Origin of the sequence: Exobacillus caeni (genome assembly GCF_005747095.1) — a bacterium.
Taxonomy (GTDB): Bacteria; Bacillota; Bacilli; order Bacillales; family Guptibacillaceae; genus Exobacillus; species Exobacillus caeni.
Genome location: NZ_SWLG01000003.1, coordinates 57,672 through 115,342, shown reverse-complemented (window position 1 = coordinate 115,342; position 57,671 = coordinate 57,672). Strand labels below are relative to the sequence as shown.

The 57,671-nt window shown below is 40.6% G+C and carries 43 protein-coding genes (2 of these 43 cut by a window edge); 3 read left to right on the top strand and 40 right to left on the bottom strand.

Annotated elements, in window-relative coordinates; all coding sequences use genetic code 11:
• The 4 genes from FCL54_RS04740 to FCL54_RS04725 all read right to left on the bottom strand — a co-directional run.
• Window positions 1-902, bottom strand: the 5' portion of a protein-coding gene (locus tag FCL54_RS04740) for an ArsA family ATPase (protein ID WP_138123741.1). The gene continues 37 nt to the left of window position 1, outside the view; 902 of the gene's 939 nt are visible here — the first part of the coding sequence; the start codon lies at window positions 900-902; its stop codon lies beyond the left edge, outside the window.
• 18 nt (window positions 903-920) lie between these two features.
• A complete protein-coding gene (locus FCL54_RS04735) occupies window positions 921-1,187 on the bottom strand; it encodes a cory-CC-star protein (protein ID WP_138123739.1) in 267 nt (88 codons plus the stop codon).
• Complete coding sequence (locus FCL54_RS04730) at window positions 1,177-1,485, bottom strand: hypothetical protein (protein ID WP_138123737.1); 309 nt, start codon at window positions 1,483-1,485, stop codon at window positions 1,177-1,179. The genes FCL54_RS04735 and FCL54_RS04730 overlap by 11 nt, the downstream gene beginning before the upstream one ends.
• 157 nt (window positions 1,486-1,642) lie before the next feature.
• Complete coding sequence (locus FCL54_RS04725) at window positions 1,643-3,391, bottom strand: carbon starvation CstA family protein (RefSeq protein ID WP_138123735.1); 1,749 nt, start codon at window positions 3,389-3,391, stop codon at window positions 1,643-1,645.
• A gap of 233 nt (window positions 3,392-3,624) precedes the next feature.
• Between FCL54_RS04725 and FCL54_RS04720 the strand changes: the two genes are divergently transcribed.
• A complete protein-coding gene (locus tag FCL54_RS04720; protein ID WP_138123733.1) occupies window positions 3,625-5,664 on the top strand; it encodes a molybdopterin-dependent oxidoreductase in 2,040 nt (679 codons plus the stop codon).
• Window positions 5,665-5,877: 213 nt separating this feature from the next.
• On the opposite strand, the gene FCL54_RS04715 is transcribed toward FCL54_RS04720, so the two are convergent.
• A complete protein-coding gene (locus FCL54_RS04715; RefSeq protein WP_138123731.1) occupies window positions 5,878-6,105 on the bottom strand; it encodes a phosphoglycerate mutase in 228 nt (75 codons plus the stop codon).
• Entirely contained in the window at window positions 6,084-6,377 is a 294-nt protein-coding gene (locus tag FCL54_RS04710; protein WP_138123729.1) for a hypothetical protein, read from the bottom strand. The genes FCL54_RS04715 and FCL54_RS04710 overlap by 22 nt, the downstream gene beginning before the upstream one ends.
• A gap of 620 nt (window positions 6,378-6,997) precedes the next feature.
• Between FCL54_RS04710 and FCL54_RS04705 the strand changes: the two genes are divergently transcribed.
• Window positions 6,998-7,477 (top strand): VanZ family protein, encoded by a 480-nt coding sequence (locus FCL54_RS04705; RefSeq protein ID WP_138123727.1) that lies wholly within the window; start codon window positions 6,998-7,000, stop codon window positions 7,475-7,477.
• 318 nt (window positions 7,478-7,795) lie between these two features.
• On the opposite strand, the gene speB is transcribed toward FCL54_RS04705, so the two are convergent.
• The 24 genes from speB to FCL54_RS04585 form a co-directional block, all read right to left on the bottom strand.
• Complete coding sequence (speB, locus tag FCL54_RS04700; protein ID WP_138123725.1) at window positions 7,796-8,785, bottom strand: agmatinase; 990 nt, start codon at window positions 8,783-8,785, stop codon at window positions 7,796-7,798.
• A gap of 246 nt (window positions 8,786-9,031) precedes the next feature.
• Complete coding sequence (locus FCL54_RS04695; RefSeq protein WP_138123993.1) at window positions 9,032-10,405, bottom strand: YjiH family protein; 1,374 nt, start codon at window positions 10,403-10,405, stop codon at window positions 9,032-9,034.
• 106 nt (window positions 10,406-10,511) lie between these two features.
• Complete coding sequence (locus tag FCL54_RS04690; RefSeq protein ID WP_138123723.1) at window positions 10,512-11,891, bottom strand: sigma-54 interaction domain-containing protein; 1,380 nt, start codon at window positions 11,889-11,891, stop codon at window positions 10,512-10,514.
• A gap of 239 nt (window positions 11,892-12,130) precedes the next feature.
• Window positions 12,131-13,087 (bottom strand): bile acid:sodium symporter family protein, encoded by a 957-nt coding sequence (locus FCL54_RS04685; protein WP_138123721.1) that lies wholly within the window; start codon window positions 13,085-13,087, stop codon window positions 12,131-12,133.
• A 35-nt stretch (window positions 13,088-13,122) separates the two neighbouring features.
• Window positions 13,123-14,667, bottom strand: coding sequence for an FGGY-family carbohydrate kinase (locus FCL54_RS04680; RefSeq protein ID WP_138123719.1), 1,545 nt, complete (start codon window positions 14,665-14,667; stop codon window positions 13,123-13,125).
• 28 nt (window positions 14,668-14,695) lie between these two features.
• Window positions 14,696-15,787 carry a 2-hydroxyacid dehydrogenase gene (locus FCL54_RS04675; RefSeq protein ID WP_138123717.1) on the bottom strand — a complete coding sequence of 364 codons (1,092 nt, stop codon included), beginning with the start codon at window positions 15,785-15,787 and terminating at the stop codon, window positions 14,696-14,698.
• Between the two features lie 41 nt (window positions 15,788-15,828).
• Window positions 15,829-16,809 carry a 2-hydroxyacid dehydrogenase gene (locus FCL54_RS04670; RefSeq protein ID WP_138123715.1) on the bottom strand — a complete coding sequence of 327 codons (981 nt, stop codon included), beginning with the start codon at window positions 16,807-16,809 and terminating at the stop codon, window positions 15,829-15,831.
• A gap of 14 nt (window positions 16,810-16,823) precedes the next feature.
• Window positions 16,824-17,678: a nickel pincer cofactor biosynthesis protein LarC gene (gene larC, locus FCL54_RS04665; protein ID WP_138123713.1), complete on the bottom strand. Its 855-nt coding sequence runs from the start codon at window positions 17,676-17,678 to the stop codon at window positions 16,824-16,826.
• Entirely contained in the window at window positions 17,675-18,436 is a 762-nt protein-coding gene (gene larB, locus FCL54_RS04660) for a nickel pincer cofactor biosynthesis protein LarB (RefSeq protein ID WP_138123991.1), read from the bottom strand. Before larB ends, larC begins: the two co-directional genes overlap by 4 nt.
• A gap of 4 nt (window positions 18,437-18,440) precedes the next feature.
• On the bottom strand, window positions 18,441-19,280 hold the full coding sequence (larE, locus tag FCL54_RS04655) for an ATP-dependent sacrificial sulfur transferase LarE (RefSeq protein ID WP_138123711.1): 840 nt from the start codon (window positions 19,278-19,280) through the stop codon (window positions 18,441-18,443).
• A 26-nt stretch (window positions 19,281-19,306) separates the two neighbouring features.
• Entirely contained in the window at window positions 19,307-20,314 is a 1,008-nt protein-coding gene (gene pdxA / locus FCL54_RS04650; RefSeq protein ID WP_138123709.1) for a 4-hydroxythreonine-4-phosphate dehydrogenase PdxA, read from the bottom strand.
• 15 nt (window positions 20,315-20,329) lie between these two features.
• Window positions 20,330-21,535 (bottom strand): hydroxyacid-oxoacid transhydrogenase, encoded by a 1,206-nt coding sequence (locus FCL54_RS04645; RefSeq protein ID WP_138123707.1) that lies wholly within the window; start codon window positions 21,533-21,535, stop codon window positions 20,330-20,332.
• Between the two features lie 21 nt (window positions 21,536-21,556).
• Window positions 21,557-22,993 carry an aldehyde dehydrogenase family protein gene (locus tag FCL54_RS04640; RefSeq protein WP_138123705.1) on the bottom strand — a complete coding sequence of 479 codons (1,437 nt, stop codon included), beginning with the start codon at window positions 22,991-22,993 and terminating at the stop codon, window positions 21,557-21,559.
• A gap of 1 nt (window position 22,994) precedes the next feature.
• Window positions 22,995-24,257, bottom strand: coding sequence for a nickel pincer cofactor-dependent isomerase, group 22 (locus FCL54_RS04635; RefSeq protein ID WP_138123703.1), 1,263 nt, complete (start codon window positions 24,255-24,257; stop codon window positions 22,995-22,997).
• Between the two features lie 17 nt (window positions 24,258-24,274).
• Window positions 24,275-25,549 carry a TRAP transporter large permease gene (locus FCL54_RS04630; protein ID WP_138123701.1) on the bottom strand — a complete coding sequence of 425 codons (1,275 nt, stop codon included), beginning with the start codon at window positions 25,547-25,549 and terminating at the stop codon, window positions 24,275-24,277.
• Entirely contained in the window at window positions 25,549-26,028 is a 480-nt protein-coding gene (locus FCL54_RS04625; protein WP_138123699.1) for a TRAP transporter small permease, read from the bottom strand. The genes FCL54_RS04630 and FCL54_RS04625 overlap by 1 nt, the downstream gene beginning before the upstream one ends.
• 70 nt (window positions 26,029-26,098) lie before the next feature.
• Window positions 26,099-27,127: a TRAP transporter substrate-binding protein gene (locus tag FCL54_RS04620; RefSeq protein ID WP_138123697.1), complete on the bottom strand. Its 1,029-nt coding sequence runs from the start codon at window positions 27,125-27,127 to the stop codon at window positions 26,099-26,101.
• A 13-nt stretch (window positions 27,128-27,140) separates the two neighbouring features.
• On the bottom strand, window positions 27,141-28,439 hold the full coding sequence (locus FCL54_RS04615) for a four-carbon acid sugar kinase family protein (protein ID WP_281281349.1): 1,299 nt from the start codon (window positions 28,437-28,439) through the stop codon (window positions 27,141-27,143).
• Window positions 28,440-28,565: 126 nt separating this feature from the next.
• Complete coding sequence (locus FCL54_RS04610; RefSeq protein WP_138123693.1) at window positions 28,566-30,383, bottom strand: sigma-54-dependent Fis family transcriptional regulator; 1,818 nt, start codon at window positions 30,381-30,383, stop codon at window positions 28,566-28,568.
• Window positions 30,384-30,532: 149 nt separating this feature from the next.
• The gene (locus FCL54_RS04605) at window positions 30,533-31,162 is read right to left on the bottom strand and encodes an urease accessory protein UreH (RefSeq protein ID WP_138123691.1); all 630 of its coding nucleotides are present in this window, start codon (window positions 31,160-31,162) and stop codon (window positions 30,533-30,535) included.
• A gap of 19 nt (window positions 31,163-31,181) precedes the next feature.
• Complete coding sequence (gene larC2, locus FCL54_RS24330; RefSeq protein WP_246055136.1) at window positions 31,182-32,225, bottom strand: nickel pincer cofactor biosynthesis protein LarC2; 1,044 nt, start codon at window positions 32,223-32,225, stop codon at window positions 31,182-31,184.
• Window positions 32,226-32,370: 145 nt separating this feature from the next.
• A complete protein-coding gene (gene larA, locus FCL54_RS04595; RefSeq protein ID WP_138123689.1) occupies window positions 32,371-33,633 on the bottom strand; it encodes a nickel-dependent lactate racemase in 1,263 nt (420 codons plus the stop codon).
• Between the two features lie 166 nt (window positions 33,634-33,799).
• A complete protein-coding gene (locus tag FCL54_RS04590; RefSeq protein WP_138123687.1) occupies window positions 33,800-34,930 on the bottom strand; it encodes a 2-keto-3-deoxygluconate permease in 1,131 nt (376 codons plus the stop codon).
• Window positions 34,920-36,089, bottom strand: a complete 1,170-nt coding sequence (locus FCL54_RS04585) for a glycerate kinase (protein ID WP_138123685.1) — start codon at window positions 36,087-36,089, stop codon at window positions 34,920-34,922. The genes FCL54_RS04590 and FCL54_RS04585 overlap by 11 nt, the downstream gene beginning before the upstream one ends.
• Before the next feature lie 148 nt (window positions 36,090-36,237).
• Between FCL54_RS04585 and FCL54_RS04580 the strand changes: the two genes are divergently transcribed.
• Window positions 36,238-37,347, top strand: a complete 1,110-nt coding sequence (locus FCL54_RS04580; RefSeq protein ID WP_138123683.1) for a CdaR family transcriptional regulator — start codon at window positions 36,238-36,240, stop codon at window positions 37,345-37,347.
• A 238-nt stretch (window positions 37,348-37,585) separates the two neighbouring features.
• Here the strand turns inward: FCL54_RS04580 and FCL54_RS04575 are convergent, their stop codons facing one another.
• From FCL54_RS04575 to galT, 10 genes are all read right to left on the bottom strand, one after another.
• Window positions 37,586-38,314, bottom strand: coding sequence for an SDR family oxidoreductase (locus FCL54_RS04575; RefSeq protein WP_138123681.1), 729 nt, complete (start codon window positions 38,312-38,314; stop codon window positions 37,586-37,588).
• A 138-nt stretch (window positions 38,315-38,452) separates the two neighbouring features.
• A complete protein-coding gene (locus tag FCL54_RS04570) occupies window positions 38,453-39,274 on the bottom strand; it encodes a carbohydrate ABC transporter permease (protein ID WP_138123679.1) in 822 nt (273 codons plus the stop codon).
• Window positions 39,274-40,251, bottom strand: a complete 978-nt coding sequence (locus FCL54_RS04565; RefSeq protein ID WP_138123677.1) for a carbohydrate ABC transporter permease — start codon at window positions 40,249-40,251, stop codon at window positions 39,274-39,276. Before FCL54_RS04565 ends, FCL54_RS04570 begins: the two co-directional genes overlap by 1 nt.
• 82 nt (window positions 40,252-40,333) lie before the next feature.
• Window positions 40,334-41,629 (bottom strand): ABC transporter substrate-binding protein, encoded by a 1,296-nt coding sequence (locus FCL54_RS04560; protein ID WP_138123675.1) that lies wholly within the window; start codon window positions 41,627-41,629, stop codon window positions 40,334-40,336.
• Between the two features lie 305 nt (window positions 41,630-41,934).
• Entirely contained in the window at window positions 41,935-46,404 is a 4,470-nt protein-coding gene (locus tag FCL54_RS04555; RefSeq protein WP_246055135.1) for a glycoside hydrolase family 2 TIM barrel-domain containing protein, read from the bottom strand.
• 275 nt (window positions 46,405-46,679) lie between these two features.
• Entirely contained in the window at window positions 46,680-48,242 is a 1,563-nt protein-coding gene (locus FCL54_RS04550; protein ID WP_138123671.1) for a response regulator, read from the bottom strand.
• On the bottom strand, window positions 48,217-49,689 hold the full coding sequence (locus tag FCL54_RS04545) for a sensor histidine kinase (RefSeq protein ID WP_138123669.1): 1,473 nt from the start codon (window positions 49,687-49,689) through the stop codon (window positions 48,217-48,219). The genes FCL54_RS04550 and FCL54_RS04545 overlap by 26 nt, the downstream gene beginning before the upstream one ends.
• Window positions 49,686-50,681 carry a sugar-binding protein gene (locus FCL54_RS04540; RefSeq protein ID WP_138123667.1) on the bottom strand — a complete coding sequence of 332 codons (996 nt, stop codon included), beginning with the start codon at window positions 50,679-50,681 and terminating at the stop codon, window positions 49,686-49,688. Before FCL54_RS04540 ends, FCL54_RS04545 begins: the two co-directional genes overlap by 4 nt.
• Before the next feature lie 213 nt (window positions 50,682-50,894).
• Entirely contained in the window at window positions 50,895-56,024 is a 5,130-nt protein-coding gene (locus FCL54_RS04535) for a GH92 family glycosyl hydrolase (RefSeq protein WP_171016680.1), read from the bottom strand.
• A 669-nt stretch (window positions 56,025-56,693) separates the two neighbouring features.
• A protein-coding gene (gene galT / locus FCL54_RS04530; RefSeq protein ID WP_138123665.1) for a UDP-glucose--hexose-1-phosphate uridylyltransferase crosses the window boundary here: on the bottom strand, window positions 56,694-57,671 show its 3' portion. Its footprint extends 558 nt past the window's final position; 978 of the gene's 1,536 nt are visible here — the last part of the coding sequence; its start codon lies off the right edge, out of view — the gene reads right to left on this strand; it ends in the stop codon at window positions 56,694-56,696.

Here is a 57,671-nt window from a genome sequence, read left to right as displayed (position 1 = left end):
AACTTTTCCGGGCTGTTTATATCCTCTTCAAAAAGTGGTACTTCATACAAATTTTGCTCAGAAAATGTTTTTCGCAAAACCTCCAAATAATGCTGTTCAATTTCTCGCCTTTTCGCTAAGAAACTTCCATCCGCATCATCTGGCAAAACTTTGTTTATGATTAGATCCTTTACGTAAATATCATTCTTTTTAAGAAATTCAATCGCTTTTTCGGTCTCAAGGATCGGCAGCCTCTCAGGATTCAGCACAAAAAGGAAACCTGTGTTTTCCTGGTCTAATATTATTTTTCGAACGGCTGCGAATCTCTGCCTTCTTTCCTGGAGAACGTTGAATATTGGGTCTTCAACCGGTTCTCCGTCGTTTAAAAGCTGAGTATAATTTTCGTTTGTTTTCTTCCGGCGTTCCAGCATGCCATCGATCCACACACCCATCAATTCCGGAAGTGTCAGCAGTCTGACAGTATGGCCAGTTGGTGCAGTATCAAACACGATAAGATCGAACCTTTCGCCTTCTTCAAGAATCAGAGAAACCATTTTATCAAACAGCGCAGCTTCCTCTGCTCCGGGGGATGCGGAAGCTGTATCGATTTGTTTATAGACCTCTTCTGCCATCTGCGGCTTTACAAGCCCTTTAAGGTTCTCTTTAATCGACTGAATGTAGGTGTTCACTTCCAATTCGGGATCTATTTCAAGCGCCCATAATGCCCCGTTGAGCTTCGTGATGACCCCTCCTACTTTTTCATGAAAAATATCACCAAGGTTATGAGCAGGATCTGTGGAAACAAGCAAGGTTTTCTTGCCTGACTCTGCCGCAGCAAACGCCATCGCAGCAGCGGAAGTAGACTTTCCAACCCCGCCTTTCCCCCCTACAAATAAGATATCTTTTTCAAACAATTTCTTCAAAGAAAATCCACCCTTTCGTTAACAACAGCGGATTCCATCGATCGGCGACTTTTCCATACCCATTCTCAGATGCCAATCGTGGAACTTTTCAATCATATAGGGATAAAGCTCAAGTGTGTAATAGTAAACAGGATTAGGAATACCAAGCATTTCAGAGAACAAGAGGAGCAAGAAGAGATCATCTTCATCTCGAAGCTCTCTCGCAATCTCATTCTTGTGCTGCAGGCTGATCACCTGATCATACCACTCCACCAGCTTTTTAAAAGACAGCTTTTTAGGATCCATCGTGAACCACTCCCTCCATGACCGCATTAAAGACTTCTTCAATGTTACTATCGGTACAATTGCTAATGAATCTGCCGTTTAAGAAAACAGCTCCCCGATTGTTCTTAAAGACCAGATTAGAAAGGGCTTTCGAAACTGAAATCTGACCATTTTTCACATAATGAACAAAGTAAAGGACGATAGCGAAAAAATTACGGGGATCAAGTAATGTGACCTCTATCTCCCCATTGCTCTCTGCTTTTAGGCTGCGATATAACCGGCCGATTTCTTCTCGTTCCTGCCGATTCTCCTTAAACACATCCTTTGCACTGATGAACCCGTCATCAGAAAGTCCTCCGCATCAACCGTTACCGATATCTGGAAGAGCTCTTAAAATCATTACTTCCCGCTTCATCTTCTCCTCCTCCTTTACTTTATCGATAAATGGGCCAACCAAAACTCATCTCAAACGCAGGCTAAGCGGAATGGTCCTGATCAAAATCGAAATCGTTCGGACGTTTACTAAACATTAAGATAGCCTCGAGTAATATCCAAAAAGCAAAAACAAGTATAATCGCCCCGAAGGTGAACAGTAACAGATTTCCATCCGTTCCTGCAAAGACGTTCCATTCAAAGACAACCTGATTGATCATTGCCCACAGTGTCATAAAGAGCAAAAACACCATCGGGATTAGGGTAACAAAGTAGTTTCGGCCTTTTCCTTTCAACCAGATTGTGATCAGCATCAACGTAATTCCTGCCAGGAGTTGGTTTGAAGTTCCAAACAATGGCCAGAGAAGGTAACCGCCTGAACCAAACCCTTTTGGCCCCTGTGGCAGCAATACGAGTGCAGCACTTGATATAACAGCGATCGAAGTAGCTACATGTTTTTTTGCAAGAACAGGCATTTTATATTCCATTCCAAGCTCTGCAATGATATAACGCATAAGGCGAACGGATGTATCGAGCGTTGTGGCTGCAAAGCTGACAACGATAACTGAAACGATGGTCGCCGCGATATCCGCCGGAATAAATAATCCGGTTGCAAGCTGGCTCGCTCCTTTAATAAAGGCACCAAGCCCATTGTTAGATGCATCAACAAAGCTTGAATAAACAGCGGTAAATTCAGAGGTCGTACCAAAAAACGTTACAACAGCAATTATTGCAACAAGTGCAAGGGCACCCTCACCGACTGCTCCAAGATAGCCAACGAATCGGGCATCAGTCTCGTTGTTAAGCTGTTTGGAAGAAGTCCCGGAAGATACTAATCCATGGAAACCAGAAATTGCTCCACAGGCAATGGTGATGAATAACAATGGGAACCAGGAAACATCAGCTGAAGTATTCGTTGCTGGCGCAGTAACTTCCGGGCTTAAGAAAATCAAGCCAAGATATAGAATCGCAAGACCAACAACAAGCTGATGGGAGTTAATATAGTCACGAGGCTGTAATAGTTTCCATACCGGTAACGTCGAGGCAATATAAACATATGCCATCAAAACGACGATCCAGACAAAGAATGCCATCGAAACTCCGTTTAACCCGAATGCTACTTCATTTTCCGCACCGCCAAAGTACCTGACAAGATCGATCTGCAAGGCAGGAACCCGGCTCGCAACGACAGCGCTAAGGTACATTACCGCAAGTGCGATAAGAGATGGGATCAACATGTTTCCTTTTCTTTTATAAACGGAATAACCGATCCAAACTGCCAGAGGAATTTGGATGAATACGGAAAGTACACTGGCAGGAAAATCGATGAAAAGCTTAGAAATTACCCATGCAAACACCGCATTAACCATCAGAACTAAAATTAAAATGATGAATAAAAACAGGATCTTCGCTCGTTTTCCAATCAGTTTGTTCGCAAGTGTTCCTATCGATTGTCCCCTGTTCCTTACTGACAGAACAAGTGAACCAAAGTCATGGACACCCGCAGCGAAAACAGTACCTAACACAACCCACAAAAACGCCGGAAGCCATCCCCAGTACACTGCGATCGCAGGACCGACAATCGGAGCTGCACCTGCCACCGACGTGAAGTGGTGCCCCCACAATATGAACTTATTCGTCGGAACATAATCGACCCCATCCTGATACTTATGTGCCGGTGTTTCATAATCAGGATCTAACCGGTAAATCTTTTGTGCAACAAACTTTGAATAATAACGATAACCAAGTGTAAAGATTAAAATCCCCACTACAGCAAGCCAAATACCACTCATTGTAATCCTCCCTTTTTATTCTATTTCCTTTATCGTATTGAATCATGAAAACGATGTCAAATAATTCAGAATAGAGTCTAAAATTATTGTAGAAGGTACCTTTAGGGTGCCAGGCACCATCCGTGGACACTTGTCCATTTATGGTGCCTGGCACCAATCTTTCGTTGATAGCCTCCATAAATTCCTCTATTATAAAAGGAACATATTAATCAGAACACAAAAGGGGCGGTTTAATGCACAACTACCAGAATGAATCCGATGGTATATTCCCTTCCGTCTGCTCTCTCGATTGTCCAGACCAATGCGGACTGCTTGTACATAAACAAGAAGGAAAAATCATAAAAGTCGAAGGGGACCCAAATCATCCTGTTACAAAAGGGGCTATTTGCAACAAAGTACGGAATATGACTCATCGAATCTATGAATCCAGAAGACTAAAGTATCCCTTAAAAAGAGTCGGGCCTAAAGGAGAAGGGAAATTCAAACGTATCAGCTGGGAAGAAGCAATCAAAACAATCACCACTCGGTGGGAAGACCTTATTGCCACATCAGGACCTGAGAGTATTCTTCCTTATAGCTTCTACGGCAATATGGGAAGAATCAACTCTGAAGGAATGGACCGTCGATTTTTTAACCGTCTTGGCGCCAGCAGGCTCGAGCGGACGATTTGCTCGTCTGCAGGTAGTGAAGGAATCCGCTATACGATGGGTGGCGGGTTTGGAACAGATCCAGAGGACACGATTCATTCAAAACTCATCATCTTCTGGGGCATTAACGCGGTTAGCACGAACATGCATCAGGTAGCCCTCGCCCAAAAAGCTCGAAAAGAAAACGGTGCAAAGATCGTTGTGATCGATGTTCATAAAAATCAGACCGGACGTTTAGCAGATTGGTTTATTCCTATTAAACCAGGGACCGATGCTGCGCTCGCCCTTGCGATCATGAATATTTTGTTTCAAGAAAATTTGATCGACCAGGAATTCTTGAATCAATACACTGTAGGATATAAAGATCTCAGGAAACACGTTGAGCAATATGACCCAGTCTCTGTTGCGGCTATCACAGGAGTGCCAGCTGAAGATATATACCAGTTAGCTAGAATGTATGGCACTACTTCTCCTTCTTTTATAAGAATCGGAAACGGAATCCAACATCATGATAATGGAGGAATGTGCATTAGAACGATCTCTTGCCTCCCTGCTTTGACAGGACAATGGCAGGTAAGAGGCGGCGGAGCGATTAAAGGAAATTCCGGATACCTTTCATTTAACAAAGCGGCGCTTCAAAGACCTGATCTACTAAAGGGCACACCACGTTCCGTAAACATGAACCTTTTAGGCCGAGCTTTATTAGGTGAAGAACCACCGATCAATTCTCTCTATGTATACAACAGCAATCCGGCCATCGTTGCACCTGATTCAAATAAAGTCCGAGAAGGATTAGCTCGAGAAGACCTGTTTACTGTAGTTCATGATCTTTTCTTAACAGAAACTGCTGCCTATGCGGACATTGTTCTTCCAGCAACATCGTCTTTTGAAAACAAAGATTTTTACACATCTTACTGGCACCATTACGTTCAAATCCAGGTGCCTGTTATTGAAAACTACTATGAAAGCAAATCTAATACAGAAGTATTTCGTTTATTGGCCACTGGATTAGGTTTTGATGATGCGGCCTTTCAGGATACTGAAGAAGAGATGATTAATCAGGCTCTGGACTTTCAATCAAACGTTTGTTTAACCGATATAACCTATGAATCTCTCAAAGATAACCAGTACATGAAAGCGAATCGGAGAACAGTATTGGATCATCTCACTACACCTAGCGGAAAGATTGAGCTTTATTCCGAGCAAATGAAAAAAGACGGCTATCCGCCTCTACCAACTTATATCCCTTGTAAAGATGATGAAGAGTTTCCGTTTTTATTTGTACCGGGACCGAATCACAATTTCTTGAATTCTACTTTTTCACATCAGGAAAAACATCAGAAGTTGGAAAAGGATTTTAGGCTTTATATGAATGAAGAGGACGCGCTAGAAAAGGGAATAAAAGACGGAGATAAAGTACGAATCTGGAATAACCTGGGTGATTGTGAATTAACCGTCTCGGTTGGGGAAAAGGTTCTTCCGGGAGTGCTTGTAACTCAAGGCCTGTGGGCAGATGATACTTCCGATAAAAAGTGGCTGATCAATACACTTACGCCTGATCGGATTGCAGATATGGGAGGCGGCGCGACATTCTTTTCTGGGAAAATAGATGTTACAAAAATATAAACAACCCTTTACTAACAAAAAACATCTTTCGTCTTAAACTTAAAACTACAATCAGTAGACAAAAAGAGAAAGGAGTGTTGATCAAACGTTTGATCAACACTCTTTTTTAAGATGGTTCAGTACCATGTCTCGGGAAAAACATAGACTAGTAACACCTTTTTTCGATGTATCTGTGCAAGAGCAAAGCAACAATCAGTGTATGGAATTCCGACTTTAGTTTTCTTCGCTCCACTGTATGTTGCCCTTAATTCGATTTAAGTTTCTACTAACTCTCGAAACTAGTAAATGCAGTTCTTCGTTCTTTGGAGCAGAGAAATCATCTCCCTTTCCTTTGTTGACGGTTATACTATGGTTAATAATCTTTAAGCAGGTATTAATTAATGCAAGGTCTGTTTTAATTCCTTCCTTATTAAAGATATCTATTTCCTCATTCTCATCCAATATAATTCCCCCACTGTATAGTTTGGGTAACCCCGTAGCCTCCTCTCAACCTTTATCGCTGCTTCCATATCAAATAACTTAAGCTTATGTACCAACACAAATGCTTTCTGTTTTTCTATAGTTTCTGCCACAAATTCGATGTTAGAAAGCATTTTCAAATCAGATATGTATAATTCCATTGTCTGTAAAGCCAGTTCCTCATTTTTATTCTCTTCATCATAAAATAACATCATTAAAACTTCGACCGCACTTTTGACCCGGCTCTTCTTCATTTACTACCTCCCAAATTTGTAATTTTCTATCACTTCTATTTTAATTTACTAATAAATGGTAATCAATAGTGATGAAGAAGTTGCCAATAATCTTTTAACACACAGGTTACTTTTTGATCCAAATCTGTACACTCTGACTCTAGTAAGTTTAGATTTTATAGCAAGTTTTTGTATGTTTTGTAAATCACTAAGGGAATTATTATTCTTGTAACTTTCACATATAAGAACACATGGCTTAAACAAACGTTTATTTAAGCCATGTGTTCTTATATTTCAAACTATTTTTTAGTATCTTATTTTAACTATATACCCTCTCAGTGTGTTCAAAGCGTTGAGCGATATATTCTGGATAACCGTCTCCTTTTGTATAACTGTTAGTATCCAACGGTATAAGCCCGGCAGCTAACGAATCTCCTATTGCTACATACTTTACTTCCTCTTTTTTTCAGACAGATTTCTACGGACAGAGCTGCAATCCTTCAAGCGACACCTATGAAGCATTATGAAATTAAATAACCAGTCTTTACTTAATCAAACGTTTGTTTAACTCTAAATATAACGAAACTTCTCAGGTTTACTTCCCTATTCCTCTACCAATACTATTACTAGAGGTGATGGATGTGCATTTGTTCGATACCGTTCATATTGGAATAGATAAATTGATGCATTTTTCGCTGTTTACGATTGTTTCTTTTACTTTAGGTATGTTCGCGCTTGTAGTACCACCATCCGAAAATGGATTGCTACGTTTGGTTACAATTGGCTTTACGTTATCTTTCATAGGGATTGTGGAAGAATACCGGCAATGGTTTTCACCAGACAGAAGTACAGAGTTTTATGATGCGATAGCTAACATAATCGGAATTTCGGCCGGACTAATTACTCCCTTATTGATTTACATATGCATTAAATTGTTCAGCAATAAGAAGAAAAAGAGGGATTTAAAGAACGATAGATATGCAGTATCTCTACTCCTGGCTACTGCTCTTATCATTGCCCCTATCCTTTTAGGACTGAATTTTATTACCGAATATTCACCATCGGCCAAAGGTGGGGAGACTGAGAAAAGTAATGAACAACTGACCATTCCTGATCACTAATAATAATGAAGTCTAGATGCTCCATACTTCAAAAAGGAAAAACCAAGAAGGCTTCCCCTTTCTTTTATTATCGCATTTAAAATAAGCAATAACTGTTGTTGAAACATCCTATCCTTTATGGTTATCCAGAGGAATTTTTAAGCAACTTTTGTCTACCTGTTGTTCAAATCTTAATCGGAAAAGTCCCTCTCGCATATTTTTGGACTTTTTAGAGGCAAAAAATATGTGGAAGCATCACCATTATTAAAACTGAGCTGCTGGAACAGCTCAGTTTTAATAAATGTTTTGAATATGATTGAAAAGATACTAACTTTCTCTCTAAGAAAATTCTTTTTCCCGTTTTGTTGAAGCTGTTTCCGAAGCTTTTTCCCTTCTTTTCTTCAGAGCAACAAGAGTAATCATTTCAAATGCGACTGCAGAAGCTAAAGCAGCCGTAATTTCTCCATGATCATATGCCGGTAGCACTTCTACTAAATCAAAGCCGACCATGTTGAGCCCATCTAATCCACGAACATATTCGAGCGCTTCATAACTCGTTGGTCCGGCTACCTCTGGAGTTCCTGTACCAGGAGCATATGCGGGATCTACAAAGTCTATATCAAACGTAACGAATACCGGACGATCACCTGAAACACGGCCATGAATACGGCGGAGGACTTCTTCCTGGCCGATTTTACGTACTTCTTTCATAGGGATAACTTCAAACCCTAAATCACGTGCATCCTCAATATCTTCCGGGCCATATAACGGTCCTCGCATGCCAACTTGAATAGAATGCTCGACATCGATTAATCCTTCTTCTACTGCTCTTCTAAAAGGGGTTCCATGCATATACTTCTCGCCATAGTAGTTATCCCATGTGTCTCCATGAGAATCAAAATGTACAAGAGAGATAGGACCGTACTTTTTATAAAATGCACGAAGGTTTCCGAGTGAGATGGAATGATCCCCTCCCATAATAATCGGTGTAACATCTTTTTCTAAAATAGGATTTAATCCTTCGACCATATTGTCATAGGTCCTATGGATATTACCAGGCACAACGTCTATATCACCATAGTCAACACCTGAACAATAATCAAAAATGTTAATCTCCTGGTCCGGATTGTAAGGACGGAGCAGGACAGAGAATTCCCGGATATGCTGCGGACCGTAACGTGTTCCGACGCGATTCGAAGCTGCAGTGTCAAACGGAACTCCTACCACTACAAAATCCACATTATCAGTCGTACGAATGTTTTCCAGTCTCATAAACGTTCTTACACCAGTGAATCGAGGTGATTTTGATGAATCTTTCGGTTGATACATTTTATCACTCCTAAATTTGTTTGGGCAAAAAGGGTTTTTATAGACTGATAGAATTGCCCTCAAGCTATGATCTAACAATATTTGTTTGTGTTTATATATTCGCCTTCAATATCCCTGCTTTTTATTCGGCCACTTCAGCGACCACTTCTTCAATAACTTTCAGGGCATAATCTAGTTGTTCGTCCGTGATGGTGGAACAAAAAAGATTGAAAAAGACGCAAAGGATGTCCTTCACGCCAATGGAAGTTAAAAGAAAAACAGGTGCGCCATCACTACGATAATTGGTAATGTTATGATCGTACGTTGTAAGAAGATAATTGCCAGCTCTAAAAAGTTTAATGGAATCTTGGACTTCAAGAGCAGGATGCCTACTTCAGACATGTATATCAATTGTGTCAATGAGATACCAGCAATTACAAACCGTGTCAGTTCACTTTCGATCGATTTCCCGACAACAGCTGGCAAGAACATATCGGCAAAGCCGACAAGCATCGCTGGTGCAGCCGCTTTTGCTTCTGGAAGCTGAAGCAGCTCAAGAATCGGAACGAGTGGATATGCTAGATAGTCAAACACAGGCGTGAACTCTGCGAGCACGAGCGCAAAGGTTCCAAGTGCCATAACAAGGGGAATCAATCCAAACCAGATATCAAGTACATTTTGAAGTCCGCTCAAAACAACTTTTTTAGCACTTTTCACTTTACTCGCTGTTCCAACAGCTAATTCAAAAGCCCATTGGGAACGGGAAACTCCTTCTGGAACGTCTTCAGAAATCTGCTTTCCTACTGGTTCATAATAGGTTTCTTTTTTCCTGGATAACGGAGGGATGCGCGGGCAAATTATCGCCGCGATAAGCCCAGACACAACTACAGTTAAGTAAAATGGTACAAACAAATGATCAAGGCCGATGAAGCTAATCACAACGAGGCTAAACGCGATTGACGCTACGGAAAAGTTTGTCGCAATAACTGCTGCTTCCCGCTTTGAATAAAACCCTTCTTCATATTGCTTTGTTGTGATTAATACACCGACTGTTCCGCTACCCATCCAGGAAGCAATAGCATCGATGGAAGAACGTCCTGGAAGCTTAAACAATGGACGCATAATTTTCCGGACAACTGTTCCTATGTACTCCATCAAACCGAAATTTAACAGCAACGGCATTAACAAGCCCGCAAAAAGGAACCATGTTGTCAGCACAGGAACAAGCGAGAACAAGACTGTTCCACCCGTTATTTCAGACCAAATAAACTCAGGCCCCAACTTGTTCAACGTCATAATCGCAAAAATCGATCCAAGCACCCTCATCGTGATCCAGAATCCGCTTACATTAAATAATTCATTAAAAAATTTTGAACGTACGACCCAATCAGGTTTAACAATACTCCCGACCAATGAAAGAACTACAGATAAAACTAATATTGCAGTCATAAACTGTGGTAAATACGGATCAAAGACTGCCTGCAAACTTTCAGCGAGAATTCCGACCCCTATCGTCCATTTTCCACCGTAAGGAATAGGCACCAGGAATAAAAATAGTCCTAACAACGATGGGATAATGAATTTTAACTTGTCACCAAGTGAATACGGATTGGACTGTACTGAGGACTCTTGTTCAACCATCACATTTCTTTCAGCACTCAATAACCATTCATCCTTTCTTTGTGATCGTGGATAAACACGAATAAATTTCTTTCACAAATTTTAAATGCAAGTCCTATGCCAAGTTTTATTTTATTCCGTATTCTTTAAATTTTCTGACTACTGAAGGTTGGCTGATGCCTAAGTGTTTGGCAACCTCTGTTGTGGTTTTATAAGTTTGTTTCGCATCATTGAGAACTCGTTTTTCTACTTGCTTCAAGATTGCTTTCAGGGGTTGCTGACCAGACTGAAACGAGGCGAGTTCATTTTTCCCCTTAACATAACCATCGGGCAAGTCCTCGATTGAAATGATGGGAGAAGAAGATGTTACAATAAGGCGTTCCATAAGATTCATTAACTCACGGACATTTCCCTTCCATTCGTTATTTAACAATTGCTGCATCACCGCTTCATCTAATTCTCGCTCACGATTATGTTTTTTCGAAAAAACATCAAGAAAATGTTTAATTAAAAGCACGATATCCGCTGATCGCTTACGAAGCGGAGGTATTGTAATCGGAATAACATTCAAACGATAGAAAAGGTCTTCTCGGAATCTTTTCTCTTCCACCAGCTTTTCAAGCGGTTGATTTGTTGCTGATATTAGACGAAAATCAACTTTTTTTACCTTCGTTCCTCCTACACGGTAGAAAGATTTTTCCTGGATAAACTTTAATACTTTTACCTGGTGTTCCAGTGGTAGTTCCCCAATCTCGTCAAGAAATAATGTACCTCCTTCTGCTAGTTCAACGAGTCCTATTTTCCCTTGGGATTTTGCACCAGAGAAGGATCCGCTTTCATATCCGAAGAATTCCGCTTCGAACAATGATTGAGGAATCGCTCCGCAGTTCACTTCGATAAACGGCTCGTTCTTTCGTGGACTGTTATTATGTATATACTTGGCCAACTGCGTTTTTCCCACCCCTGACTCTCCTAGCAAAAGAACGTTCACATCTACTTCAGCTACCTGGTTTGCAACCATGAGGCTTTTCTTCATCTCTCTATCCTTTGCGATAATTCCTTCATTATTAAAGTTCTGATCACGTAATAGCTTTAATTCATTTTTAACCCTATCCATCTCATCCTGCATCTCTAAAAAGTAACTTTTCATCTTCATCAATTCCGTAATATCGTGAGAATAGCTTACTACTCGCCAAAGCTTTCCATCCTTATCAAGCACAGGCACACCTGTAACTAGAAGTTTTTTACCTTCACGAGTAGATTGGACAATCGTCTGCTTCTTTTTTTCCTTTAAAACAAGTGGCGTGATGATTGGTGTAAATACTCCTTCCTGTTCCAGATCATAAACGGATCGTCCAATAAGGTCATCCGGATGAACTCCATAAATGCTGCTAGTTGTATCAGTAACCTTTAAAATAGTACCATCTAAATTTGTGACAAGAATATCATCTTTAAGGGAATGCAAAACAGCTTCATTTTCATCAAAATTTTTTTGTGTTTTTTTCATTTAAGAAATAATCTCCTTTCTATTTTTTCTTTCACTATTCATTTTTGAATAAAATTTAAAACTTTTATCAACATTTGTCGTTCACAGCAGTGCAAGCTGTCGACTATTCATTTCTGAATATTATTTATTTTTAAATATACATAAAATAGTCTCATTGAACAAAGGTAAAATTATACAAAAAGGTGCCAGGCACCGCTCGTGGACAGTTGTCCATTTGCGGTGCCTGGCACCTTTTTGTGTTAAGTATTTTGATAAACCACAGAGTCTGAAGCCCGATTTAATAAAACGCCTGAAAAGGAGGCTAAGATTTGTTGAAACAACATCCCAACAATCACCGGAACCGCCACTTGAGCAGGGAAATAAGTAACTGCAATCACTGCTCCTACGCTGATGTTCCTCATTCCGCTGTTATAGGTTAAAGAAATGATTGTTTCCCAGTTTTCTTTCAGCAATTTACCTGTAGCAAAGCCGATTATATAGGAAAGAACTGCAAGAGAAAGCACGATTCCAGTAATTAACAATAGTTTCGTGTCAATAGCTTTAAAGTAAGGAGCTATAGCTGAGCTGTTAATTCCAACCACAAGACCTACGCCAATCTTCGAAAACGGTGATAATATCGGCTCAATTGTTTCCACTACTTTTCCCTTTGTCACCTGGTTCATAGCCATTCCCAACAACGATGGGAACACGATCATCCATAACAGGCCTTCCGTAATATCCCACAGATTCATTTCTATTGCCTGTCCGACAAAAATTTTAAGAATGTACGGTACAATGAAAGGCGCTATAAGCGTATCGATAAGAATAATAGAAAGAGTCAGTGCAACATTACCTCTATAAATGGAAACCCATATCAAAGAAGTAATACCCGTTGGAATTAAAAAAGAAAGAACCAGGCCAGTCGTCGTATAGAAATCCCCTGGAAACACAAGGTGGCCTACTCCCAGGGCTATCGTCGGCATAATGAGATGAAGAACAAGCAAACATGCAATCAATGGCAAAGGATAAGTAATCACGTTTTTCAAGCACTTAAAATTAGAACCAAGGCTTCCCGAAAATGTCATGAATGCAAATATCCATGGAACTAGAAAAACATACGAGTTTAGCCATTCAGAAAACAATATCCCCAGTACAACAGACATCGGGGTCATAAACGGCATAAACTTTTGCAAACTCTTATTTATCTTGTAAAGCATGAATTCTAGCTCCCCAGTTATATAAAATAAAAAACTCAAATCTCCTCAAATACGCCTGCTTCATCTAAAGATCGATAAATTTTATCATGGACTTTGCCAAGTTTTTGATAGTAGCTGTGCACTTTTTCGTCTGGCTGATATGCTTTCTTTCCCGCACTGTTAGTCATTATTTCACAAGCATCCGGAACAGTACGATATACTCCAATTGAGACTGCAGCCAGTATAGCAGCGCCGAGTGCAGTAGCTTCTTCTGCTTTTCCCGGAACCACTTTTCTCCCAAAAATGTTTGCTTGGATCTCATTAAAGAGATCAGCCTTAACCAATCCGCCGCTGACGAAAACTTCATTAACGCCTTCTGAAGTTTGAAAAGCACTTTCTCTTAAAACATCGTTAATAACTTTTATGTTTTTGTTTATTTCGAACGCAATGCCTTCCAGGAAAGCCCTGATAATATCTGCACGTTTATGTCCAAGTGTTAGATTAAAAACAATTCCTCGCGATTTCGGATTCCAGTATGGGCTTGCACTTCCAGCAAAATGGGGAACCATTAAGATGCCGTTTGCTCCTGCTTGTGAAGCGCTTGCTTCGCGATTTAAATCCTCAAAAGTGACTGTGGAATCAATGCCTTTATGAGATATTAGTTCATCTTTAAGCCATCTATAAATCGATCCTGTAGTAAAAATACCTGCCTCCATTACCCATTGCCCTTTTATAGAAGAGGGACTGCATAAGACTCTTTTGCCTTTATCCCTGATTGACTGGCCAACAGGAGCTACTACGAAGGAACCTGTTCCAGTTGTTACTTTAGCTGTACCAATTCTGGTTACTCCAAGACCAACTGCAGCACATTGTTGGTCTCCCCCAGCCATAACAACCGGAATGCCATCTCTTAAACCAAGCTGCTTTGCAACCTGTTCTTTTAGATTGCCGGCTACTGTTCCAGGAGGATATGCATCTGGCATCATCGAAGAACTAATATTAAACTGATTCATCAAATCTCTATCCCACTGAAACGAGTTAATATTAAAAAGCATTGTTCGAGAAGCCTGTGTCCAATCTGTCTTAAATTCACCTGTTAAATAATGAATAATAAAGTCATGGACAGTTAATAGATAAGCTGTTTCATTTATGAGATTACCTTGTTTTTTCAGCCAGAGAATCTTAGGCAAAGAAAAATATGGGTCGATACGCAGGCCAGTCTTATTATAAATAGCTTCCTCATCTATTGTCTCCCGTATTTCTTCACATTCTGCTAACGTTCTTTTATCCTGCCAATGAATAGCATCAGCCAGAGGTTCTCCGTTTGAATCTACTGGAATAATCGTGGCTCGTTGGCTTGTTACACTAACTGCGGATACAGCGTCTGGAGAAAGGCCATTCATTACCTCTGGAACAACAAAGGTGATAGCTTGTATCCACGTATTCGGATCATGGTCGACTATAGAAGGCTGAATGTATTTACTGCTGTACTCTTTATGAGCCACTCTAACAATATTACCTTCTAAATTAAACAATACTGCTTTGGTAGCGGTTGTCCCTACATCGATCGTTAAGATAAGCTTTTCTTCGTTTCGTTTCATAAAAATCCCCTTTGTTATCTTTGAAACATTAAGAAGGATTATTTACTGTGGAATTTAAACTGTGCAACCATTCCTTTACCTTTGGTTCATCCAATACCTCGGGATTTTTCACCATTTTGGACCCCTCGCCATCTAGTACTTTACGAATCTCATCTACTAAAAGATATGGCGATCTTGATAAAGCTTCACTTGTAGTACCTGCAATATGGGTTGTCAATGTTATGTTATCCAAGTCAAGTAAAGGACTGTCTTCAGGTATCGGCTCAATATCAAACACATCGAGCGCCGCACCGGCAATTTTCTTTTCCTTTAAAGCCGCTGCAAGAGCATCCGTGTTAACTAATCCCGATCTTGCTGTATTAATAAAATAAGATGTTGGCTTCATTCTTCCTAGTTCCTCATAATCTACCAAATGGTGGCTTTCTTCCGTCAGGCGGGCATGTACAGTAGTGAAGTCTGCATGTGAGAATAGCGTTTCTTTATCAACCAATTCAACGCCTGCTTCCTTTGCATCTTTTTCACCTATCCATGGATCAAACCCGATAAGTTTAACTCCAAAACCCGATAGCTTTTTCGCAACAAGCCTTCCGATATACCCTAAACCAATAATACCGATTGTCTTTCCTTTTAATTCTGGTACATGGGCAGAATTTGTAAACTCTTTCCTCCAGTTCCCGCTCTTAATCGCATGATGGGCACGGGCAATGTTGCGAGATTCACTTAACATCATCCCTACTGCGTAATCTGATACGGCTTCTGCATTACGCCCCATCACATTCACTACAAGGATTCCTCTTTCTGTTGCTGCAGGAATATTAACGTTTTCTGTTCCTGCTCTAGCAACACCTATCAATTTAAGATTTTCAAAAGAGTCCATTGCCTGTTCGGAGAAAGGGCTAAAGAGACCGAGCAACATATCAGCGTCTTTGTTATTTAAAAAAGCTTCAGGTACATCTTCAACTTCCGGTCCCTGTTGCTCAACAACCAATCTTCTACTTTGCAGCTGTTCCCAATCAGAAATCCAATTAGAACTAACGATGTTATGGTCTCCCAGCTCTGTAGCAGCCTTGTGGAAATTTTCTCCGGGTATCATAGCATCGCCTATACAAACTATTTTCATTCGTTCTCCTCCTTTAGATGAAAAGCGCTCAGGAAAGCATACTAATTCAGCAATTCATCATTTACAATTGTTTCAGGGCTATCTCCCTTTAGAACGTTAAGTATGTTTCTCGTAACAAGCTCCATCATTTTATAACGGGTCTCAATTGTTGCACTCCCTATATGCGGCAGGGCAAGGACATTTTTGAAAGCAAGGAGTGGATGGTCAGCAGAAATCGGTTCGTCCTTAAAAACATCCAGGCCAGCTCCAGCGATCTCCTTATTCTTAAGGGCACTGAACAGCGCTTCTTCATTCACCACGCCCCCTCTAGCTGCGTTAATGAAAATGGCGGAGGATTTCATTAATTGAAATGCCCTGTTATCAAACATATTTTCTGTCTCGCTCGTAAGTGGCGCCATACACACAATAAAATCTGATGTGCTTAACAATTCATCAAATGAAGTAAAGCTTGCCCCAATCCCTTCTTCAACTTCTATATTTCTTCTACGATTATGATAGAGAATATCCATTTCAAATCCAGTTGCCCTGAGAGCGACCTTTTCGCCGATCCTTCCCATGCCAACAATTCCGATTGTTTTGTGGTGAATATCATGTCCAACCATTAATAAGGGACTCCAGTGTTTCCACTTCCCCTGTTTTATGTACTCAGCGCCTTCTGTTACTCTTCTGGCCGTTGCCATAAGTAAAGCAAACACAAGATCTGCCGTTGTGTCACTAAGTACATCAGGCGTATTACATACATAAACGCCTTTTTTTGTTGCATAGTCGATATCGATGTTGTCGTAGCCCACTGCTAAATTTGCAACCACCTTTAAATTTTCAGCCAGGTCAAACAGTTCCTTATCAATGTCCTCCGTTAACATCGTATATAAGGCAGTTGCCCGGCTTGCTTCCTTTTTTAAAATATCTCGAGGAACTGGATCCTCCTCCTTTTCCCACATTCCTACATCTGCTATTTCAAACAACGGTGCGATTACCTCTTCTGGCAATTTCCGTGTTATGTAAATATATGGTTTGCTCATTCTATCCCTCACTCTTAAGAATTACCGATCACTACTCTAATTACGTTTGGATGGGAAGGAAACATCCTGGTTCCTGCTCCATAGCCAATCGATTCAACGGTAAATGATGGCAAGCCTCCGAATTCCTCAGCAAGCACTGCTATAATAGCAGCACCTGTTGGTGTAACCAGCTCGGCTCGCACATCACTTTTTTCTAACGGTACCCCTTTTAATATCTCCAGTGTAGCAGGAGCCGGAACAGGATAAATGCCATGGTCAATCGATATCTTGCCAGCTCCTAAGGGAACAGGTGACGCAGCAACTTTATCGATTCTCAGAGATTCCATCAATATCGCGGTGCCGACAATATCAATGATAGAATCCACGGCACCAACCTCATGAAAATGCACTTCTTCTATCGGCATCCCATGGATTTTCCCTTCAGCTTCTGCAATCTTTTTAAAAATTGCTATAGAAAGGGATTTAACCTTTTCCTCTAGAGTAGAGTCACTAATCATTTTTTTAATCGACATATAAGTGCGATGATGATGGGCATGGTTGTGATCGTGATGATGCTCGTGATCTTGGGTGTGATCTTGATGATGGTCCTCATGATCGTGAAGATGCCCATGGTCATGACTGTGATGATGTGAATGTCCATCTTCATGATGATGGTGTGAACTTTCCTTTTCACTTAACAAAACATCAAACTTCGTAGATGTGATGCCATTCTTATTTACTTTTTTCCACGCAAGGTCATATTCTGACTCGATGCCGAGCTTTTTTAGCTCTTCTTTTAGATAAGCAGGATCAGCACCTGCATCAATAAGTGCACCTATGACCATGTCACCGCTAGCTCCTGATACGCAATCAAAATAAAGGGTTTTCACTGCTGTTCACCTCTCTTTTCATTCGCCATCCGATGGATAAGGGCTGCATTATAGCCACCGCCAAACCCGTTGTCGATATTTACTACACTAATTCCGGACGCACAGGAATTAATCATCGAAAGGAGTGCAGAAAGCCCTCCGAAATTTGCTCCATACCCTACACTTGTCGGTACTGCAATAACAGGATGGGAGACAAGCCCTCCAACCGCGCTGGGGAGGGCTCCCTCCATTCCTGCTACTACTACTGAAACCGTTGCGTTACGAATTATTTCAAGATTATCCAACAGCCTATGAATTCCTGCCACGCCGACATCGCAAATACGTACGGCTTCACACCCCATCGCCTCTACAGTTACAGCAGCTTCTTCTGCTACCCTTAAATCTGATGTTCCTGCTGAAACAACCGCAACATAGCCCTGATATAGAATTGTTTGTTCTTCAGCATTTTTCCAGAAAAGGGTTCTGGCTGTTTCGTTATATACAAGATTCTCTACTTCTTTCTGAATTGCAGCCGCTTTTTCCGGAGAAATACGGGTCGCTAAGATTCGTCGATGGCGCGCTTTAAGAACCTTGATGATCTCGATGATCTGATAGACCGTTTTTCCTTCTCCAAAGACCACTTCCGGATATCCCTGTCTCTCTTCCCGGTGGAAATCCAGCTTTGCAAAGCCAAGGTCCTTGTATGTTTTCAATCTTTCTTTTGCATCATCTATATCCAGGGTGCCTTCCCGGACCTGCTCAAGAATAGAATCTAAAATGAAGTTATTTTGGTTGTCCATTTACTTCACCCTTTGATAAAACCTCATTCATACTGCCAGTACGGTATCCTTCCAGGTCTAATGCTACATACGTAAATCCGATTTCTTTAAAACGTTTATTGATCGATTGCCGATATGCAATTACTTTTTCAATCTCAGCAGGCTCTACTTCAATCCGGGCAACTTTGTCATGATAGCGCACCCTCACCTGATGGAATCCTAAATCCCTTAACAGGTAATTTTCGGCCAGGTCTAGTTTGTTTATTGCTTCTCCGGTAATTCTTGTACCATAAGGAATTCTGGAGGAAAGACAGGCAAAAGAAGGCTTATCCCACGTTCTTAACCCCATTTCCTTTGATAACTGACGAATCTCGTCTTTTGTGAGACCAGCTTCCTTCAATGGACTTCTAACGCCCTTTTCACGCGTTGCTTTCATTCCAGGGCGGTAATCTCCTGCATCACTTGCATTTGTCCCATCAAGGATGTAAGGATATCCTTTTTCTTCCGCAAGCTTTACAAGTCTGTCAAACAAACCGAACCGGCAAAAGTAACACCTATTTTTATCATTTTTCACAAAATCTTCGTTCTCAAATTCTTTTATTTCTATTGTAAAATGGTTCGCATTTAAATCTTCTGCAAGTAATACCGCCTCATCAAACTCCCTGTCAGGGAACGTTTCTGATGCAGCTGTGACCGCCAGTACATCGGAACCCAGTACTTCCTGGGCCCTGGCAAGAAGAAATGCACTGTCCACCCCACCAGAAAAAGCAATTAAAACGTTACCCATTTCTGATAAAACTTGGCCGAGCTTTTCATTTTTTTGTTGTAGTTCGCTTGATGACATCTTGCTTCCCTCCAATTAAGGTAGTTTTAATTAATGCGCTTGCGAGGGGATAATTCTACTGCCTGTCTATACGCTTCTTTCAAGCTAGCTTCATCGGCTATGCCGGTACCAGCGATGTCAAAAGCAGTTCCATGGTCTACACTTGTCCGGATAATCGGAAGGCCAACCGTAATATTCACGCCTGACTCAAGGCCCAGTACTTTTATCGGGCCGTGTCCCTGATCATGATACATTGCCACAACAATATCAAAATCACCTCTTCCGGCTCTGAAGAACAGTGTATCTGCCGGATATGGACCCGTAACGTTAATCCCTTCTTTTTCAGCCTTTTCAATTGCAGGAATAATTTTCTCTTCTTCTTCCCCATATCCGAACAGTCCATTTTCACCCGCATGCGGATTAATACCGCATACTGCTATTCTGGGGTTTTCGATTCCTGCTCTTTTGAGTGTTTCATCTGCAAGATGAATAACTTTATGGACACGTTCTGGCTCAATTTTATTTATAGCATCTATCAGTCCCATATGCGTAGTCACATGGATCACTCTTAGATTAGGGGCAGTCAGCATCATCGCGAAGTCTTCTGTACCGGTAAGATCAGCAAGAATCTCGGTATGGCCAGGATAGATATGGCCCCCTTTATGCAGCGCTTCTTTATTTAACGGAGCCGTACAAATCGCATCGATTTTCTTATTGTTGGCAAGGTCTATCGCTTTTTCAAGGTATTTAAATGCAGCATGTCCTGCTTCAGGAGAAACCTTGCCAATTTCTAAGCTTTCCGGGATTAGATCTAAGTCTATACAATCAATTGTGCCATAAGAGAAACCCGCCTCTTCAACAGAAGAAATCGCATTTACTTTTAATTCTCCCTTAACAATTTTGTTAGCTCGTTCTAACACTTTTGCATCACCGATCACGAGCGGGTTACTATTCTGATAAAGCTCCGAATCGGCTAGTGCTTTAACAATTATTTCAGGACCAACTCCCGCTGCATCTCCCATTGTAATACAAATGATAGGCTTATTATCAGACATTTAATTCCCTCCTGGTTAGTATGCTTTATTCAACAATTCTATTAAGCTATCTTTCGTTGGCACTCGGGGATTATTTCGAATCAGCCTTTCAATAGGAAGAGCTTGTTCCGCAATTTCTGCAAGGTCATTCTTATCTATATTAATTTCAGATAGTCTTGTTGGTAACCCGATGTTCGATAACAGTTCCAGAATTGCTTCAACAGCTTTTCTTCCTGCTTCCACCGAACTTAAGCCATCCGTACTTACATTAAATGCCCGTGCGATGCCTGCCATTTTTTCTGGAACAACATTATTATTATAATCCATGACGTATGGAAGAAGAAGTCCGGTAACAAGCCCGTGTGGTGCTTTCGATCTTGCACCGATCGGATAAGCAAGTGCATGGGCAGCGGCTGTACCGGCATTAGAGAAAGCCATACCCGCCAGCAAACTTCCCATAAGCATATTTGCTCTTGCCTCAAGGTTACTTCCTTGCTGAACTGCTAGTGTAAGGTTTTGGGAAATTAATTCAATCGCTTTGTAGGCGAGGCCGTCACTGATCGGGTTAGCTCCCTGGAAGAGCAATTCCCCTTCAGCCTGGATATACTTGAAGTCTTTTGCCGTAAAAGCTTCCACCGCATGTGAAAGCGCGTCGATGCCCGAGCATGCAGTTACAAAAGAAGGAAGATTCACTGTTAGTTCTGGATCTAGAAGTGCAACAGCCGGCCGTAAATAGTTATCAGAAATTCCAACTTTTAGATTGTTCTCCGTATCCGTAAGAACAGCTACAGAAGTTACTTCTGAGCCTGTCCCAGCAGTAGTTGGAATAGCTATTAGAGGTGCAATAGGCCCAGGAACAAGATTCTCGCCGCCAAAATAATCACGTGGGTGGCCGCCATATTCCATTAATAATGCAACTATTTTTGCAAGATCAATGCTGCTTCCCCCGCCAAGACCAATAATAACATCAGTCTTTTGCTCGTTCTTAGCAAACTCATAACACTCCATCGCCGTCTCGACCGGCGGTTCTGGAACAGCTTTGTCAAAGATTACGACATTATAGTCCTTCGCCTCTATTAAACTTGAAACCTTAGTCAATAAGCCAGCGTTTTTTATCCCTTCATCAGTGATGATGAGAACATTCTTTGCATTAAAACGCTGTAGGATTTTGTCTAGCTTTTGAATGGAACCATTCCCGAACACGACGTTTTTAGTTGAAAAAAACTCGAAATTATCTCTCATTAAGAACATCTCCTATATTTATTAAAGGTCAATAACGACGATTCTTTCATCCGTCATTTCTTCAATTGCATATTTCGGCCCTTCTTTTCCTACACCACTGTTTTTGATACCGCCATACGGCATGATATCCGCCCGATAAGTAGAAACGTTGTTGATGATTACTCCGCCAAATTCCAGTGTTTGGGCCGCCTTCATTGCAAGGTTTAAGTCTGAGGTAAAAACTCCTGCCTGCAGTCCAAACTCCGAATCATTCGCCTGTTCAAATGCCTCATCAATTGTTTCATAAGGAATGATGCTGATGACAGGGGCAAATACTTCTTCACAAACTAGTTTCATAGATGGTTTAACGTTTGTCACGATAGTAGGATCAAGTACGGCACCGTTACGTTTCCCTCCAAAAGCGATTTCAGCTCCCTGCTCTTCAGCTTCCTTAATCCATTCTTCCGCACGAGCTGCTGCCTTTTCAGAAATCATAGGTCCGATATCTGTATCTTCCAATTCAGGATTCCCAACATTGATTGTTTTGGCTACGGCAATCGCTTTCTCAACGAATTGATCATAAATTTCCTTCTGGACATAAATTCGTTGAACAGATATGCACGCCTGTCCCGAATTGACATATCCTCTTGTTACACATAGTTCCGCTGCCCGATCTAGATCTGCGACATCGTTATGCACAATATTTGGAGAGTTATTACCAAGTTCAAGCGTTACTTTTCGGATTCCTGTTGTACTCTTGATATGGCGGCCTACTCCTGGACTTCCTGTAAATGTAAACATAGCGATTCTTTCATCTTCCAACAAATACTGTCCAGTGTCTTTCCCCAGTCCGTTTACAACATTTAAGTATCCATCAGGAAGACCTGCTTCTCGCAGGATTTCTGCCATTTTGTTTGCAATAATCGGCGTGAGCTCTGCTGGCTTCAGTACTACTGTGTTCCCGGCTGCAATTGCTGGAGCAATTTTATGAGCTGTTAAATTAAAAGGAAAGTTAAACGGCGTAATCGCTCCGATAACACCGACTGGAACTCGAAGTGTAAAGGACATTTTATTTTCATTACCGGGCTGCCCGGCTAACGGAATGCCTTCTCCTGTAATCCGTTTTGCTTCCTCTGCGGAAGCAATAAAAGTCTGAATTCCCCGGTCGATTTCCCCTCTGGCATCCTTCAGTACTTTACCAGCTTCTCTAACGATCGTCAGTGCTAATTCTTCTTTTCTTTCCGCAAATATTTCTGCTGCTTTCATAAGAATTTCATAGCGTTTATGAACAGACAGCTTGTTATTTTTAAACGTTTCCAGTGCATTTCCAACTGCACTTTCGACATCTTTTCTGGAGGCATTTGTTATGTAGCCAATAGTCTCGCCAGTATATTTGTTCTTGACTGGCAATTTTTCTTCCCCTTTTATCCATTGCCCGCCAATTAAGCTGCCGTACACATTTGATGTAGCTTGTACCATACTAAAAACTCCCCTCTGCTCTTTTAAAGTCTCCGTTTTCATCAAATTCCATTTCCTTCGGCTCTCCTACAATCTCAACATGTTCCAATTTTGAGACTTCAGGAATAAGACTTTCAGAAATGTAAAGGTGGTGAACATCCATTGTATTTGGAATACGAATAAAACGAGTGTATTCATCTTCTACTCCCCAGTTTGCTCTTTGCGCCGCTTTAATTGCTGCACTGTCACTGGAAAGAACGATCGGTATCTTTGCCCGATCTAAAAAGGTGCTTGTGATGACATTTTCATTCATCGCTTGATGGTTAATTTTCCGGAATAGGCGCTCCGTCGTTAAGTCTGCTAAGCCAATTCCCAGCGCATTTCCGTGTGAAGGCTCACTAACATCGCCCGCAATAATATATTTAATCCTCGGCTCGGATGGTTCCTCCACTCCGAGGATACGGATTCTTCCGATGATATTTGTATCCATCCCGGTACCGCTGTAGTTTTTCCCAATTTCATCCACAAACAGGATATCAATATCCTTGACCGGCAGGGACGGCATCAAGCTTTTAGAATGACTGAGAAGCTCTTGTTCCCGGTCAATGATTTTCTCTGTTGGGATAGCCTCAATAACTGCTGTTTCTTCATAAGCATTTTCAACAATACCGATTCCAAAAACAACTTTTCCAGAGCCGAGGACAACTTTTCCTACTTCTGGCATTTTGTCCCTTATGCCATGGACACCGTAAGTATGGATCGCCTGGGCCTGGGCGTGTTTTCCAAGACCGATCGAGGACATTTTTAAAAGTCCGCTTTCAATGGGCGCCTTAAAATCAGTATGCGCTTTAATTCTTCCCATCACGATAACGCCATCTGCATTCCAGGCATGCTTATCCATATATACAGGGAGGCCTTCTTCTGTTTTTCCAATCTCCTCAACTTCCATAGAAGACAAAATAGGCACTCCACAGTAATCCTCTGTAACTCCCAGGCTTTCTAATACTTCTTTTTGGCCTTCAGCAGTCGCACCGCCATGGCTTCCCATAGCTGGAACTACAAAAGGTTTTGCGCCTAATTTTTTCAGCTCCTCAGAAGTAGAACGGATGATTTCCGCAATATTGGATATCCCTCTGCTTCCTGCTGTTATGGCGATTCGCATTTCAGGTTTAACAGTGGATCTTATTTCTGCTTTTGATAATTGTTCTTCAACAGTTAAAGCTATGTTATCAATCTTGTCATCAGGAAAATGCTGATGGATTTTCACAACTCTGGGAAACTTCATTCAGGACCCTCCAATCTTTATTTATCCATTAAAGATGGCAGCCACATTGATAACTGCGGCAAGTAACTAATTATTAGAATATCTACAATAACCACGAACAGGAACGGCAGTATCGCTTTTGTTATTCTCTCCAGGGTGGTATTTGCTATTTGGACAGATACAAACAAATTAACACCCAGAGGTGGAGTAACCATACCCATAGCAAGGTTAACTACCATAATAATCCCAAAGTGGACCGGATCTACACCAACCATCACTGCGATCGGAGTGAGAATCGGTGCCAGAATAATAATGGATGATGCAGTTTCAAAAAACATCCCTACTATCCATAACAACACATTGATTAATAGTAGGAATACTATAGGGCTATCCGTAAATTGCATGAATGATTCTGCAATTTTTTGCGGTATTCTTTCCCTTGTTAGAATCCATCCGAATAATCCTGCTGTCGAAATAATGATCATAATGATAGAGGTAGTGATTGCCGATCTTGCAAAAACGTCGATCAGGTTTTTAAATTTAAGCTCTCTATAAACGAAGAACCCAACGATAAATGCGTATACTACTGCTACACCTGCCGCTTCTGTAGGAGTGAATATCCCTCCATAAATACCCCCAAGAATAATTCCAGGCATAAGCAAAGCTAGAATAGCGTCCTTAAAAGCTTTAATCCGATCAGCATTCGTTATGTTTGGCGTGCCCTGATATCCTTTCTTTTTAGAAAGTACAAATACAGTGAGCAGTAATGAACCAGCTATAAATAATCCCGGGATAACACCCGCGATAAAAAGTGTACCGATCGATACTTCTGCTGTAACACCATAAAGAATCAACGGGATACTTGGAGGGATGATAACTCCCAACTCGCCCGAAACGGATTGGACAGCTCCTGCAAAGTTGCGGTCATATCCTTTTGCGATCATGGCCGGAATTAAGATTGAACCTATTGCTGCTACCGTTGCAGGTCCTGATCCCGAAATCGCCGCAAAGAACATGGAGGTTACGACAGCTACTGCCGCGAGTCCTCCGCTTAATCCTCCAACAAGGGAGTTAGCAAAGTTAACAAGCCTCTTTGATATCCCGCCTGCTTCCATCAGGTTTCCCGCCAAAATGAAAAATGGGATAGCCATTAAAGGAAATAAATCAATTGCCCCAAACATCCTTTGAATAACTACTAATAAGGGCATACCTGTATAGGATACGGCGATAGTTGAGGTGATCCCAAGGGAAATAGCAATAGGCACGCTAAGGGCGAACAATACAAGTAAGCTAATTATGACTACTGGTATCACTACTCCCCACCCCCTTTATAAAATTCTATTAATACTGCTATGGAGTTAATGATCATCAGGAAAGATCCTACTGGAATAGCTGCATATGCCCATGCCATAGAAATATGCATAGCAGGTGAGCTTTGCGTTTGAACATGGCCCAGCATTTCCACTCCTTTTATCAATAAAAAGACGAAAAAAGCAATGTTTAAAGCATGTACGATTGTTTTAAGAAACCTTCTTGCTTTAAAGGATAAACGTTCAGAAATGGCTTCTACACCAATAAGAGCCTTCATCCGTAACGCAAGGCTTGAAGCAAGAAAAACCAGCCAAATCATGAGATAACGCGCAAGCTCCTCTGACCATGTTATAGAATTACCGAGGATGAAACGAGAAAAGACCTGTACGGCGATTACAATCGACATAATTATTAGTAAAACAGCAACTACTATTCTTAACACTTTATTTATAGCATCAATACCTTTTAGCAGCAGAAGCATCTACTAGCCCCCTCCAAAACAAACATTAATAAAACTTATACGGATAGGAAGAGCTCCTATCCGTATTTCCTTATTTTGTGTTTTTAATATTTTCAATTAAATCTTTGCCAAATTGCTCGCTGTATTTGTCATATACAGGCTGAACAGCTTTTTCAAATGGTTCAAGATCAACATCAGTAATAACATTCATGCCTTTTTCCTCTAACTGTGATAAATATTTATCTTCCATATCTTGAACTACCTGACGCTCATAATCTCCAGCTTCTTTAGATGACTCTAACAATAGGTTCTGTACTTCCTCTGAATAACCATCAAATTTACTTTTGGAAATCAGCATAATAGATGGGTTGTAAACATGTCTTGTCATAGTTAAGTAGTCCTGAACTTCATAGAAACGGGAACTCCAGATAACTGGAACCGGGTTCTCTTCCCCATCAACTACTCCCTGTTGAAGGGCTGTAAATAATTCCGGGAATGCCATCGGTGTTGGGTCTGCACCCATCTCTTCAAATGCCGCCATGTGAATTTCATTTTCCATTGTTCTTAACTTAAGCCCTTTAAGATCTTCCGGCTTTTCAACAGGGCGAACATTGTTTGTTACGTTTCTAAATCCGTTCTCCCACCATGAAAGGCCTTTCATCCCTTCAGATTCTAATTTCTTAAGAAGGTCTTGTCCTATTTCTCCATCCAATACTTTATGTGCATGATCTGCATCTCTAAATAGGAATGGAAGGTCTACAACAGTTACTTCTGGAGCAAATCCACTCATTGGACCTGTGGAAGATAGAACCATGTCTACTGTTCCGATGTCTAATCCTTCAATCATCTCACGCTCTCCGCCAAGAGATCCGTTAGGGAAGATTTCAACAGTAATCTGGCCATCTGATTTCTCTTCAACCAATTCTTTAAACTTCTTTAATCCTTCCTGGTAATGAGATGTGTCTGAAAGAGTGTGTCCTACCTTCAATGTCATCTTTTCAATTCCGCCGCTATCTGAACCAGAATCCGAACCAGATGAGGAAGCGCTTTCATTTTCCCCACAAGCAGCTAGCGCAAAGACCATGATTAACGACATGAGAATACCTGCAATTTTTTTCATTCTTTTCCTCCTATTATTTAATAGCTTTTTTATGATCCATCTCTTTTCCACTTAACCTTTTAATAGAATTTAATAAGGAATAGTCATTTCCGAAAGCACCGGCTTTTGTTACAACCGGCAGACCCCTGAATTTTCCACCGTTTATTATACTTAAAGGAATGCCTTCTTCAATTTCTTCTACAATTTGCAATGCCTCTATTTCCAACCAGGAACACGTGCTGTGCGCGATGTCCCCTCCTGTTAACACGAGGCCAGCCACCTTACTGCTGTGAACTAATTTGGAAGCAAGCTCCCCTAAATTCCTTGCGATCAATTCCCCAACTTTTCTCGGGTTTACATTGTTCTTTTTTGTCCATTCCTCCAACCGAACGGCGGAGTCTTCATCTTGAATTGTTGTAATAACAAGATTTCCTTTTTTCTCTAAGTGTTTTTTGACACTAGAGAGAATGTCTGAAGTAATTCCTTCTTCTAGTAAAATGGAAGGATCTAGCTCACATACTTTTAATCCTTCATTCCGTAAAACAGCAATTTGTTGCCTTGTCACTTTGCTTACGCTTCCGGCTACAATTAAAATAGGATCCTCATGATTAGACAGAACAGTCATATCATCAGATGTATAAGGTGTTCCTTCAATCAAGCCTTCTGAAAGTGCGTGGGTTAAACCAGCCGAACCAACCCAGAGGATTTTCTTGTCCATCGAATTAACCGCTGTTGTAATCGCTTGCATATCAGTGTAATTAAAACAGTCAAAAATAAGTAATTCTTTCCCTTTTTCCAATGAGCTCTCTATTTCCGAAACAAGACTATTTGATCTGATTTTTCGCAAATCAATTAACTCGACTTCCCTCTTAGATTGTTTTTTTATTATTTCCGGTATAAAAGATTGTTTTACTGGATATGTAGGATCATTTGATATATCAGAGTCTTCCAGTAATAGGCCGTTAATAAGATGGTATCCTCCAATAGTTTTGCGACCATTCCCTGGATAGGCAGGAACAATAACCGCTGCATCCAGGTTGAAGCTATCCATCATCGCATCAATCTCTATGCCTATGTTTCCTCTAAGCGTTGAATCAATTTTTTTATAAATGATCTCGTATTCATGCTTATTTACTGCATTTGAAAAATCAAACACATATTGATAAGCCTCATCAAAACTAGCAGCCCTTGAATCAGTGTTGAGAACGCAAATATTCGAATCAGGGATATCTGAATCATCTTCTGGTTTGTGAAGGAGCACTGTTGTTGAATAACCTTCTTTTGCAAATTGCAACCCTGTATCGTTTGCTCCTGTAAGATCATCTGCAACTATAATTACCCGGTTTATTTCGCCCCCCTCCTTTCTTAGATGTTAGTAATTCAAATAACTTGTTAACAAAATTCTAACAAAGGGGTGTTTACATTTACAATACTGTTAAATGAAAAATATGTTACATTTTTAAACATTTTCTGAAAATTTTAATTTTCTCCATAACGTTGTGCGATTGATTCCTAATCTAGCAGCTACCTTTGTTTGATTATGATTCTCTTCCTCCATAATTTTGTGGATAATGTCAGCTTCAATTTCTTCTAATGTCTTACTTAAGTCAAAAGAAGAGTAGGAGTTTGCAGCTTGCTGCTCTTTTAGGTTAGCCATAACTTCCAAAGCGGTTGCCTCCTCAATGAAAGGACCACCACTAAGAAAACACATTTCTTGCACTGCGGTATGTAGCTCCGCAATATTTCCAGGCCAGTCATATTCCATAAAATGTTTAAGCGTAGCCGGTGTAACCCCAACAATTTGTTTGCCTAAATTAGCGTTAATCGAGGCAATGAACCATCGTATAAGATCTTCGATATCATCCTTTCTTTCTCTCAATGGTGGTAACTTTATAGAAAAACCACTTAAGAACCGGTATAAACTACTGCGGTTCTTGTCACGGAACTCAGGTTGTTTTTCTAATATGGATATAACTCTTACATCGAAATGTATCTCCCCGTTCAGGGTTTCAATCTTTTTAGAATGCAAAATGGATAGTAGCTTTGCTGCAATATACGAAGGTAAAAAGTCAATTCCTTTCAAGCAAACCGTACCTCCGTTCGCCCTTTCAAACAGGCTTCCTTTCCCCTCGTGTCCAAATAGTTCTGTGTATACTTTATCAACGGACAATTCGTTTATGTCCAGTAACACAAATGGAAAGGGGCTTCTATCGCTCTCATTGTGAATCGCCTGCGCTAGACTTGTTTTACCCGTGCCAGATTCCCCATAGATAATAGTCGGCATATTAGAATTAGTGATGTTCCTGGCACTCTCCATGGTCTTTTTTATCCCATCAGAATTAGCAACTAATTGATTAAAGTGAACCGATGGTCTTCCTGTCGATTTAGGCTTGTCTTCTTTTGAAGAATATAAGAACGCTACTGCTCCTACCACTTTTCCATTTTCCTCTAAAGGTACCTTTGAAATATCAAACTGCTGTACGCCAAAGTCAATTTCTTTAAAGCTTTCTGATTTTCTGCTTTGAAGGACATTTTTTAAATTTAAAAAAGGAACCCTTTCACTTACCCGATGGTTTAGAAGGTTACTCTGATCTGTTTGTAGAAAATAAGCCGCTTTTTCATTAACATTCTTACAGTATCCGTTCTCATCAGTAACGATAATTCCATGATTCGCATGCTGGATGGCAAGTTCATTCAATCGGCTCGTTTCCTTTGTTTTGTTACAGTAATAAGCGATTTGCTCTGCACGTTCTATCGCTTCAATGACTGCCTCTCTTCCAGAAGTTATAAGAATTCCATGCATTCCATACCTTTGGGCTACAGAGGTTGAAATAACATCTCCGATCATAACCTCTATATCATTCTCTTTTGCTTTTTTTATAGCGCTTTCAATTTCTTCTTCATTATGGATAAGAAAAGAAGTCAGGTCTATTCCAAGCAAAGCTCCAATTGAATCCGCTCCTTGAACAACATTTAAATAGCTCATGATTCCTATTTTTCCTGAATAGCCTTTCAATAGCGTTAAGGAACGAAGGATGTCATAACCAGAAATATCCAAGTCCACAACAGGTATCGATACTTCCTCCCCGATTATTCTGGCAGTAGCCCCCCTGCTGATAATGACATCAAACCCTTTGTGTTCATTGGCCTTTGCGATTTCTAATCCTTTATATAAATTCCCAACCTGTATCTCCATATCTTTGTTCAATTCTTTATTAACTTGATAAAATAAATCATGCAATCCCTGATATGGTGCAATTACCAACAATTTTGCCATAACCTGTAAACGCCTCCATTTATTCTTGTTGCATTTTACAACTCTATTTTATTGATAATCATTGATAATTGCAATTGTACTTTATACTTACAAACAAAAAAGACATAGAATGAACTTCATTCTATGCCGATCGCAATTCATATTAACATTTAAAACCAATAGTCAAATAATCCTTCTGTAAACCCAAGATTAAACATATAATAAAGCCCAAACAATATACTTATGACACCTGTTGCTCCTATCAAGTTTGGATGAAGTCTTTTACGTTTAGCCAGGAGAAAAGGCATACTCAAAAAGGTAGAGAACATTAGCATTCCAGCCACTGTCCCTAATCCAAAAATTAAAATATACCATAATCCCTGTAGCATACTTTCTACTGTAGATAATGTTAAAAGAACCATGGCGGCGCTGCCGGCAAGACCATGAACAAATCCGATCGCCATAGACTTTTTTTGTACAGTTCCATAGGAATAATCAATCTGCTTATTTTTGGAATAAAGTGTGGTAGTACCGAGATAAACTAACATTATCCCAACTACAAACTCCAGTGATAGAACCAGCGATTCTGTCATTTGAGTTTTGAAAAAAATAAGCAGCATTCCAACAACCAGAAGTGTAGCAGTATGTCCTATCCCCCAAAAAACGCCTGCAACAGACGATTTCCACATACTCTTTGAGCGACCAGCTATCGTAGATACTGCAACAATATGATCTGGTTCAATCGCATGCTTTATACCAAGTACAAAACCCACCCCTAAAATCGAATAAATACTTCCCAAATATAATCTTCCTTCCCTTTTAATACCTCTCAGTTGTTTGATTATTAATCCAATTATATACCAGTTTCAAAGGGATATTGTTTTGTTCTGCGACCTTTTTACAATCTTCAAATTCAGGAGAAATTTGAGTGATTTTCCCGTTTTGCCGCCCGATTTTTATTTTCACTTCTCCCCAGGGTGTACTGATGCTATCTATTTCTCGGGCTAACCGGTGTACAGTTGTAGCCAATCTTCTGATTCCCAGTGTTGTAGTTTCCCTAAAGATGATAGTCTCTATTGCTTTTACGCTTTCTCTTCCACATAGAACCGTAAGCATTGTGGCACTTCTGCCTTTTTTCATAATAATCGGTTGGGAAAAAACATCATTCGCTCCGGCTGCAAATAACTGCTCTGTTACATACGCAAGAATTTCAGGATTCAAATCGTCGATGTTAACCTGAAGCAGCTGCATGTCAGAATCAATATGTTGGATCGTATGACTTGTTTTTTTTGCCTGGTTATCTGGTACATCTAGCAACGTCACTTTGCCTACTAGTTCGCCATTTCGAATCAGAGAGAATTGTTCCTTTATTGAAAAGCTATATGATTCTTCCATTGGATGTTTCAAATAGGTAAGAACGTCCATTTTCTTTAAAAACTGTAAAAAGCTTAATGTTGGAAGCACATTGTGTCTAGCTGCATCAAGCTTTATGTTTAACCCACTCAGGCTTACATCCTGCTTCAATATAGTGGGATTGATTTCATGAGGAAATGATACTATTTCATAGATCTTTTTCTGTTGGAGCCAAACCAGAAAAGCGAGCCCTGCAAGAAATTCTTCATCGTCAAAACTATCCATAAACGCTTTTGCATAACACCCTGTTAAAGTAGAGTGTTGTTCCATTTTATTATAAGAATAAGTAGTAATTCGAGATTCTAAGAAATAACCTGACTTTAAAAGAACATCCACAGATTTTAACTGTTCACTGAACTTTTTTAACTCATTCGAGTCGGTTGATGAAATAATCGTCCGGAAAATCTCCTGCAATAACACATTTTCTATACCGCTTACTAATAGTTTCAAATTCTTTCTCCCCTAAAAGCAGACCTAATTATAATAAACTAAATTTTATCATAATAATAACCTTTTTAATAAACCAAATTATCGCCTGTGAATGGAAGAAAGACCTTAATCAAAGTGGCGATTAAGACCTGGTGTTTAAAACATGCTACTCTTCCACATATGGAATGGTCAAGGGGCCAAGCGGTAAAACGGCTATCGACATTTTTTCTCCATATTTTTGCTTAAGTTCTCTTACTGTTTCCTCTATATCATTTGTCGGTTCGAGCATTGCTCCCCGGACCTGTTCCTCTGTAAGAGACGAATAAACATAGACATCCGCCCACACCTGGGTAACCGCCTGTTTTTGTACTTGCCACTGGTCAAACATTTTAAATTCAGGATCGTTGATTAAATCCAACAACTCCTGTGGACTATTCGCAAATTCAAAGATCTTTGAGTAATTACCGTGGCTTGGCAGTCCATCTGAACACTCGGACGCTATGATGATCGCCCCGCCTTTTTTAACGATTTTGTGGGCAGCACTCATTCCTTTTACTGCCTGGTAAAGGTTTTGATCAAGCGGATAGCCTGAATTAGAAGTAATGACAACATCAAAGCGTTCCTCACACTGTATCATCGCATGCTCTTTGGCAAAATCGCAGCCTTTATCATGTGCTTGATAGAGTTCCCCGGCAAAAACTGCTGTTATTTCCTTTTCTCTATTCAGGGTGACATTGAGCATAAAATGCGGCTTGCACATCCGATTGATTTCTCTCGTCATTTCCTGTACTGGATTATCAGTCATGTTTCCCCATGTGGAACGAGGATCACCGATCATACGTGCATTATGAAAGGTCATGATCGTCTCGATTCCTGCAATACCTGGCATGATTCCTTTAGGGCCACCAGAAAAGCCTGCAAAGAAGTGAGGTTCGATAAACCCTGTTACAATCCGGAAATCAGCCTCCACATAATCTTTGTTTAAATACACATCACACCCGAACTTGCTTTGTCCGAGATTTACCAATGAATCCTTATCATGGCAATGATTGTTTACGATTCGGATATTATCGACAACCCATTCACCAAGCATTTGGATAAACTCCTCCCGTGTTTGATCACGGTGTGTTCCGGTTCCGTTGATGATCACAAAGTTCTCTAGAGGAACATGATTAAGTTCTTCGATCAACATAGGAACTAAAATGTGGTTCGGTGTGGGCCTTGTTATATCACTGATCACAATAGCTACAGTGTCAGTCGAGTTCACCATGTTTTTCAACGGTTCTGTTCCGATCGGATTTTCAAGCGTCTTTTTTATTTCAGCCTTTTCATCCGGTACACCCGGAAGGTTATTTGGTTCAACGACAAACGTATCATCTGGCAAGTTTAATGAAAGACCGTTTTTTCCATATAGTAAAGTTGTTTCCATGTTTATCCCTCTCTTTATTTATTTACAGCATTAGAGCATATGTTAGTAGATTTATTACTAGTTAACCATATATTGAAAGAAAATATAACAGGACTGACTCAAAACTTCGATTGTATCCCCCCATAACAGAAGAGGAAATCGATAGAGTCAGCCCCGCTCGCCGTTCTTAATTCACGGCTGAATGAACATTTTCATTTGCAGTTGTCTGTTTTCCTTGCTCGCCACGTTCAATACGTCCATCGATCCCTTTGCTCTTTTGATAGCGGTCAACCAGGATGACGGCGATTGGGCACAGGATCGCGGTAGTTAACGTCGCGATTGAAATCTGGGCTGTTGCAACAGCTGCAATACTTTCGAAAGCACCTGCTTCAGCTGCTGTCATCATACCTGACCCTGCTGCTACCGATGCTGCAGCTGCAATAGCTGCTGGCGTCGCTGCTGCGTTCCCGGCTGTTGAAGCTTCAGAAACCGGAGCAATATAACTTTTTTCCTTGAATAATTTAAAGACAAGAATTCCAGTTGTACCAGTTAATAGTGTTGTTAGCAATCCGATCGTTAATCCTGCAGCAACCACGGATGGATTAAAGAAGTTCGCAAGGTTCATACCTGCCCCTAAAGCAAAAGCGAAAAACGGTACTGGTAAAATTTCTCCTGGTTTAAGGAAGTCTCTGATCTCAGGATCCAGATTTCCAAGAATCATACCAATGGCAATCGGCAGTAAAACTGCTACAAATGCTATAGTCGGGAAGCTAGACCCTAATAACCCTAAAGACATAAGCGTAAAGAAAGGTCCGTCGTTAAGTGAAAGAATCGCTACAGCTCCTACATCAGAGCGGTTTCCATATTGGCTTGTTAAAGCAGCATACATTCCACCGTTTCCGTTGGTCATTCCGGCTATTATTGCCATCGTAGATAATCCGAACAAACCATGCATCGGATCAAAGATATAACCAAACAGAATACCTACAGCCAAACCAGTTAAGTATTTTGAAGAGGTCAAAAGCACACCTTTTTTCAACGCAGTTCCACCGATTTTAAGGTTCATCTGGCTTCCAGCAGAAAATAGGAATAAAGCGATTAAGACTAGAGCACCATTTTTAAACAAAGCTTCTGAGAATCCACCGATTCTTAGGAATTCATAATACCCATCAGCAGTCTCGGCTACCCCGAGGGATTTTAACATGTCCATCACAAAGGGAATATGCATTTGGTCAATGGTGTTAAGCAATGCTCCGAACATCAATGGAACTACCATTAACCCTCCAGGAACTTTTTCAATCGTTTGTTTAATTCTCATACTGCAGAACCTCCTGTTTTTTTATTATTTGACTATGAAAATAGGTTCGAACAACTTGCTCTGTGCTTCTTTCTAAAAGCAGGGACGCATTTTCGATAGCATCACTTAATTTCATCGGCTGGTTAATAATACTGTTAACGCTTACAATCCCAAACTGGTACAACACTTCAATACCGGTTCCAACTGAGCCTGCCATGATAATTGTTGGAATTTCCAAGCTTTTTGCAGCCTGTGCAACCCCCATCGGCGTCTTTCCAGATGCTGTTTGAAAATCGACCTGTCCTTCTCCAGAAATAACAAGATCTGTGTTTGGAAGCAATTTGAAAAGTCCTGTATACTGAATGACAACATCGATGCCCCGTTTCATTTCAGAAGGAAAAAAAGCTTGAAATGCCCCGCCGATCCCTCCGGCTGCTCCTGCACCAGGCCTATCATGCAGATGGATGCTGGTAACTTCCTCAACTTTATCAGCCCAATGGGAAAGGCATTTATCGAGGAGCGTAACATCCTCGGGCGTTGCACCTTTTTGTGGTCCAAAAACACTGGATGCCCCATCCGGTCCTATAAGAGGATTTTGAACATCGGAAGCTATTAAGAATTTACTTTGTTTAACTCTCTGGTCAAACCCACTGATATCAATTTTTCTTACTCTGGCAAGTTCTCCTCCCCCAAAGGAAAGCTCTTGATTTTGCTGGTCAAGGATTTTTAATCCCAGGGCTTGCAACATGCCGGCTCCACCATCATTCGTGGCTGATCCGCCAACGGCGAGAATGAAAGATCTATATCCATCATCCAGTGCATGTTTAATGAGTTCCCCTGTCCCGAAGGTTGTTGTAATTAAAGGATTAAGTTCTTTTTGCGAAACTAAAGCCAAACCCGAAGCACTTGCCATCTCAATGACACAGGTTTCATTATCGCCGAGTATCCCATATTCTGCCGCTGCCTTATTTCCAAGAGGTCCAGTAACAGTAACGCTCTTTCTAATCCCTCCAGTCGCAGCAACGAGTGTTTCAAGGGTTCCTTCACCGCCATCTGCTACAGGAAGAAGCACTGTTTCAGCATCAGGAACCGCTCTCTTAACGCCCCTGTTCATCGCTTCAGCCGCTTCGATTGCGCTTAAACTTCCTTTGAATGAATCTGGTGCTATTACAATTTTCAATAAACCACCCCACAGAAAACGCTTTCAATTTGTTGTTTCTCATTATACTAATCTTGACTATCATATTCTTTATGTATAATGTATAAAAAAAAGTGGTTATTTTTAGAATTTTTTGTTTGTTCAAACTAAAACGGAGGGAAAAACTGAAATGCTCACCAGGCAGATTGCTAACGTCATAGTTAAAGAAACCTCTATTCGCTTAAACCGGAATGTGAACATAATGAATGATAAAGGTGTTATCATAGCATCCCGCGATGCCTCGAGAATTGATCATATTCATGAAGGGGCAGTGGAGGTGTTGAGGACAGGCGAGACCCTTAAAATTTCTCCGACAGACGATGGTAAGTGGAGAGGATCCCAGCCGGGGCTGAATTTGCCTATTTCCTTCCAGAACCGAATTGTAGGTGTTATTGGTATAACAGGGAATCCTGATGAAATGGAGGACCTTGGCGGCCTGGTTAGAATGACTACGGAGCTAATGATAAAACAAGAATATATCGCCTCCCAAATGGAGTGGAAGCAGCGGACAAAGGAAATGATCATAGAAGAGCTATTAAAGCCCAGTCCTTCCTATGAAGCTATTAACCGGGGCTTAAGCTTAATTGAACTAACGTTAAATCCACCGTTTCTCACCCTTATCATCCAGATGAAGGAACGTGCCATACCTAACCATACCTTGATTCAAAAAATAGAACAAATAATAGGTCAGGGAAATGGAATTGTCGGCTTTATTAACATTAACCGATTGTTTGTAATGTTGAACGGATTAACTGAATCCCAAACGATAAAACGAGTCGAGAGAATATACTATGAACTTAAAAAAATAAAGCTCACTTTTCAACTATCTTTCAGTACTCCCTTCGACTCTATAGAAGAATGCAACCAGTCTTATAAAGATTGTGACCTTGCGTTTGAAATTAGCAATAGCAGTCAGGAAATTATCTCGTTTGCAGATATTGAAGCAAAAGCGTTAATCTATCAAATAAGTCATCCGGGGGCAAAAAGGTTTTCACAGAGGATCATGAATGATTCTTTATCAAGCTACGTTGACACCCTTGAAGCTTTTTTTGAAAACAATCTTAACATTCAGCAAACCTCAGATGCATTATTTATTCACAGAAACACTTTGATCTATCGCTTGAATAAGGTAAAGGAGGAAACGGGTTATGACCCCCGGTATTTTAAAGACGCCCTTACCCTCAGGATTGCTATATGGATCTCAAAGAAAAAAGCGGGGAAGACAAACTATTACGGTTAAAGAAAACGTTTATTCTCTCTTCATGGAGCAGGAACTGATAGGGGCTGTTCAATCAGTCCCTATCAATTCTGCTTGTTTTAGTATTCGCCTTAACTCTTTTTTCTTTTCCTCACTTAACGATCTGCCCGGAGGTAACACTGCAGTATTTTTGATTTCCACTCCACAAATTCTAAAAAGACGTGCCAGGCACCGCTCGTGGACATTTGTCCATTTGCAGTGCCTGGCACCCTCTCAATTTCTACAACGGCTCTGACATCGGCCTCATCGTAACTTCTATGATTCTCGCATCTTCCGGCTGTTTCAGAGTATGAATAATGACGTCTGCAACTTGCTCAGGTTTAAGGAAATTCTCAAGCGCTGGATCTCCTTTTTCCCTGCCTGATCCGATTGCGAAGTCTGTGTTGATTCCTCCAGGTGAGATACAGCTCACCTTAACTCCATAAGGACGGGCTTCATAGTCTAGCGACTGGGCAAATCCGCGCTGTGCATGCTTTGTTGCACAATAGACCGCTTCATTTGGCAATCCTCTCAATCCTGCTACAGATGCAACATTCAAAATGTGCCCCTGCTCTTGCTTTTTCATCTCCGGCAAAACAAATTTTGAACATAAGAATGTGCTTTTCATATTCGTATTCATCATCGCATCATAATCGTCAACTGAGATTTCATCAATCGTTCCATACTTTCCTATACCGGCATTATTGATCAGGATATCGATTTTGCCGAATTGTTCGAGTGTCTCACTTACAAGTTTTTTAACATCTTCCTCTTTAGAAACATCTGTAACCACTGGCAAAGCAGTAACACCGTAGGAAGAAGCTTTGTCAGCAATCTGGTTAAGCTCAGACTCAGTACGTGCTGCAAGGACCACATGGCAGCCTTCTTCTGCCAATTTAATAGCAGTCTCTCTTCCAACCCCACGGCTGGCGCCAGTAATAATCGCAACAGATCCTTTCAAACTTGCCATTCTACCACTCCTTTTTACTATTTATAAATCTATTAAACAAACGTTTGTTTAAAGAGTTATCCACAATAAAATTGGGGTCAGACCTCGAATTTTATTGTGGATAACATCTCTATAACCAGGTCTCTTCTTGCGCTCGCTTTATCCTTTTACAGATCCTGCCAGTAATCCTCTTACGAAGAATTTTCCGAGGAAGATGTAGACGAGCAGTGTAGGCAGGGCTGCTAATAGAGCACCTGCCATCTGGACGTTCCACTGGACGATCTGGCTTCCTGACAGGTTCTGCAATGCAACCATAACAGGCTGTTGGTCAGATGTTGTAATCGTTACAGCAAACAGGAACTCGTTCCAGATATTCGTGAATTGCCAGATTCCTACTACAACAAACCCAGTTATCGATAAAGGAATCATAATATGGCGGAAAATTCCCAGGAAGCCCGCTCCATCAATTTTTGCCGATTCTAACATCGAAACAGGGATACTTGCATAAAAGTTTCGGAACATTAACGTCGTGATAGGAAGACCGTATACAACATGGACGAAAACCAATCCTGCAATCGTGTTATACAAACCGATTTCTCTTAAGAACTGGATAAGAGGAATCAAAATACTTTGATAAGGAATAAACATTCCAAACAAAATCGCTGTAAAAAGTGCATTCGATCCTTTAAACTGCCATTTCGAAAGAACATAACCGTTTAACGAGCCAAGCAGCGCCGACAGAATTGTCGCCGGTATTACCAGGTAAAAACTATTCATTAAGTTCGGTGCAAGCTTTGAAAAGGCCACAGAATAACTGCTGAAATCTATCGAAGTCGGTATCTTCCACATTTCAGCGAGCGTAATCTCATCAAGCGGTTTTAAGCTTGTAACAAGCATGACGTACACAGGCATTAAGTAAAAGAGGCTGATCGCAATTAAAAGAATATATAAAAGGGGGCGCGTAATTGAGCGTAAAGCCATTAAGATTCACCCTTTCTACTTGAAATAAGATACGGAACGATAAAGATTGCAACAGATAGAAGCATGATAATCGCAATTGCCGCACCATTCGCATAATAGTTTCCTCTAAAGGTTGTTTCATACATATATACGCCCGGAACATCCGTAACGTAGTTTGCTCCCGGTCCAGTCATTGCATAAATCAGGTCAAAGATTTTCAATGAAATGTGAGCCATAATAATTACAACACTTACCGTGATCGGGCGAAGCAAAGGCAGAATAACTTTCCAATACACCTGGAATTCTGATGCACCGTCCATTCTAGCCGCTTCTCTTACTTCTTCCGGAATACCTCGTAAACCTGCCAGGTACATCGCGACCGAGAAACCGGTCATTTGCCATACAGCTGCGATTACAACCGCAATCAATGCAACCGGAATACCGAATTCGATTTTTCCCCATTCCACGCCAGGTATAATTGTTGTATCGGTATACCATTTGGAATCCAAACCTATTTTACTCAGGAAAAGGTTCACACCTGTAGATGGATTTAATAGCCACTGCCATACAACCCCTGTTACAACAAAAGACAATGCCATCGGGAAAAAGAAAATATTTCTGAAAAGGGATTCCTGCCTGATTTTCTGATCCAGCATGATAGCCAAAAGGATACCAACAACAATGACCGCCAGGATGAACATGATCGTAAAGAACAGAGTGTTCCTTAAGTCTGCCTGGAAACGAAAATCCTGAAAGAGGTAAACATAGTTTTCAAAACCTGCAAAAGAAAAATCAGGCACAAGACTGTTCCAGTTACTTACAGATACATAACCGGTCCATCCGATAAAACCATATACAAAGACAGCTATCAAAATCAGGGATGGAGTTAAAAAGCCTATTGCCAGCATATGATCTTTTGTTAATACTCGCTTTTTTTTACTTGTTTTCATTTTTATTTCAGATGGTGTTTCTTTCACTGAAGACCGTACCGGATCCATGACTGAACCTCCTTCTATCTATCTTTCGTTCAATAGAAAAAGGGAGAAGAGAATAACCTCCTTCCCCCTTCCACATTGCTTCTTACTTCAATTCTGCTGAAGCTTGATCAAGAGAATCAATAAACTGATCAACGTTCTGCTGTGTAACAAAAATGTTTACTGCCTGGTTTACTTTAGTTAAGAAACCTTCTGCAGCTGCTGATCCGTGAGCAAGGCTTGGTGCTAGAGAAGCATCTTTGAAGTCTTCCATTGTTTCCTGGCCGTACGCGTCATATTTAGACTTATCTGCATCAACACGTGCAGGAATTGATCCTTTTAATGGATTAAATACATCCTGTCCTTCAACTGAACCAAGTACAGTCAAGAACTTTTTCACGTCATCAGGGTTTGAAACGCCTTTTGGAAGTCCAAATGTATCGGTGATAATCATGAACATTCCATCTGTACCAGGAGTTTCTGTCCATCCGAAGTCTTCTTTTACTTTAAGATCCAGGTCATTAACAAAATAACCTTTCGCCCAGTCACCCATAATGTTCATTGCAGCTTCACCGTTTGCAACTAACTGGGAAGCATCCTGCCAGTTACGGGAACTGTGGTCTTCATTGATATAAGAAAGCATTTTCTTGAATATTTCTGCAGATTCTTTCACTTTTGGATCTGTAAAAGAAAGCTCACCGTTGAATAACTTCTTGTAGTCATCCGGACCAAGCTGGCCTAACAAAACGTTTTCAAAAATCTGTGTAGCTGTCCATGGCTCTTTGTCTCCAAGAGCAAGTGGCGTAACGCCAGCTGCTTTTAGCTTGTCAGCTGCAGCAAAGAATTCATCAAAAGTCGTAGGAACTTCTACACCGTTTTCTTCAAATACTTTTGTGTTGTACCATAGTACATTTCCGCGATGGATGTCTACCGGAACGGAATAAATGTCGCCATCCTTACTTACCATGTCGATTAAATCTTCCGGAAACTTGTCATTCCAGCCGTTTTCTTCATACAGATCATTTAGTGGCTCCATTTTCCCAGCTGCAACCCAGCCTTCGTTAAGCTCTGCACCACCATGCACCTGGAAAGTTGCCGGAGGATCGTCACCCTGCATGCGGCTCGCAAGCACCGCTTTTGCGTTCGTACCTGCTCCACCAGCTACAGCAGCATTTTCCACATCAACATCAGGATGCTTTTCTTTGAAAAGATCGATCAATGCATTCAATCCGTCTTCTTCACCAGCACCTGTCCACCAGCTAAAGATATCAAGCTTGCCTTCGCCGCCGTCATTGCTGCCACCACTATCTCCGCCTTCGCCTGAACTGGAATTGGAGTTACTGCAAGCGGCTAACACTAATGCCAGCACAAGGAATAATGACAAAAACTTAAATTTTTTCATCGTATTTTTTGCTCCCCCTTATTAATTTTGTATGAAAACGCTAACAATTAAACTATATCATCCTGGCAAGCAGGTATGAGCTAAGAATCCCTTCACTATTTTGTCATCACCTTCACTATTTTGTGGAAGGGCTTTCATTTAATTAAAATTAGTAGAGAAAATCCGCCGATCGGTTAAAGGGAAGGCCGGCGGCGTAGTTGTACTTGACGATATTCCTAATTTTTTAACGAAGTTGAGCATTCAACTTTCTCTACGGCAAAAAGGAACCCCAGAATCTCACATTCCAGGGTCCCTCATAACTTATCCTATTCAGCGGTAAATTTTGCGTCTGCCCAATCGGCATGATCTTCAGAGTTATTGTCACCAGAGTCAGTAACAACCAATTTCAACTCTTTTTTGCCTTCCAGATTAATATTTACCTGTTTCGAAGGGGTATCGATTTTCATTAAGCCGCTATCATAAACTTTTTCCCCATCAAGGTAAACCTCGAAAACAATGCTTGCCAGCGTTCTGCCTTTCATTTCCTGGTCTACGCCTACTCTTGCTTCAAAATTTTTATATCCTTTACCGGATATATCATAAATGATTTCCGAATTGGCGTGGGTTCCAATCCCTTTTTCAAAAATCTTTTCCCCATCCTCTGTCTTTAAGGTGATCGGGTTTCCGTCAACCGATTTATCCTTATTCACTGAACCCCATCCAGCACGTGCACTCACCCAATCGGTATCACTCAAGTACAAATATGGGACAATATTAAAATCGATTGTATACGTTTTTTCCAGAATTCCATCTTTTGATCTGGCAGTAACCGTTGTGGTTCCCGGAAGGCCATCAGCTTCGTCAATCACCACTTCTACATCATCATTTACCGGGGTGACATCTACAGTCGGAACTTCAGAAATTGTTCCATTTAAATAATCCAGGTTATAATCCGTAATTTCTGCATTAAAGTTCTCTAACGGATTTCCATTCACCTTAATCTCTTTTACCAGCTCGTCAGTAATGACCCGTTTACTTAAATCCATCGGAGAATCTTGTTTTGAGATAGGGTTTAGACGATAACTATAAGAATAAGGTTTGTTAGCGTATAACGTAAACTCCGGATGCGGCCTTGCTCCCCAGCTGTTGTCACCGCCAACACCCATCTGCCTGTAATCCAGGCTAACAATAATATTGTCCTTTCGTTCAAGCTTATATGGATGACTCGCATTTTCAAGGTCTTCCTCTGTATAATGCAAGGCACCTACTTCAAGTAAAGGCTGTCCTGTAGCCATTAAACCGACGCCTTCTTTATTTGTAAAAGTAACCCAACGAACGTCCGTTTTGTTTCCTGTTTCCTGAGGCTCCAGGTAAGGAATGAACTGGTCATCCACCGTACTTTCATAAAGGCCAACATCGGCTGCTTTTTTCCGGTCCCAATAGTTTTCAAAAGGTCCTCTCCCATACCAGGTCATCGCTTCGAATTCTTCAGGCAACGTCAATTCTGTTCCTAAAGCCGGGATTTCCGGCAGGCTGTTTCCAGGAATCAAGGTGTTTTTCACCGTAACTTCACCCGTTCCATAGATAATGTAGGAAACATTGTAGTCAGATTGGTTTTTTGTCGGCAGAACAGCGCTCACATCTATTCTTACAGCTTTTGAACCAAGTTTTGTTACAGCTACATCTTTAACTTCTCGGTCTTCACCTGCATCGCGCCATGTTTCTGTTCTTGAAGGCATACCGTTCCCTTTGTCGTTATCGTTTGGAGCTCTCCAGAAATTCGGTTCAGGACCGGTTTTCAGTAGTTCCGTATCTTTAAAATTAAAGCTGGACAGTGTTCCTTTTTCCTTATCAACTGTAATTTCAAAATCTGAACCTTTAACTTCTACAGTTTGGTCGCTGTCATTCACTGATACATCAGACATATCCTTAAGCTTTACTGCTTCAGGCACCGGTACACTAAATGGCACTTTAAACTGTTCGGTTGCAACTTCATGCCCTTTTTGAGCCCACATCGTATCCTCTGGCAAGCTAAATTTGATATTCAACCAGTATTCAACGCCTTCTTCAAGTTCAGGCTTTTCAAACGGTACGTTAATTGTCTTTGTTTCTTCAGGCTTTATATCAATATCAGAAAGTGTTCCATTTTGAATGACTTTGTCATCAGCTTTTAATTCCCATTCTGCATTAAAAGCATTGATGTTTGTAAACAAATGCTCATTCTTTATCTTGATTTTTCCTTCCACTAAGTCTGCTGCTTCCATTTCAATATTTTGGTAGATTTTCTTTACTTCCCACAGTTCTGGTTGGATTTCTCGGTCCGGGAACACAAGACCATTATCAAGAAAGTTACCGTCATTCGGATTGTCTCCCCAGTCTCCACCGTATGCAAAATATTCTTTTTGCTCATACTGTTCTTCCGTAACATTGTCAAAGTCCATCCAGAGAACGGTATCATCAGAAGGAGCTCTATTATCGTCTTTCAGTTCTTCATGCGTTAGCGCACTGTTGTAAATTCGAACCTGATCAATGACAGCATTCGAAGTCCTTCCTTTTTCAGCGTTTCTCCCGATATTGACCGGATAAGAACTGCTGGAAATCTCACCCGAGAATTCCTTTTCGCCTTTTAACTCGTTATCTACATATAACTTTAGGGATGTTCCATCGTAAACACCTGCAACCTGATGCCAGTTTCCATTCCAATCAGCAGGAATTGGCGCTTCAACGGTCACCCATGAATTCGATTGATCATACACGAAAAACTCAAGCTTATCCCCATTTTGTTTAATAGCATACTGAGTGTCACCTTTGGCTATAAAAGGACTATGCCCGCTTGTTGGCTCTGGCTTCACCCATGCTTCAAGCGTCAGCGCTTTTCCTGTAATGTCTAAAGAATCTGCATCCGGTAAAGTCACATAGCCATCAATCGCCTGTCCATTAATACCTTCCACAGTGTCTCCAAACAATTCTCCAGCTAAATCATTACTGCTCTCATTTGAGACCACTTTTTTAATAGGGGTTGGCCATCTTAAACCTTGATCGACCCAGTCCCAGATAAAACCGCCCTGAAGGCTGTCATACTCATCGATGACATCCCAGTATTGATAAAGGTTACCAACACTATTTCCCATCGCGTGGGCATATTCACACATGATATATGGTCGTTCAGGATGATTTTCACCCCAGTTTTCCACACTTTCTACGCTGGGATACATGTGGCTTTCAACATCTGTCCAGCGATTGTCTCCTTCATAGTGCACCAATCTTGTCGGATCATTTTCATGGATCCACTCTGCCATTTCCTTGAATGTGTTTCCACCCCCGGCTTCATTACCGAGTGACCATAGCAATACAGAAGGATGGTTTTTATCCCGCTCAACCATACTTTTCACTCTGTCCATGGAGGCAGGCAGCCATTGCGGATCACTTGCCGGAAGCTGATTTCTTGCACCATGGGATTCAAGGTTCGTTTCATCTATAAGGTAAAGTCCGTATTCATCCGCCAATTCATACCATCTAGGTTGATTTGGATAGTGGGAAGTACGAACAGCGTTAATATTAAACTTTTTCATCAGCTTAATATCCTCGATCATTCGTTCCTCTGTTATTGCTCTTCCTCTATCCGGATCTGTTTCATGGCGGTTTACCCCTTTAAACACAATCGATTTTCCGTTAATATGCATTTGCCCGTCTTTCAACTCGAATTCACGGAATCCGACTTTCGTGCTCACTGTTTCCACAATTTTCCCCTTAGAATTTTTAAGGGCAAGAACTAAAGTGTATAAGTTAGGATCTTCAGCAGACCACTTTAACGGTTTTTCAAAAAGTTGTTCCTGGTTGATCGTTACATCTGATTTTCCGTTAAAATCGACTTTCATTTCGATGGGATCTTTATTGACCTTTTTTTGATCTGCATCGTATAGAGTTCCTTCGACTGCATACTTACCCTTTGTTTTGCTTCCATTGTTAGTTACCTTAACTTCTGTTGCCAATGTAGCATCTTCATAAGATTCGTCTAGATCTGTTGTCACCGAAAAATCTTCCATATGAACCTGCGGTGTCGAATACAGGTAAACGTCACGGAAGATACCGCTTAACCGGGCGAAATCCTGATCCTCAAGCCAGCTTCCGTCTGACCAGCGGTAAACTTCTACAGCGAGCGTATTTTTCCCTTTTTTAAGATAATCTGTGATATCAAATTCAGCAGGCGTATAGCTGTCCTCACTGTAACCTACCTTCTTGCCATTTACCCATACATAAAAAGCAGACTCCACACCCTGGAATGAAATATAGACTTTTTCCCCTTTCCAATTTCCTGGAACAGTAAAGCTTCGCTTATAGGATCCAACCGGATTGTAAACAGTCGGCGCTTTCGGTGGAGCTGGTTTTTCGTATCCAGTCCATGGATACGTTATATTCGTATAGATCGGATAATCGTATCCTTTAAGCTGCCAGTTGCTTGGGACTTCAATCTTGTCCCAATCCGTCACGGCATAATCTTCTTTGTAAAAATCTGCAGGACGTTCCTCCGGGTTGTCCGACAAATGAAAACGCCATTTTCCATTTAACGTTTTATAATGGGTTGACTTTGTCCTCTCTCCCTTTAGTGCTGCGTTAACATTCTTGTACGGCATTAACGTTGCATGCGCGGGCTCCCTGTTCACTTCAAAAACCTCAGGATTATTATTCCATTCCGGATAATCTTCATTTCCTTCTGCCAACGCGTCCATATTTATTCCACTAATCACAATCAAAGACGCCAATATCAAAGATGAAACCTTCTTAAACCTTTTCAATATCATGCCCTCCTTTAAGTATGTTACCTTCGTTTCTTTTCTCCCTCCCAACTTTATTAATTTAATTAACTAAGTAGGTAGATTGTTGCTGTATTTTTAACTTCGATATCATGTAAGCGTTTCCTACCTCTACCCTCCTCTTTGCAAAAAACAGGAAAATCAATCCATGTAAAAAGATGGATATTATCTATCTTTTCCTGAACTTTATAGTCATAAAGTCTCGTTTATCCACAAAAGAGGTGGGGTCAGACCCCACCTCTTTTGTGGATATTGAATTATGGTTGCAATACCGTCCTGAATTGCTTTGGGCTTTTGCCCACCTTTTTCTTGAACACACGGCTAAAGTAATTCGGGTCTTTGTAGCCTACCTTGAAACAAATCTCTTTTAAGCTTACCTCCGGATCGAGCATAAAGTCCTTCGCTTTTTCGATTCGTATTTCGGTCAAATAATCAATAAAAGTAATTCCTTTTTTCTCCTTAAACAGTTTGCTTAAATAGTAAGGGCTTAAATCTACATAATTTGCTACTGTCTCTAGTGTAAGCGACTTTTCGTAGTTATCTCTAATATATTCACTTGCATTTTCAAGCTTGCCCTTTGCCTGAACCAGGCGCCATGTTTGAATCTTTTCAACTATTTGCCTTAACAGTTGCACACTCTTATTCTCCAGTTCCTGCTTTGAAACATCACTTTCAAACGGCGTAAAACGGTCGATCGGAATGCCTAAGTCATTGATCATTCTTGTTGCGATAATAAAAAATTCATTCAACGAAAAAGCAAATTTCTCTAGATCTACTGAAGCATCTTCCGAAAGATCGTTAAGATAAAACTCAAATTTTTGCATCGCACTCGACAGATCCCCGTTTTTTATCGTTTCAAGCATGTTTTTTTCTTTCTGAAACGACAGCATCGAGGCGTTCTGTTTGGCACTTTCTTCCGTTGAAAACAAATACGTTACCTGTTCATCTGGATCCATTCTTTCGAGAGCATGCAATGCTTCATAATACGATTTGCTGATCTGGTGAACAGAGTCATAAGGCATGCCGATACCGATATGCGGCCTAAATCGAAAGTCTTGTTCACAATGGTAGATCAGATTTCGGATAAAAGGTAATATATGAGCTTTAAAATCATTTTTATCGTTTCCATCGATTTTGTCTGTTAAAAAAAAGACAGGAAGCTTTTCATCATGGTTAGGGCTGAGCAACGAAGCATCTGGAGAATGTTCATCAACAAATCCTTTCAGCCATTGCAAAAATGCCTCTTTGTCAGTATCTTCCTTTAATTCAACAACAAACGCATAACCGCATTTTATCTCAATCTCAAGGAGCTCTCCCCATTCGTTCAAATCCAGTTCTTGAACATGATCGACAAGCAAAGAAATGCTCCATTCTGATTGCATAAAATGTAGCGCTTTGTTAAAACGCTGTTCAAGCTTTTGTTTATCATTATACTCTCTTCGCTCTTCTATGATCTCTTTCTTAACACGAAGGATCGCATCAACAACCTCTTGCTTTTTACTCGGCTTTAATAAATATTCCTTTACACCCTGTTGCATCACTTCTTTTGCATACTCAAACGTATTGAATGCCGAAATCATGATAAACCGGGATCTCGGCTGGCGTTTTTTTATTTCTTTAACAGCTTCTACCCCATCAATGCCAGGCATTTTAATATCCATCAAAATTAAATCCGGTTTTCTTTCATTTGCTATATCTATCGCCTGGCGACCGTTCCCGGCTTCACCAACAATTTCTGCGTCATCTATCTCCCTTTTAATAATCATCTTCAAAGCTTCTCTCTCTATCCGCTCATCATCGACTACCATAATTCGAAGCATACTGTTCTCCCCTTCTTTCGACAGTATATGGCAATTTAATTCTGACGATTGTTCCCTCGTTCACTTCAGAACTAATTTCAATTTCGCACTGATTTTTATAAAAGATATCCAATCGTTTAATGACGTTTTTCATTCCAAGTCCTGTTGAATGCCCGTGTGACTTTAGATGTTTCTCTTTCTTGTCATCTCTACTCAACAAACGAGCCCTTTCATCTCCATCCATTCCAACTCCGTTATCCCAGACCTCAAGTATTACTTGCCCGCTTTTCGAATAAACATTCAGTCCGATTTTGGCGTCGTGTTCATAGGATTCGATACCGTGAATAAAAGCATTTTCTACAATGGGTTGGAGTGTCAGGATAGGAATTGAAACATCGAGACAGCTATCATCTATCGCCGATTCAAAGGACACCCTGTCTCCAAACCTTGTTTGTTGGATGAAAAAGTATTCCTTTACGATTCTTACTTCATCTCTTAAGACTGTTGGCTTTTCCAGATTCCCAAGGTTGTACCGTAGCAAGGCAGAAACCGATCCGATCAGGTCACTTGTTTTATCTGCGCCTTCAAGGTAAGCCAATCTTGAAACAGTATTTAATGTGTTAAAAAGAAAATGAGGGTTGATTTGGCTTTGTAAGCTTTTTAACTCCATTTCTTTCAGCAGACGGTCGAGTTCAGATTGATCTTTGATTTCTTTAATAAGCTCTCGAATATTCCTTCTCATATTATTAAACGTTCCAGCAAGCAGCTGCATTTCATCATTTGTGTTTACTTGTACATCTTTACCAGAAAAATCCCCTTTTGATATTCTCCTGGCTGAAGAAGAAAGATGACTGATTGGCCTGGTAAGTCCTTTAGAAAACCAGAGTGCTGTTAATAGGCTTAGTAGAATAGTAGAAATAAATAAGGAAATTCCCATTGCTTGAAGATAAACATTTTTCTTTTCCATCGCATGGTAAAAAATTTGATAACCTGTTAACTCACTATTTAAAAGGCTTAACGTAGTATCCTGGATAAAACGGGACACTTTGGACGCTTCATTTATGTGAAAGGAATATTGATTCAAATTTTGTTCTTCAAGCGCTTTAACCGTAATCTCACATTCTTCTAAAAAACTGTCGATCATATTGTAATAGTTTGTAACTGTAAGATAGTTATCAGCATTTTCCACCCTGTCGATCAACTTCTCTTTTTCTGATAGCAATCTTTTTCGTTCCGTTCGATAATCACTTAGATATCCAGGGGTCTTTTCGATTACATACGCATTTAGCGCTTCATAAACAAGGCTCGTCTGTTGTGAAATCTGATTTAAAATAATAAACCGCTGAAAGCTGTCATGATACTCATCGATCGTTTGCTGGCTGCTATGATAAAGATAATAGGTTACACCATTAACCAAAAGGACAAGAACAGTAACGAAAATCATAATCTTTGTACGAATACGAATCATCTGCCAGCGCCCTCGATCATCTCATGTTCCTGTAACGGCAGGTCCTTATTATGAATCACCTTTGTTTCGGTATGGTTTACTGCGCTTACTTTTTTACCTTCCAGAATTTTAACCATCGTTTCGACTGCCTGATAACCCATTTCATAAGGCTTTTGAACAACAGTCGCTTCAATCTTTCTATTTCTAAGAAGATTGACAGTCTCAGGCAAGACATCGAATCCAATGATATACATATCGTTATTCTTACCCATACTTTCTACAACCTGTGATATACCGATCGCATCCAGTGCACTGGTCCCATAAAAACCATTGACATCAGGGTGCTCTTTTAAAATTTTATACGTTTTTTCTGCGGCCTGGATTCTAGTGATCTGAGAGGCCTCTATCGCGACTATTTTAACTCGCTCTTGTTCCTTGACCGCATCTTTAAACCCCTGTACTCTCAGTTTCTGATGGGTTGCATCAAATCTACCGGTAACAATCGCTACTTTCATTTCCCCATCTGTATCAGCCAGAAGGGCCTTGCCAGCCAATAAACCAGCATAATAATTATCTGTACCGATATAAGAAATCCTATTACTATTTGGAGCATCAGTATCTACTGTAATGATTGGAGTTCCTTTTTTAATAACGCTATCTATTAATGGAGTAAATTGCTCCTCACTTAAACCCTGAGTCATAATGCCATCTACCTTTGCAGCTGCGGCCATTTCAATGGTATTAATATGCTCTTCAAGGTTCGCTTGCTTCGGTCCAGCATATTCTAACGTAACCCCAAGCTCTTCCGCCGCCGTGCGTGCACCTTTTTCAACCAGCCTCCAATAATCGTTATTAATTTCTTCCGGAACAAGGACAAGATGATATTTCGGTTTTGAATACGATTCCTTTGCCTGGGTCGCTTCCAAATTAAAGGCTTTAACAGAAAAATAAACAAAAAATGAGAAAGCGATTACAAATAACGTGATACAAGCTCCAACGATCATTCTACCCATCTCTTCATTCCACCTCTAAGTTGTTGATACCAGTTTATCACAATTTTTACCATTATAATGATATTGAGAATTCTTCAGGTAAATCCGTTCCTTTTCACTTACTTTGTAAATTGCTCTCACTTCTTTCTTCGATTCCTTCCTGGCCCATTCCTGTCTAACTAAACAAAGAGGACTGACCAAAACGTTTATTGTTTTGAATCAGTCCTTTAATATTTAGTCTAGGGTATTATTATTGTATAGCTTTCCAATCTGCTCAGCAGTCAAAGCTTCTTTATAAATCTTCACTTCATCCACTAGACCTTTGACTTGAAGGCCTGATGGCCCCCACGGTGCACCGCCAATAATCAATGGCATGTCATTGGGTTTAATGGTCGTTGAACTAGCTGATGAGTTAGCTACTTCTTTGCCGTTTACGTAACCTTTTATTCTTCCATTCTTACTCCAGGTCATCGCAAGGTGAGCCCATTCATTTGATGGAACTTCCCCCTGGTTAAAGGAATAGCGGCCGTTTTCAGACCAGACTTCGGGATAAAGACCTTTGTTGACACCTAGCACATAGCCGTTCCCGATGCTGGTTTTCCCGATCAACTTTTGGTCATTAGTTGCATTTTCAAGATTTACCCAGGCAGAAATAGTAAAGTCATCCCCGCCGTTTAAAAGCTCTGAAGACGGAACTTCCACCCATCCTCCATCTAATTTAACAGCATTTCCGAACTTGCCGGCTACAAGGGTTGCATTTTCAAACAGTTTGCCGTCATGTCCATATGGAGAGTGATCTGTGACCGTATCACCTTTCTCTTCATCGAAGGTGAGTGATAATACAGGTTTTCCGATATACAACGCCTTTAATGTTCCAGTTAATTCGTTAATTTTTACTTGATGGATCCCTAGCTCTACAGCTTTTACGGAAAATGATACGGTTTCTTTATCACCCGCTTCTAATGTTATCGTTTTAGATTCAACCAGTTCACCATCAAAATAAAAGTCGATTTGTTTTTCCCCATTTAAAAATCCAATGTTTGATACTTCAGCGGACACTGATGCATTTTCTCCAGGGTTGACCTGTTCCGTTTTAAGATTGGAAATCTCAAACACAGGCACCTGCTGGACATCACCGTCATATTCCTGTTGTTTATTTTTTTCAGTATAACTAATCCTTGCAATACACTCCATTAACGCGTGGATATCTGCATCAAGTTGTTCTTTCACTTCTGAAGAAACTGAGCCAGGATTGTTATCGCTTAATTGTTTTAAAAACTTTTCCGAATGCTTAATAGCCTGTTCGAAATGTTCCTTATCCAATTGGTCACCGATTTGCCGTAAGCTTTGATCAAGCTTCTTTTTCAATGCTCCTTTTACTTTTCCTTCCTCAGCAAAGGTGTTATAGATTTTTTCAAATTCATCAAACTTATCACCGACATCAGAATAGCCAAGGAATTCTATTTCCGCTAAGGATGTTGAAGCATTTCCTCCGTTATCCTTAACGATCAATCTGTAATAAGAGTATTTTCCAGGGTTTTGTATTTTAAATGGTTTTGTAAAATGGTTCCACTTAAATTCTTCCCTTTCCCGTTCGTCAAGAATAGTCCAGTTTTTTCCATCCTTCGAACCGATTAACACCCATTCTTTCGGAGCCTGTGTCTCATCATCACCTGCTGTGACAGTGTACATGAGGGCAAGCTCAGGGCTCTCCGGGAAGTAATATTGAATCCACGGATTCTTATTAGCAAAAGAGATCTCTGTATTAGAAGAATTATCAAAAAGGGACTTTGCAACACCTTTGTCGCTATGATGGGAAACCCCTTCCGTTTTATCTGTCAAATCATGCAATGGATCAGGTACTAAGGATGAACCGTTGGTAGAAGTACTCGTGATCGATTTCGGAAGTGCATCTTTTCCAGTTCCCCAGTCTGATGGTTTTTCTCCCATCTTAAAGTCCAGTGTTCCACCCTGTGCAATTAACTCATGAGAAATCGTTAGCTTATTAAAAAGTTTTCCATTGACTTTAAGGCTTTGTATATATTGGTTTTTATCACTTACATCTGGTGCGTTGATCACTAGATCTTTTCCATTCTGTAGATGAATCGTCATCTTTTTAAAATAAGGCGCGCCGATCGCATACTCAGGTAGGCCCATTTGCAACGGATAAAACCCTGCCGCACTAAACAGATACCAGGCAGACATTTCACCGTTATCCTCATCTCCAGGATACCCCTGTCCGATTTCACTTCCAATATAAAGACGTGATAAAACCTCGCGAACCTTTTCCTGTGTTTTCCACGGTTGGCCTGCATAATTGTACATATATGGGATATGATGAGATGGCTGGTTGCTGTGTCCATACATTCCCATCCTTACGTCTCTTGCTTCACGCATTTCATGGATGACACCGCCATAATGGCCTGGCTGCAAAGCTGTTTCAGGCGTCGAGAAAAATTGATCGAGCTTTTCTGCTAACTCCTCTCTGCCGCCGTAAAGATTTGCAAGTCCCTGTCCATCCTGCGGAACGTGAAACGCCATGTTCCAGGCGTTCGTTTCGGTATAATCTCCGCCCCATTCTTCTGGATTATAACTGTCTGGATCTGATCTCCATTCACCAGAGGGCTCTCTCCCCATAAAAAATTCAACATTAGAATTAAACATATTCACGTAATTCTTGGCGCGATTTATATAGTAATGATAATCTGCTTGATATTGTTCATTTTCTTTATTCTTTTTTGAAAGTACTTTTGCCATATTGGCAATAGCAAAATCATTGATATAGCCATCCATTGCCCACGACATTCCTTCACCTGTAGCCGTGCTAGTATAGCCATCAAATATGGAAGTGGCCAGTCCTTTACGACCTACACTTGCGTTTTCACTTGCAACTGCCGCATTCTTGATTGCTGAATCATAAAAAGCCGGTACATCAAAATTTCGTACTCCTTTTAAATAGGCATCTGCAAACGCAACATCCGAACTCGTTCCAACCATCAAGTTGGCATAACCAGGTGAAGACCATCTGGAGATCCACCCTCCATCTTTGTATTGCTGGACAAACCCGTCGATCATTTCACCAGCTTCTGTTGGCGTTAACAGCGTATAGGCTGGCCAGGAGGTTCGATAAGTATCCCAGAATCCATTGTTAACGTAGGGTTTCCCTTTTACAATCTTTGCACCCGTTTTTGTGGCTGTGTTCTCGCCAGTGGGACCTGAGAAAGGACTTGCATACTGGTAAACTGGCTTTTCTTCTGTACCAGTATTCTCAAATCCTATATTAGGGTATAAGAAAAGCCGGTACATATTGGAATAGAGTGTTACAAGTTCCTCTTTACTTGCTCCTTCAACTTCAATGATGCTAAGTTTATCATTCCAGAGCTCTTTCGCTCTTTCTTTAACATCTTCAAAGCTATCATCTTCCTTAATGTCCTGAGACAAATTCTTTTTGGCCTGCTCAACACTGAGTAGTGAAGTAGCAATTTTCATCGTAACAGTTTTATCACTACTAGAGGTATCAAAACGGAAAAAGCCAGAAACATTATCACGGTCCTCCCCTGTTAATCTACCGCTCTCTGTTACAGGTTTATCGAACTCAGCATAGATGAACATCCGTGTAGCACCTGCAGAAAGGCCACTTCTGACATCTGTATAACCAGAAAGGCTGTTGCTGTCCGGATTAAGCGTAAGACCTCCGTTGTTATTCACATTGTCAAAAATAAGATTGGAGGTATTTCCGGTAAATGAAAACTTGAACATTGCTGCTCTATTCGTCGGCGCTAGTTCTGTTTGGATTCCATTTTCAAACTTTACGTTATAATAGTATGGTTTGGCAATTTCATTCTCATGCTTAAAAGCAAGGGCCCTCTCTTTTCGATCAGCTGTTGGTCTCATCTCTGTTGAAGCGGAAGGCATGACTTGAAAGGTCTGCCGGTCACCCATCCATGGGCTCGGTTCATGGCTAAGTGAGAATGCCTGAAGTTCTGGAAGGTTATTGCTGTTATTCGATTGCTGGTAGCTGTACAGCCAGCTTGTTGTTCCCGCATTTGTAGCCGGTGTCCAGAAGTTAAACCCATGAGGAATTGCTACGGCTGGAAAGTTGTTCCCCCTTGAAAAAGTAGAGTTAGAGTTTGTGCCACGCAAAATATCCACATAATCGGCTGGGCTTGAAACTACTTCTTTAATAGTATTCTTTCCGATTTTAATGTCATCGATGCTTCCTTTAAAGACACCCGGTCCTTCAGGTTTATCGTAAGCTATTAGAATTCGATCAATCGTTTTACCGCTTGCAACTTCACCAATGACAGACTTTTTATAGTTCCACTGATTTGGATAAAGTGTTTTCGATTTTCCCTGTTCCTGGGGAGCCAACTTTACACCATGCTGATCAACAGCATCCAATTCGCTCAAGTAAGAACCATCCGTAAAAGCCAGATCAATAGAAACGTAAGTGCTGGAATAGTCCAATTGATCTTGATCCATAAACTGCGGATGAATCATATAAGAAAGAGCTGTCTCTGGCTCTACCTTAATGTTTACATCGAGTACCTTATTATAGGAATAGGCACGGCCATCTAGAGTGTGTTCACCTTCATACGTTAAAGCTTTTTTCCCTGACCATCCAACATTCGTCTTTCCGGTATAACTGCTTGTTGGACCATCACTCAGTTGTGTTTTCATATCAGACGGAACTGGCGGAGGGGCATCAATACCGTTTGATAAGGCGACTTCAGCCAGTTGCGTCAACCCATCACCTGAGTTCTCCGTAATATCAAACTTATAATAGGTATAGCTTTTATCATTATTAAACTCATAGATTTTTCTCTGGAAACGTTTTTCAAAGCTTTCGTCTGATCTGCTGTCAATCTCTGTCCAGCTCTCGCCGTCGTTCGAACCATAAAGCTTCCAGCTCTTAGGGTCTCTTCCAGGTGCGTCATTGGCTGAAGTAAAAGCATACTTTACGATTTTTTGAGGTTCCGCAAACTGAAACTGAAGCCATGCTGTAGGTTCAAATGCCAACCATTTTGTTTGTGCGCTTCGATCAATTAAGTTAGCCTCGATTTCATTCGGAGCATTACTGGCGCTTGCTGTCACTTTTTTTACTTGATCTGTAACATCCCCCTGAATTGTTTCGTATGGTACATTTCCAATTACCCCTGATGATTTTTTATTTCCTGAAGCATCTGTTTCAACAGTGCTTTCCCAGTCTGGCTGTGGATCTCCTTCTTCAAATGAGGTAAAGAAGTCAGTGGATGCATTATCCTCGGCTTTAGCAAGCTGATCATGAGATACAGGTAACATAGGAGCTAATAAACTTAAGCATAAAGCGGCTACGAAAAATCTCGACCGGTACCGTTTTTTCATTTTTTACCCTCCTGGATTGATAGTTTTAAACTTTTCAAGATCCCTCCCTCTTTTTGAGAATAGCTATGTATGTTTAAACTTAGTTGTTTAATTTAATTAATAAAGTGTTTACATAAATTTTATAATATGTAATTCTCCTTAATCAACACTAACATACTGAATTTTCTGATATCGTACTTTAGTCACAGCTTTTTCTGCTCTAACCAATGTAATAATTTCCTTTCATCCCTCCTATAAACACCTTATCACTCGGATTTTCTCACTACATTTAACACATTGTTATAGGTGGAGTTTAATTAAATCTAAAAATTTCACCAGTTTTATTACATGTTACCAGGAATAAAGTTCCATTTATTCTTTATTTTTCTTTTGATTCTTCTATAGTTCGACATTTTTTATTAGGTTTTATGATAGGAAAGTTTGACTTTCTCCCGAAAAAACAAAAGGTATGGAGAATTTTCAGTTTTACTCGATACTTATAAAGTAGGATAATTCGGGGATGTTAACTCGATTGACCTGTGGGCTGAAGTCACACTCGATGAAAAACAGTCAAAACCAATACAGCTACAGTAACGATTTCCAAGTAATGACCTGAACTATTGCAAAACCGCAGCTACCATTAGTGATAGCTGCGGTTTTTCTATATACTAGTCATTTGAGTCGATTATATTAATCTGATATCGTTTGAATAAATTCTTCCATAAACCGGCCAAACGCCTGCTGCCCTTCTTCGTTCCTTTTAAACACACCGGCATGGCTTAACACAATAGCAAAAACGCGTCCAACTTCTTCTCTCAATATAGGCAGTACATTTTCCTGATTGATCTCAGGATGCTGCTTTACCACATCCTCTGCCCATGCTGCATGTTTTGCAATCTCCTCATTTGCTATTACCTTTTCAATCCCGTTATTCTCAACAAGGCAGTCACCTAACGTTTTCAGTTCATCTTTTAATCTTCCCGGCAGGACCGCAAGACCCATTACTTCAATCAAACCGATATTTTCCTTCTTAATATGATGGACCTCTTCATGTGGATGAAAAATACCCAGAGGATGATCTTCATTCGTACGATTATTACGAAGTACCAGGTCTAACTCATACAGACCGTCTCTTCTTCTCGCAATCGGTGTGATCGTGTTATGTGGAGAATCATCAGAATAAGCAAAAATATCTACCGATTTGTCACTATAAGATTTCCAGAAATCCAGCAGACGGACCGCTATATCTGCCAATTCACCACGATCTTTGCTCTGTATCCTAACAACAGACATAGGCCATTTAACGATTCCCATTTTCACACCTGGATATGTAGATAGCTTGAATTCCCTTTCCACTTCTGCTTTTGCCATCGGAAACTCGTGTTTTCCACCCTGATAATGATCATGCGTGAGGATAGAACCGCCAACGATCGGGAGGTCAGCGTTAGAGCCTATAAAATAATGCGGCATTTTTTCAACAAATTCAAGCAATCTATTAAACGTCCCTCTGGTAATTTTCATTGGCTCATGAGCACCCGAAAATATAATCGCATGCTCTTCGTAATAAACATAAGGGGAAAATTGCATAAACCATTGTTTATCATCAAGTTCGACTGGTATAACCCTTAAATTCTGTCTCGCAGGATGATTGAATCTACCCTCATATCC

What these genes read in the sequence shown, in the direction of transcription:
- FCL54_RS04735 (WP_138123739.1), bottom strand. Translation starts at nt 1,187, where the DNA reads ATGGATCCTAAAAAGCTGTCTTTTAAAAAGCTGGTGGAGTGGTATGAT.
- FCL54_RS04725 (WP_138123735.1), bottom strand. Translation starts at nt 3,391, where the DNA reads ATGAGTGGTATTTGGCTTGCTGTAGTGGGGATTTTAATCTTTACACTT.
- FCL54_RS04720 (WP_138123733.1), top strand. Translation starts at nt 3,625, where the DNA reads ATGCACAACTACCAGAATGAATCCGATGGTATATTCCCTTCCGTCTGC.
- FCL54_RS04710 (WP_138123729.1), bottom strand. Translation starts at nt 6,377, where the DNA reads ATGAAGAAGAGCCGGGTCAAAAGTGCGGTCGAAGTTTTAATGATGTTA.
- speB (WP_138123725.1), bottom strand. Translation starts at nt 8,785, where the DNA reads ATGTATCAACCGAAAGATTCATCAAAATCACCTCGATTCACTGGTGTA.
- FCL54_RS04695 (WP_138123993.1), bottom strand. Translation starts at nt 10,405, where the DNA reads ATGGTTGAACAAGAGTCCTCAGTACAGTCCAATCCGTATTCACTTGGT.
- FCL54_RS04690 (WP_138123723.1), bottom strand. Translation starts at nt 11,891, where the DNA reads ATGAAAAAAACACAAAAAAATTTTGATGAAAATGAAGCTGTTTTGCAT.
- FCL54_RS04685 (WP_138123721.1), bottom strand. Translation starts at nt 13,087, where the DNA reads ATGCTTTACAAGATAAATAAGAGTTTGCAAAAGTTTATGCCGTTTATG.
- FCL54_RS04680 (WP_138123719.1), bottom strand. Translation starts at nt 14,667, where the DNA reads ATGAAACGAAACGAAGAAAAGCTTATCTTAACGATCGATGTAGGGACA.
- FCL54_RS04675 (WP_138123717.1), bottom strand. Translation starts at nt 15,787, where the DNA reads ATGAAAATAGTTTGTATAGGCGATGCTATGATACCCGGAGAAAATTTC.
- FCL54_RS04670 (WP_138123715.1), bottom strand. Translation starts at nt 16,809, where the DNA reads ATGAGCAAACCATATATTTACATAACACGGAAATTGCCAGAAGAGGTA.
- larE (WP_138123711.1), bottom strand. Translation starts at nt 19,280, where the DNA reads ATGTCATCAAGCGAACTACAACAAAAAAATGAAAAGCTCGGCCAAGTT.
- pdxA (WP_138123709.1), bottom strand. Translation starts at nt 20,314, where the DNA reads ATGTCTGATAATAAGCCTATCATTTGTATTACAATGGGAGATGCAGCG.
- FCL54_RS04645 (WP_138123707.1), bottom strand. Translation starts at nt 21,535, where the DNA reads ATGAGAGATAATTTCGAGTTTTTTTCAACTAAAAACGTCGTGTTCGGG.
- FCL54_RS04640 (WP_138123705.1), bottom strand. Translation starts at nt 22,993, where the DNA reads ATGGTACAAGCTACATCAAATGTGTACGGCAGCTTAATTGGCGGGCAA.
- FCL54_RS04635 (WP_138123703.1), bottom strand. Translation starts at nt 24,257, where the DNA reads ATGAAGTTTCCCAGAGTTGTGAAAATCCATCAGCATTTTCCTGATGAC.
- FCL54_RS04625 (WP_138123699.1), bottom strand. Translation starts at nt 26,028, where the DNA reads ATGCTTCTGCTGCTAAAAGGTATTGATGCTATAAATAAAGTGTTAAGA.
- FCL54_RS04620 (WP_138123697.1), bottom strand. Translation starts at nt 27,127, where the DNA reads ATGAAAAAAATTGCAGGTATTCTCATGTCGTTAATCATGGTCTTTGCG.
- FCL54_RS04610 (WP_138123693.1), bottom strand. Translation starts at nt 30,383, where the DNA reads ATGGCAAAATTGTTGGTAATTGCACCATATCAGGGATTGCATGATTTA.
- larA (WP_138123689.1), bottom strand. Translation starts at nt 33,633, where the DNA reads ATGGAAACAACTTTACTATATGGAAAAAACGGTCTTTCATTAAACTTG.
- FCL54_RS04590 (WP_138123687.1), bottom strand. Translation starts at nt 34,930, where the DNA reads ATGAGAATTAAACAAACGATTGAAAAAGTTCCTGGAGGGTTAATGGTA.
- FCL54_RS04580 (WP_138123683.1), top strand. Translation starts at nt 36,238, where the DNA reads ATGCTCACCAGGCAGATTGCTAACGTCATAGTTAAAGAAACCTCTATT.
- FCL54_RS04575 (WP_138123681.1), bottom strand. Translation starts at nt 38,314, where the DNA reads ATGGCAAGTTTGAAAGGATCTGTTGCGATTATTACTGGCGCCAGCCGT.
- FCL54_RS04570 (WP_138123679.1), bottom strand. Translation starts at nt 39,274, where the DNA reads ATGGCTTTACGCTCAATTACGCGCCCCCTTTTATATATTCTTTTAATT.
- FCL54_RS04565 (WP_138123677.1), bottom strand. Translation starts at nt 40,251, where the DNA reads ATGGATCCGGTACGGTCTTCAGTGAAAGAAACACCATCTGAAATAAAA.
- FCL54_RS04560 (WP_138123675.1), bottom strand. Translation starts at nt 41,629, where the DNA reads ATGAAAAAATTTAAGTTTTTGTCATTATTCCTTGTGCTGGCATTAGTG.
- FCL54_RS04550 (WP_138123671.1), bottom strand. Translation starts at nt 48,242, where the DNA reads ATGCTTCGAATTATGGTAGTCGATGATGAGCGGATAGAGAGAGAAGCT.
- FCL54_RS04545 (WP_138123669.1), bottom strand. Translation starts at nt 49,689, where the DNA reads ATGATTCGTATTCGTACAAAGATTATGATTTTCGTTACTGTTCTTGTC.
- FCL54_RS04540 (WP_138123667.1), bottom strand. Translation starts at nt 50,681, where the DNA reads ATGGGTAGAATGATCGTTGGAGCTTGTATCACGTTATTTGTAATCGCT.
- FCL54_RS04535 (WP_171016680.1), bottom strand. Translation starts at nt 56,024, where the DNA reads ATGAAAAAACGGTACCGGTCGAGATTTTTCGTAGCCGCTTTATGCTTA.